The organism is Prochlorococcus marinus CUG1438 (assembly GCA_017644325.1).
Lineage (GTDB): Bacteria > Cyanobacteriota > Cyanobacteriia > PCC-6307 > Cyanobiaceae > Prochlorococcus_A > Prochlorococcus_A marinus_AA.
Window position 1 is genome coordinate 975628 of the sequence record JAEPLS010000001.1, and the last position, 42146, is coordinate 1017773.

Annotated in this window: 58 protein-coding genes, 3 tRNA genes and 2 pseudogenes; 34 read left to right on the forward strand and 29 right to left on the reverse strand. The window is 31.6% G+C overall.

Going from position 1 to position 42146, the window contains the following annotated elements; all coding sequences use genetic code 11:
* Positions 1-588: 588 nt before the first annotated feature.
* Positions 589-957: a hypothetical protein gene (locus JJ847_05505; GenBank protein MBO6960340.1), complete on the reverse strand. Its 369-nt coding sequence runs from the start codon at positions 955-957 to the stop codon at positions 589-591.
* 219 nt (positions 958-1176) lie between these two features.
* Here JJ847_05505 and JJ847_05510 point away from each other — a divergent pair, with 219 nt between their 5' ends.
* From JJ847_05510 to JJ847_05520, 3 genes are all read left to right on the forward strand, one after another.
* The gene (locus tag JJ847_05510; GenBank protein ID MBO6960341.1) at positions 1177-1473 is read left to right on the forward strand and encodes a cytochrome b559 subunit beta; all 297 of its coding nucleotides are present in this window, start codon (positions 1177-1179) and stop codon (positions 1471-1473) included.
* An 11-nt stretch (positions 1474-1484) separates the two neighbouring features.
* The gene (locus JJ847_05515) at positions 1485-1670 is read left to right on the forward strand and encodes a hypothetical protein (protein MBO6960342.1); all 186 of its coding nucleotides are present in this window, start codon (positions 1485-1487) and stop codon (positions 1668-1670) included.
* 586 nt (positions 1671-2256) lie between these two features.
* Positions 2257-2670 (forward strand): hypothetical protein, encoded by a 414-nt coding sequence (locus JJ847_05520; GenBank protein MBO6960343.1) that lies wholly within the window; start codon positions 2257-2259, stop codon positions 2668-2670.
* A gap of 263 nt (positions 2671-2933) precedes the next feature.
* On the opposite strand, the gene JJ847_05525 is transcribed toward JJ847_05520, so the two are convergent.
* From JJ847_05525 to JJ847_05535, 3 genes are all read right to left on the reverse strand, one after another.
* Positions 2934-4301: a trypsin-like peptidase domain-containing protein gene (locus JJ847_05525; GenBank protein ID MBO6960344.1), complete on the reverse strand. Its 1368-nt coding sequence runs from the start codon at positions 4299-4301 to the stop codon at positions 2934-2936.
* A 401-nt stretch (positions 4302-4702) separates the two neighbouring features.
* Complete coding sequence (locus JJ847_05530) at positions 4703-5008, reverse strand: DUF3764 family protein (GenBank protein ID MBO6960345.1); 306 nt, start codon at positions 5006-5008, stop codon at positions 4703-4705.
* A gap of 312 nt (positions 5009-5320) precedes the next feature.
* A complete protein-coding gene (locus JJ847_05535) occupies positions 5321-6313 on the reverse strand; it encodes a hypothetical protein (GenBank protein ID MBO6960346.1) in 993 nt (330 codons plus the stop codon).
* Between the two features lie 394 nt (positions 6314-6707).
* Here JJ847_05535 and JJ847_05540 point away from each other — a divergent pair, with 394 nt between their 5' ends.
* From JJ847_05540 to JJ847_05560, 5 genes are all read left to right on the forward strand, one after another.
* Complete coding sequence (locus tag JJ847_05540) at positions 6708-7064, forward strand: hypothetical protein (GenBank protein ID MBO6960347.1); 357 nt, start codon at positions 6708-6710, stop codon at positions 7062-7064.
* A gap of 136 nt (positions 7065-7200) precedes the next feature.
* Positions 7201-7596 (forward strand): SHOCT domain-containing protein, encoded by a 396-nt coding sequence (locus JJ847_05545; GenBank protein MBO6960348.1) that lies wholly within the window; start codon positions 7201-7203, stop codon positions 7594-7596.
* On the forward strand, positions 7593-7985 hold the full coding sequence (locus JJ847_05550) for a hypothetical protein (GenBank protein ID MBO6960349.1): 393 nt from the start codon (positions 7593-7595) through the stop codon (positions 7983-7985). Before JJ847_05545 ends, JJ847_05550 begins: the two co-directional genes overlap by 4 nt.
* The gene (locus JJ847_05555) at positions 7986-8291 is read left to right on the forward strand and encodes a hypothetical protein (protein ID MBO6960350.1); all 306 of its coding nucleotides are present in this window, start codon (positions 7986-7988) and stop codon (positions 8289-8291) included. It abuts the gene before it with no gap.
* Positions 8288-8563, forward strand: coding sequence for a hypothetical protein (locus JJ847_05560; GenBank protein ID MBO6960351.1), 276 nt, complete (start codon positions 8288-8290; stop codon positions 8561-8563). The genes JJ847_05555 and JJ847_05560 overlap by 4 nt, the downstream gene beginning before the upstream one ends.
* Positions 8564-8946: 383 nt before the next feature.
* Here the strand turns inward: JJ847_05560 and JJ847_05565 are convergent, their stop codons facing one another.
* Genes JJ847_05565 through JJ847_05575 form a run of 3 tightly spaced genes read right to left on the reverse strand, consistent with a single transcriptional unit; the run spans position 8947 to position 11270 of the window.
* Positions 8947-9669: a phosphoesterase gene (locus tag JJ847_05565; GenBank protein MBO6960352.1), complete on the reverse strand. Its 723-nt coding sequence runs from the start codon at positions 9667-9669 to the stop codon at positions 8947-8949.
* Positions 9666-10481 carry a metallophosphoesterase family protein gene (locus JJ847_05570; GenBank protein MBO6960353.1) on the reverse strand — a complete coding sequence of 272 codons (816 nt, stop codon included), beginning with the start codon at positions 10479-10481 and terminating at the stop codon, positions 9666-9668. Before JJ847_05570 ends, JJ847_05565 begins: the two co-directional genes overlap by 4 nt.
* A gap of 6 nt (positions 10482-10487) precedes the next feature.
* Positions 10488-11270 (reverse strand): GTP-binding protein, encoded by a 783-nt coding sequence (locus tag JJ847_05575; protein ID MBO6960354.1) that lies wholly within the window; start codon positions 11268-11270, stop codon positions 10488-10490.
* A gap of 193 nt (positions 11271-11463) precedes the next feature.
* On the opposite strand from JJ847_05575, the gene JJ847_05580 reads away from it, so the two are divergent.
* Positions 11464-11796 (forward strand): AIR synthase, encoded by a 333-nt coding sequence (locus JJ847_05580; protein MBO6960355.1) that lies wholly within the window; start codon positions 11464-11466, stop codon positions 11794-11796.
* A gap of 386 nt (positions 11797-12182) precedes the next feature.
* Here JJ847_05580 and JJ847_05585 read toward each other — a convergent pair whose 3' ends face one another.
* On the reverse strand, positions 12183-12755 hold the full coding sequence (locus JJ847_05585; protein MBO6960356.1) for a tetratricopeptide repeat protein: 573 nt from the start codon (positions 12753-12755) through the stop codon (positions 12183-12185).
* Positions 12756-12916: 161 nt separating this feature from the next.
* Here JJ847_05585 and JJ847_05590 point away from each other — a divergent pair, with 161 nt between their 5' ends.
* The 8 genes from JJ847_05590 to JJ847_05625 all read left to right on the forward strand — a co-directional run bounded on the left by JJ847_05590 (position 12917) and on the right by JJ847_05625 (position 19026).
* A complete protein-coding gene (locus JJ847_05590; protein ID MBO6960357.1) occupies positions 12917-13810 on the forward strand; it encodes an AAA family ATPase in 894 nt (297 codons plus the stop codon).
* 52 nt (positions 13811-13862) lie between these two features.
* Entirely contained in the window at positions 13863-14282 is a 420-nt protein-coding gene (locus JJ847_05595) for a hypothetical protein (GenBank protein ID MBO6960358.1), read from the forward strand.
* A gap of 37 nt (positions 14283-14319) precedes the next feature.
* Complete coding sequence (locus JJ847_05600; GenBank protein ID MBO6960359.1) at positions 14320-14754, forward strand: tetratricopeptide repeat protein; 435 nt, start codon at positions 14320-14322, stop codon at positions 14752-14754.
* A 4-nt stretch (positions 14755-14758) separates the two neighbouring features.
* A complete protein-coding gene (locus tag JJ847_05605) occupies positions 14759-15190 on the forward strand; it encodes a hypothetical protein (protein MBO6960360.1) in 432 nt (143 codons plus the stop codon).
* Positions 15191-15289: 99 nt separating this feature from the next.
* On the forward strand, positions 15290-16975 hold the full coding sequence (locus tag JJ847_05610) for a trypsin-like peptidase domain-containing protein (protein MBO6960361.1): 1686 nt from the start codon (positions 15290-15292) through the stop codon (positions 16973-16975).
* 348 nt (positions 16976-17323) lie between these two features.
* Positions 17324-18127: a hypothetical protein gene (locus JJ847_05615; GenBank protein MBO6960362.1), complete on the forward strand. Its 804-nt coding sequence runs from the start codon at positions 17324-17326 to the stop codon at positions 18125-18127.
* Between the two features lie 91 nt (positions 18128-18218).
* Entirely contained in the window at positions 18219-18488 is a 270-nt protein-coding gene (locus JJ847_05620; GenBank protein MBO6960363.1) for a hypothetical protein, read from the forward strand.
* 127 nt (positions 18489-18615) lie between these two features.
* Positions 18616-19026 (forward strand): hypothetical protein, encoded by a 411-nt coding sequence (locus JJ847_05625; protein ID MBO6960364.1) that lies wholly within the window; start codon positions 18616-18618, stop codon positions 19024-19026.
* Positions 19027-19129: 103 nt separating this feature from the next.
* On the opposite strand, the gene JJ847_05630 is transcribed toward JJ847_05625, so the two are convergent.
* A complete protein-coding gene (locus JJ847_05630) occupies positions 19130-19414 on the reverse strand; it encodes a hypothetical protein (protein ID MBO6960365.1) in 285 nt (94 codons plus the stop codon).
* A complete protein-coding gene (locus tag JJ847_05635) occupies positions 19414-19605 on the reverse strand; it encodes a hypothetical protein (GenBank protein MBO6960366.1) in 192 nt (63 codons plus the stop codon). The genes JJ847_05630 and JJ847_05635 overlap by 1 nt, the downstream gene beginning before the upstream one ends.
* Positions 19606-20113: 508 nt before the next feature.
* Here JJ847_05635 and JJ847_05640 point away from each other — a divergent pair.
* Positions 20114-20785 (forward strand): hypothetical protein, encoded by a 672-nt coding sequence (locus JJ847_05640; protein MBO6960367.1) that lies wholly within the window; start codon positions 20114-20116, stop codon positions 20783-20785.
* Positions 20786-21133: 348 nt separating this feature from the next.
* Here JJ847_05640 and JJ847_05645 read toward each other — a convergent pair.
* Positions 21134-21205 (reverse strand) — tRNA-Pro (locus JJ847_05645).
* Positions 21206-21448: 243 nt separating this feature from the next.
* On the opposite strand from JJ847_05645, the gene JJ847_05650 reads away from it, so the two are divergent.
* The 3 genes from JJ847_05650 (at position 21449) to JJ847_05660 (ending at position 22719) form a co-directional block, all read left to right on the forward strand.
* Positions 21449-21727 carry a hypothetical protein gene (locus JJ847_05650; GenBank protein MBO6960368.1) on the forward strand — a complete coding sequence of 93 codons (279 nt, stop codon included), beginning with the start codon at positions 21449-21451 and terminating at the stop codon, positions 21725-21727.
* 77 nt (positions 21728-21804) lie between these two features.
* Complete coding sequence (locus tag JJ847_05655) at positions 21805-22137, forward strand: hypothetical protein (GenBank protein ID MBO6960369.1); 333 nt, start codon at positions 21805-21807, stop codon at positions 22135-22137.
* A gap of 18 nt (positions 22138-22155) precedes the next feature.
* Positions 22156-22719, forward strand: a complete 564-nt coding sequence (locus JJ847_05660) for a hypothetical protein (protein MBO6960370.1) — start codon at positions 22156-22158, stop codon at positions 22717-22719.
* Positions 22720-22731: 12 nt separating this feature from the next.
* Here the strand turns inward: JJ847_05660 and JJ847_05665 are convergent, their stop codons facing one another.
* Together JJ847_05665 and JJ847_05670 are read right to left on the reverse strand one after the other, a co-directional pair.
* Positions 22732-22902: a hypothetical protein gene (locus tag JJ847_05665; GenBank protein MBO6960371.1), complete on the reverse strand. Its 171-nt coding sequence runs from the start codon at positions 22900-22902 to the stop codon at positions 22732-22734.
* Positions 22903-23105: 203 nt separating this feature from the next.
* Positions 23106-23181: transfer RNA gene (locus JJ847_05670), tRNA-Pro, on the reverse strand.
* Between the two features lie 111 nt (positions 23182-23292).
* On the opposite strand from JJ847_05670, the gene JJ847_05675 reads away from it, so the two are divergent.
* Both JJ847_05675 and JJ847_05680 read left to right on the forward strand, forming a co-directional pair.
* Entirely contained in the window at positions 23293-24561 is a 1269-nt protein-coding gene (locus tag JJ847_05675; GenBank protein ID MBO6960372.1) for a hypothetical protein, read from the forward strand.
* Positions 24561-24740 (forward strand): annotated as a pseudogene (locus tag JJ847_05680) (NAD-dependent DNA ligase). The gene JJ847_05675 and the pseudogene JJ847_05680 overlap by 1 nt, the downstream one beginning before the upstream one ends.
* A gap of 120 nt (positions 24741-24860) precedes the next feature.
* Here JJ847_05680 and JJ847_05685 read toward each other — a convergent pair.
* Both JJ847_05685 and JJ847_05690 read right to left on the reverse strand, forming a co-directional pair.
* Complete coding sequence (locus JJ847_05685) at positions 24861-25031, reverse strand: hypothetical protein (GenBank protein MBO6960373.1); 171 nt, start codon at positions 25029-25031, stop codon at positions 24861-24863.
* 179 nt (positions 25032-25210) lie between these two features.
* Positions 25211-25465 carry a poly-A polymerase gene (locus JJ847_05690; GenBank protein ID MBO6960374.1) on the reverse strand — a complete coding sequence of 85 codons (255 nt, stop codon included), beginning with the start codon at positions 25463-25465 and terminating at the stop codon, positions 25211-25213.
* Positions 25466-25685: 220 nt separating this feature from the next.
* On the opposite strand from JJ847_05690, the gene JJ847_05695 reads away from it, so the two are divergent.
* From JJ847_05695 to JJ847_05715, 5 genes are all read left to right on the forward strand, one after another.
* Positions 25686-25838 carry a hypothetical protein gene (locus JJ847_05695; protein ID MBO6960375.1) on the forward strand — a complete coding sequence of 51 codons (153 nt, stop codon included), beginning with the start codon at positions 25686-25688 and terminating at the stop codon, positions 25836-25838.
* Positions 25839-25845: 7 nt separating this feature from the next.
* Complete coding sequence (locus JJ847_05700; GenBank protein MBO6960376.1) at positions 25846-26247, forward strand: hypothetical protein; 402 nt, start codon at positions 25846-25848, stop codon at positions 26245-26247.
* A 97-nt stretch (positions 26248-26344) separates the two neighbouring features.
* A complete protein-coding gene (locus JJ847_05705) occupies positions 26345-26512 on the forward strand; it encodes a hypothetical protein (GenBank protein MBO6960377.1) in 168 nt (55 codons plus the stop codon).
* Between the two features lie 216 nt (positions 26513-26728).
* On the forward strand, positions 26729-27457 hold the full coding sequence (locus JJ847_05710; protein ID MBO6960378.1) for a response regulator transcription factor: 729 nt from the start codon (positions 26729-26731) through the stop codon (positions 27455-27457).
* The gene (locus JJ847_05715) at positions 27454-28614 is read left to right on the forward strand and encodes a HAMP domain-containing histidine kinase (GenBank protein ID MBO6960379.1); all 1161 of its coding nucleotides are present in this window, start codon (positions 27454-27456) and stop codon (positions 28612-28614) included. Before JJ847_05710 ends, JJ847_05715 begins: the two co-directional genes overlap by 4 nt.
* A gap of 7 nt (positions 28615-28621) precedes the next feature.
* On the opposite strand, the pseudogene JJ847_05720 reads toward JJ847_05715, so the two are convergent.
* Both JJ847_05720 and JJ847_05725 read right to left on the reverse strand, forming a co-directional pair.
* Positions 28622-28822: pseudogene (locus JJ847_05720) on the reverse strand (hypothetical protein).
* A 137-nt stretch (positions 28823-28959) separates the two neighbouring features.
* Positions 28960-30096, reverse strand: coding sequence for a porin (locus JJ847_05725; GenBank protein ID MBO6960380.1), 1137 nt, complete (start codon positions 30094-30096; stop codon positions 28960-28962).
* 351 nt (positions 30097-30447) lie between these two features.
* Here JJ847_05725 and pstS point away from each other — a divergent pair, with 351 nt between their 5' ends.
* Positions 30448-31422, forward strand: coding sequence for a phosphate ABC transporter substrate-binding protein PstS (pstS, locus tag JJ847_05730; protein MBO6960381.1), 975 nt, complete (start codon positions 30448-30450; stop codon positions 31420-31422).
* A 44-nt stretch (positions 31423-31466) separates the two neighbouring features.
* Here the strand turns inward: pstS and chrA are convergent, their stop codons facing one another.
* From chrA to JJ847_05745, 3 genes are read right to left on the reverse strand one after another with little or no spacing between them, the layout of a single operon-like run.
* Positions 31467-32693, reverse strand: coding sequence for a chromate efflux transporter (chrA, locus tag JJ847_05735; GenBank protein MBO6960382.1), 1227 nt, complete (start codon positions 32691-32693; stop codon positions 31467-31469).
* A gap of 30 nt (positions 32694-32723) precedes the next feature.
* A complete protein-coding gene (gene arsJ, locus JJ847_05740; GenBank protein ID MBO6960383.1) occupies positions 32724-33983 on the reverse strand; it encodes an organoarsenical effux MFS transporter ArsJ in 1260 nt (419 codons plus the stop codon).
* Positions 33984-33994: 11 nt separating this feature from the next.
* The gene (locus JJ847_05745) at positions 33995-35017 is read right to left on the reverse strand and encodes an ArsJ-associated glyceraldehyde-3-phosphate dehydrogenase (GenBank protein MBO6960384.1); all 1023 of its coding nucleotides are present in this window, start codon (positions 35015-35017) and stop codon (positions 33995-33997) included.
* A 165-nt stretch (positions 35018-35182) separates the two neighbouring features.
* On the opposite strand from JJ847_05745, the gene JJ847_05750 reads away from it, so the two are divergent.
* Positions 35183-35455 carry a winged helix-turn-helix transcriptional regulator gene (locus tag JJ847_05750; protein MBO6960385.1) on the forward strand — a complete coding sequence of 91 codons (273 nt, stop codon included), beginning with the start codon at positions 35183-35185 and terminating at the stop codon, positions 35453-35455.
* Positions 35456-35473: 18 nt separating this feature from the next.
* Here JJ847_05750 and JJ847_05755 read toward each other — a convergent pair whose 3' ends face one another.
* From JJ847_05755 to JJ847_05790, 8 genes are all read right to left on the reverse strand, one after another.
* Positions 35474-35680, reverse strand: a complete 207-nt coding sequence (locus JJ847_05755) for a hypothetical protein (GenBank protein MBO6960386.1) — start codon at positions 35678-35680, stop codon at positions 35474-35476.
* 114 nt (positions 35681-35794) lie between these two features.
* Positions 35795-36040: a hypothetical protein gene (locus JJ847_05760; GenBank protein MBO6960387.1), complete on the reverse strand. Its 246-nt coding sequence runs from the start codon at positions 36038-36040 to the stop codon at positions 35795-35797.
* 344 nt (positions 36041-36384) lie between these two features.
* A complete protein-coding gene (locus JJ847_05765; GenBank protein MBO6960388.1) occupies positions 36385-37668 on the reverse strand; it encodes a hypothetical protein in 1284 nt (427 codons plus the stop codon).
* Positions 37661-38101 carry a hypothetical protein gene (locus tag JJ847_05770; protein ID MBO6960389.1) on the reverse strand — a complete coding sequence of 147 codons (441 nt, stop codon included), beginning with the start codon at positions 38099-38101 and terminating at the stop codon, positions 37661-37663. The genes JJ847_05765 and JJ847_05770 overlap by 8 nt, the downstream gene beginning before the upstream one ends.
* A complete protein-coding gene (locus JJ847_05775; GenBank protein MBO6960390.1) occupies positions 38089-38346 on the reverse strand; it encodes a hypothetical protein in 258 nt (85 codons plus the stop codon). The genes JJ847_05770 and JJ847_05775 overlap by 13 nt, the downstream gene beginning before the upstream one ends.
* The gene (locus JJ847_05780; protein ID MBO6960391.1) at positions 38346-38618 is read right to left on the reverse strand and encodes a hypothetical protein; all 273 of its coding nucleotides are present in this window, start codon (positions 38616-38618) and stop codon (positions 38346-38348) included. The genes JJ847_05775 and JJ847_05780 overlap by 1 nt, the downstream gene beginning before the upstream one ends.
* On the reverse strand, positions 38587-38823 hold the full coding sequence (locus JJ847_05785; GenBank protein MBO6960392.1) for a hypothetical protein: 237 nt from the start codon (positions 38821-38823) through the stop codon (positions 38587-38589). Before JJ847_05785 ends, JJ847_05780 begins: the two co-directional genes overlap by 32 nt.
* A 266-nt stretch (positions 38824-39089) precedes the next feature.
* Positions 39090-39163, reverse strand: a tRNA-Pro gene (locus JJ847_05790).
* 257 nt (positions 39164-39420) lie between these two features.
* Between JJ847_05790 and JJ847_05795 the strand changes: the two genes are divergently transcribed.
* The 4 genes from JJ847_05795 (at position 39421) to JJ847_05810 (ending at position 41639) form a co-directional block, all read left to right on the forward strand.
* Entirely contained in the window at positions 39421-39672 is a 252-nt protein-coding gene (locus JJ847_05795) for a hypothetical protein (protein MBO6960393.1), read from the forward strand.
* Entirely contained in the window at positions 39673-40101 is a 429-nt protein-coding gene (locus JJ847_05800) for a hypothetical protein (protein ID MBO6960394.1), read from the forward strand.
* 462 nt (positions 40102-40563) lie between these two features.
* Positions 40564-41076: an adenine phosphoribosyltransferase gene (locus JJ847_05805; GenBank protein MBO6960395.1), complete on the forward strand. Its 513-nt coding sequence runs from the start codon at positions 40564-40566 to the stop codon at positions 41074-41076.
* Positions 41077-41474: 398 nt separating this feature from the next.
* Entirely contained in the window at positions 41475-41639 is a 165-nt protein-coding gene (locus JJ847_05810; GenBank protein ID MBO6960396.1) for a hypothetical protein, read from the forward strand.
* Positions 41640-41780: 141 nt separating this feature from the next.
* Here the strand turns inward: JJ847_05810 and JJ847_05815 are convergent, their stop codons facing one another.
* Positions 41781-41984, reverse strand: a complete 204-nt coding sequence (locus JJ847_05815) for a hypothetical protein (GenBank protein ID MBO6960397.1) — start codon at positions 41982-41984, stop codon at positions 41781-41783.
* Positions 41985-42146 lie beyond the last annotated feature (162 nt).

Here is a 42146-nt window from a genome sequence, read left to right on the forward strand (position 1 = left end):
AAAAATTTAATAAAATTCTATAAAATATAAGGAAAAATGATTTGAAAACCCCTAAAAAGGATGTCATTTTCTAAGATTTTTCCCTAAGTCAAATTAGATAATTCCTGAAAAGCCAGTCGGGGCAACAGGACCTAAACCAACGACCTAGTGCTCCCAAAACGCCGCAAAGGGCTAGTACAGTAATAGGTTTTCGAGCTATATCTGACTTTTTGCTTGGTTCTGTGAAGTTTGTCATAACAATTAAAGCAATATTTGTCCGCAAAATATTAGTTAAGAAAAAATTTGAATAGCATTTTATACAAGATATTGATCTATTTAAATCAATAAAAATTTGAGATATGGAATATAGTTTTTGGGAATTACGAACAAAAATTTTGGAATCATTTGATTACTTCGAATATCTAAATTCAATATCATTTCATCCACCTGTAATGATAATTACTACACTATTATTTTTTTATATAAGAAGAAAAATTTTATTAGCTGGCAAAAAAAATTAGCAATCTATTTGATATTTATATTTTTGAATGAGTCAAAAATTAAATAAACAAAGCAAATAATAAAAACAATCACATATATAGATTCCATTTAATTTATTGTTGTTATTGAACTGCTTAATCCATAAGTGAGAAAAATAAAACTTGCAAAAGTTACTCCTATCATTACTGTTGTATAAAGTTTGTTTAGTTTTAAGTTATTGCTTTCAGATGAAAAGTCTGCAATAACAAAACTTTTAATTGAATATTTATCTCTATTTCTGAAATTATTGCTGTTAACCATACCGCCTAAAATTGGATCTTTAGAAACTGTTATTTCTTGATTGATAACAGAATTTAAACCTTTATCTTCATTGAAGAATCTTGGAAACATGTATGTATGCCATAAAGCTATTATTGCCACCCAAAAAACTAAAGTAACTCCTGCAAAACCAAAAAGTAAGAATCTAAAAGTTTCCATATTTTTTTTAATTTATTAAAATCTACATCAAATAAAATATCTAAATATCGCGACCCAAAAAAATATACTTTAAATAAATCAATTAATCATTTCATGATGTTACTAATGATTAGAGACAATGTTATTAAGCTTTTTTCTTTAAATATAAGTTAATGATCAAATCATTTATTTAACTAAAAAAGACAAAATAATAATCAAATTTATTATTACTTTTTAGAAATGGATTTCAGGATTTTACTTGTTATTGCACCAATAATATTCTCATGGATATTTACAGTCTTTTGGTTAGGTAGGTGGGATGTATTTAGATTAACGCCACTAGGATTACCAAAGAGGGGAGTAGCTCCTTTTAAAAATTATCAAGTATGGGAAGATTCAGCATTAATTCCTGATAGTGGCAGACCAGCAGAAGGTTATCCAGTATTTACTGTAAGAACCGTAGCAGTTAATGCCCTAGGGATTCCAACCGTTTTTTTCCTTGGAGCAATATTGGCAATGCAGTTTAAAACTTATTAAAAGGAATTTTGATGGATATTAGATTTTTAATTGTTGGAGCACCATTTTTAATCGCATTTTTTTATACCTTATTTTGGCTAAGAAAATGGGGTGCTTTTAATTCTACGAATAATAATTTGCCAAAAAATATTTCGCTTAAAAATGAATCAATAGAACAAAGTTATATTTTAGAGAATATCTTTTTAACAAAAAATTAGTCAAATTATTCTTACCCTTTTATTAATACCCTGTCATGATTCCAATAGAACAGTATTTATTTTTTGCAGTTTCTCTTTATGCATTTTTTTATCTTTCAATAACTATAGTAAGTACATTAATTAACTTTTCCTAAGCAATAATTACATAAAATATTAAACACATATTTGTATAAAATTAATCTTTCTGTATTTTAAGACTCATTATATAACTATATAAGTAGATCTTAGGGCAATCTACTAACCGCTAGCTTTGATAAAGCGGTTCGTAATGAGAACCTCCCTTTGACCTCATTTTCTTTTTCGCAATCTTAGAAAATGAGGTTTAAATAATTTTAAAAGTCAGGAATATTTAATTTGATTTTCTATTTATATCCAGTCATTAAATTTTATTCATGATTATGTATATTATTTACTTTTTAAAAAAGAGTTTTTTATTTATAAAGAATATGTAGATATTTGGCGAATCTGCAACGGTATAGATTCCGTCTTTATGAACCTAGCCAACGAAAATATTCTTAACTACGTTTTAGTTATTTTAGTAGTTAGGAATATTTTTCTTTTAAGGTTAATTTTTTCTTAACAACAAATGATCAATAAATCACAAAAAGTATCTTCATTAGAAAATATCTACAAGAATTTGGAATTTGGCATGCCAGAGAATAAATCTATTAAAGATTATGCTCTCCCTAATGCGAGACAGTGGTTAGGTGTAAGATATGTAGCCCTTTGGGTATTACCTATTTATTTAATTGGAAAAATTGCAAAATTGGTAGCTTCCTCTGCATTTATAAAACCATATTCACCAATTAATAATGGCCCTTCTTATAAAAGACCAGAAACTTTGTACACCTCTTTAAAAGGTGTTTTTAAAGGAGAAGACCATTTAAGATTTTTTGATCATAGGTTTATCGCTATTTGGGTATTGCCTATTGCTTTGACTGGAATTGTTTTTGAAGTGCTTTTTATCTCTCCCACTAAGAATACTTTCCCTTTCAATTAAGCATCTTTTGTCCGCAATTTGTACGTATCCATTGAGGACAAAATTTAAGTAGTAAAAAAGACAGGCTGGGAAACCTGTCTGTGAATTGGATTATTAGAGTCGTGGCGACAGGATTCCAACCTGCGACCTAGGCTCCCAAAGCACTTAACAACCCTAGCAGGGGACTATGTCTACAAGCTATGACTAAATAGTTGCGGGGTATTGCTTAATTTGACATGACAAACTAAGTGATGATTGACGGCATATTGAGGGTTTTTAATTTGTTATTTGAACTTGTTACCGCAACTGTTTAAATTCATTTCTAAGGCGTCTAACCCACCAGGTCTTCTCACTTTAAGTTGTTGCATTATATCAACTATTGAAACAGCAAAATTTAAACCTTCGCTGGAGGTTTTACCAAATGTATTTACTCCAATAACTTCTCCATTCTCGTTTAAAAGAGGCCCTCCGCTATTACCGGGATTTATTGCAGCATCAGTTTGAATTAATGAAGAGCCACTCATAACAATTGAATCAAAGTCACTTCCTGATCTTCTCAAGGCGCTAACAATCCCCCTGGTAACTGTGTTTGACAAACCAAGAGGAGAGCCTAATGCAACCACATCTTCTCCTGCCATTGGATAATTTGAATAGCAGATAGGCAAGGCTTTTGGAAGATCAGTGCCCTTAACATCAATGATTGCAAAATCATCTTCTCTACTTATATAAGATACTTTTCCTTTATATTGTCTCCCTGAAACAGTATCAATAAGAATTTCTTTATTGGATGCTCCACTAACAACATGCCTATTGGTAAGTATAGTACCTTCGTCAGAAATAAAAAAACCAGTTCCTTGCCCACTTCCAGCTCTTACAGTAACCACACTAGGAAGTGAGCTTCCTGCGATTTCTTTAATTGAGGGATTCTTTTTTATGTTTTTTATGTTTATGGCAATCTTTGGTAAATCCCATTTTTTAATTGATTTTTTATAAAGAAGAGATAGTTTTTCAACAGTTTTTTCCCCTATAGGAACAACAGTACGTCTTACTCTTATTGATAAACCATCATAGGTTTTTGCATTTTTGATATCATTCACAAATCTATTAGGAAGCATAAATTTGCCATCATCGCCATAGAGAGAATAAGTTTTCCCAGCAAATTTAACTTCCAAAGGGGAAGGTAAATCCCCACCATCTGTTTCATAACCTGCAGTGCAAGCTATAAGACCACAGCCTGCTTTTAAAGTCCAAATGCCTCTTACATAATCTGATGACCACTTCGTAAAAACGGTGGATTCATATGGATAACTAAATTTATAATTCCTGTCATAAACAACATACTCAGTAGTCCCATCAAAACCAGATGTAGCTTTGACTATCTGACCATAAGGAACTCTGTTTCTTCTTGGGATTCTGTTCCATAATATGTCACTTTCCATTTCAACAACAGAAAGGCCCGTATCAGGATCAATTAGTTCTTTTCTCTTGGGTCGCCCATCTTTATCAACACAATTTTTATGTTTACCTCTATGAACTGGAGATTCACAGTTAATTTTCACTGCAAATGCACTTTCTGATAAAGGGGAGAAGGTGGATAGACCAAAGAAGCTCCCAAAAGAAATTATCGAGATTATTGAGTTTTTAAAACGCATTAAAAAAAGACATCGTTGATAAATAATAATTTGATTGTTATATGATTTCCACCATTTTTAAAAATAGTTTTAAAAAAAATTGTTTTAACGGTATTTTTACGGCTCTTGCAGTCGTTAGATTTTTCAATAAAAAAACGAGTCTGGGTAACTCGCTAGTATGAATTGTTTTTTAAGAGTCGGGGCGACAGGATTCGAACCTGAGACATTGTGCTCCCAAAGCACTTAACAGCTCTAGTGCAGCATTAGGTTTTTAAGCTATAGCAAATTTTTTGCTTAGTTCTGCGTAGTTTGTCTTGTCAAAAAAAGAAGCATATGTCCACTATTTGTCCACTTTCTTGAGAAGTAGAAGCCCTAGCACTCTTTACTTTAATAATAAATGGGAATTGAAGTCTTTTCATTTGTTAATCACAACAATCTTCCTTTGTTAATGAAGCGGTCCAAGAGGATTCCTTCATTGTTGATAAGTCAACTCTATGAGTTGCCATCCAGTCACCATTTGCTTCCACAAACTTTTGAACATTCCCATCTGGAGCTTGATGAATAACAATTATTCTTTGAGGATCATCCTTGCTTACTCCTCTGAAAAGCGGCTTAATATCAAATTCTGAATGCCTTTTATCTGCTTCTGCACTATCAAATATTGCAGCCCATTCATCGAAAGTGCTTTCAATTTTAAAAGTAAACACGGAGGTAACTGAACAAGACATAAAATAAGGAGCTTATTCCTCTTATTTTAAATCAACTATCAATCAATTAATAATTAATTAATTTTTTTTTCCCATCTCTAGTCTCTACTCTATTTATTCTTAACCCAATAAACAAAGCCCATATAAGTGCAAAGACAATTGGTAAGAAAATGATTGCAAGTTTTATCATTTTTTTAATCCTGTTATTTGCTAAAAATAATAACCTCTAAATGAATAACAAAATATAGGTACTTTATCTAAAAAAAGTAGGGTCGAGTTTAGATCTACTGTTAATCAAATTTGTCCACTATCTGTCCACTTCGAAAAATTTATCTAGCATCTCCATTGTCTTGCATTTACACCGGCTTGTTTGTTTCCTAACTTTCTGGAAACTTTCCAATCTTTACATGCTTTTTTCCAATCCTTTGTTATCCAACTGTAGGCATTACCTCTATACAAATGAAGTTCCGCAAGTGTGATCATATCAAAATCCCTTTCGATTTCGTATTTTTCAGATTCTTCTTGGCTTGGAGCGATAGCGATTGCATTTGTGTAATGATTTATCGAATCTTTTAAATATTGCTTAGCAGCAATTCGGTCACCATTTTTTTTGTAAGAAGTATATAAAATGTCAAAATTAGCATCGCCTAGATAGGAGTGTGCTTCATATGTAACACCTAATGGGAATAATCTTTTTATTATTAAATTCTTTTCAGGGTTTTTATCTGAAATTACTTGTTCAAAACTTGTTATTGAACTTTTAGCATTGCTAATAGCTAAATCATTTTTATTTTTATCTAATAATACGTAAGCATAATCAAGAAGTATATTCCCTCTCGCGAGATTCACATAGGTATCTTGTGGAGATAATTTATAAGCTTTCTCAATATCTTTTTTTGCTTGTGAGGCGTTCCCTAATTCCCAGTACAAGTGATCTGCTCTAAGAGCATAAGCCATGGCATACTGATCATCTATTTCGATAGCTTTATTGAAATCTTCCATTGCCTTTTCATTCTCCATCAAGTCGTAGCTATAAATGATTCCTCTAGCTAAATAAGCCTCTTTGGATGAATTATTATCTTTAATAAATGAATTAATCTTTTTCATTGCAGAAGATGTGTCACCTGCTTCAAAGAAAATTAAAGCCTCATCATATTTAGAACTTACCCGTGAACTATTTTTATTGGTTTGACCAGACATAGTTTTCACGCAACCCTCAAAGTCAGTTGCTTTAATACATATTTCAGCAACTTTAGGATCAATATTTGCCTGAATTGCAGTAGGTAAAGCAAAAAATGATAAAAGTGCAACAGTAAATTTTTTCACAAATAAAAAACTGAATATTTTGAATTATAAATTACATGTCAATTTTAATTAAAGAAGCATGAAGAACTAAGAAATACTGCGAAAAACTACGCATCTGTTCACTATCTGTCCACTTTGGGCGTGGACAAATATTTCCAATAAAAAAGCAAGTCTGGGTAACTCTCTAGTATGACTTGGTTTTGATTGAGTCGGGGCGACAGGATTCGAACCTGCGACCTAGTGCTCCCAAAGAACTAGGATCGTTTAAGCTATAACTAAGACTTATTGTGCTAACAGGACTTTTAGAAAAATAAGTATGGTCGAATTCGGCCTATTAAACCTTAATTTGCGTGAGTTTTGCGTGAGATTTAATTTGACAGTCGATCTACAATAAGGGGCAATTAGCTCCTTTTTTGTGAAAAAATATCTTTTAATTTCGGCCTTTTTATTTTTTCTCCCAATGCCTGTTGTTGCTGAAAAATGGATAAATGAATTAAAAGAATCAGAGATTGAAATTTTACAAAGAAATTTATTCTTACATGGTATTTACCAAGGGTCAGTATTAACCGCTTGCATGGCTCAACAATATGGATATATTAACGAAGAACAGAAAATTAATTTAATTGAACCAGCTCGTAGTTTTTTGTATAAAGAAACTTCCAAAGCAAGAGGATTTGAAATTGAAACTGGATTTGAAATTGAAACTAGTATAAATAAGAGAGCTAATAAAATGTTTAAAGGCTTTATATGTATGCCAACGACAAAGCCATAGTAAATAAATGAAAAAAACATTTATATTTACAATTTTTACTGTTTTTGCTTTGCCCCTGGCCGCTGATGGGTTTTAATTGACAGTCGATCTAACATGGAGGGATAAAACCCTCTTTTTTTTATGGAAGAATTAAGACATGGCATCTAAAAAACCTGAGCAAAAACCTTGGACTAAATTCGAAAAAGTATCATACGTTTTAATTGTTGTTGTTTCTATAATTTTTTTTCCTGTAGGGGTTGTAATTGTTAAAGATATCCTTGGTATTTTCATTGTTTCTGCAATCTATTATCCTCTTTTGTTATTTATATATATCCCAATTATTTATATAGCTTGTAGAAAAAAGCTTAGAAACAAGACAAAGAAAACATTTCTAAATTTATTTAAAAAAAGTACCTTAAAACAATTTAATACTGATGTATTTAATAGAAAATCTAATGCAGATGAACTAAAAAAATATGCTGACTTAAAAGATCAAGGCATCATAACTGAAGAAGAATTTCAAGCTAAAAAGAAAAAGTTATTAGATTTTTGAAACGCTTACTACTCCCACTACTTGCTCTACTTTCTTTTCCTACTGCTGTTAATGCAAAATTGGTCTATTTAGAATGTTATTTCCCAGAACAAAATGGGAGAGAACCATATATTGTTGAACTCACATTACAAGAAGAACAAGGTAAGGTAACTACACTATTTAAAAAAACAGGAAGTACACGTACGTATCCTGGAACAAATGGAGAGATAATTCATAAGTCTTCATTTTTTTCTCAAAAAATATTATTTTCTCAAGAGCATAATGAAAAAACAATATTAAAATGGGAACTTAATAGAACAAATGGAAAGATATTTATGGAGTGGTTATATGATGGGTTTTCTTATTTTGGAGATTGTAAAAAAGTAAAAAAAACCAAAACAATGTTTTAAATGAAACGCTTTTTTCTCCCTTTGGGTTTTATTTCAGGAATACCTTTTATAATTCCTCTTTCAAACTATATTTATGTTGGAATTATTCTTTTCAATTTACGTTTTTTTTCATGGTGGGTAATAGTTTTATTAGCTTTCTGGGCTTATGTAACAATAATGGGAAGTGATGGTGCTAGAGCAATGCTTAAAGAAGAATTAGATAAAAAAGGTCTTACTCCTGAACTTGGTATAAATACATTAGTTTTTAATTTATTGAGATTTCCATTTCCAATTGCAGCCATATATGCCATTAAAAAATCATTATGAAAGTTATTCTTGGAATAATTATTGGATTAACAGGGATTTGGTGGTTTTTCCCTACAAAAGATGATATCTGCTATAGATATCTTGACGGTAGATATTCTTATAAAACAGCAGTAAAAAAGTGGATTGGACGTGGTGAAAGATACGGAAGTGAATTTGGTTTAATTGATAATTGCAGAGATAAGATCCAATACGTTGATCCAGATAAACTAATAACTAATAAGGAAGGTTTTTGGGATACTTTCCATAACAAACATATTCAAGGATTAGACTAAAAAAAGGGGCGACAGAAAACCCCTTGAAAGTTACGCCAAGTCGGGCAGAACTAAATACCAAACTTCTAAAGTTATGCCAATTATTCAGGAGAAAATAACTTTTGGGCACTTTTTGGGCACTCTACTTTTTAGGTTAAATATATTATTAGCTGAGACTTACTGCTATGACTGATCGGGGCGACAGGATTCGAACCTGCGACCTAGTGCTCCCAAAGCACTCGATCAGCAAAATGCGACAGTACCCATGAGAACGAAGTGAGGCTATGACTTTAGTTTGAAATATTTGTTATCAAAATGAGTCTCAAGAATTGTCTTATATGCAGCAAAGTGTTGCAAAGTTAAGCATTTGATCGCCCGAGGATCGCCCGCTTGCGACCTAGTGTTTAAAAATGTAATCCAAATCCATTTTTTTTCTTTTCTGATTGATATCCAGCCCTTACGAATTGAGTATTATCAGTCCCTACATCATAGAGAGTATAATTTTTGCCTGCTCCAACACCAATGACAGCTTTTTGAGGAACCTTCTGCTCCTTCTTATGATTTCCGGTTAAATCGTGTACTTCCGAATTAAGAATCCCCTCTGTTAATTCCAAATGAAATTGTTGTGTACTTCTCGCAGTAAATAATCTGTTTACTTGAAGACGTGTAAGTCTATCCAGGAGTGTTAATGGCGGGGTATCTAATGTTAAATCGTCGCCAACATCTTTTGAGCTCCCGTGAATTAAACCACAATCAAGTTCAACAAATCCAAATTGAAGTGCTGCTATCCAATCAAGAAATGATTTATCAACAGCATTTATTAGAGATTTGACCACTTCTTCACCTTTATTTATTCTCAAAGCTTCAGCTCTTTGATTGCCACGGTAACCACTTTCTAAGAGGATTTGTTCTTCCCACCAACCATATATGCACCATGGTTGTAAATCATTACTTTTTGGATTAATTAATCTGTGTAGAAGTTTATTACAGTTTTTTTCAGGGCCTATCATATCCCCCAAAACAAAGAGGGTTATGTTCCCAGGAGTTTTTTTTAAATCTTTTTGAATAAGTTCATAAGTATCTAGATCCCCTTTTAACCCACTTATAAGTGCCCAGCGTTCTATCATCTTTCACAAACATGAGAAGCATCTTCAGCTCGTTCGGCAAATTCAAATCCGTTTTTTAAACGCCATGCAAAAATCGGAGGAAGACCAGCATTTATTATTGCTTTGCAGGTAAGTTCGATATCATATTCAACTTCTCTAATTTTTACGTCATTAGTGATGTCGTTATAAACCACATAAGTAGCTTTAGTTCCTCCATGCCGTGGCTCTCCCACTGAACCTGCATTTACTATTCTTCGCATCGGCAAATTCATTTCTTTCTTTTGAATATCTTTCGAACCACTGTTTTTGACCTTTACGGCAATTGAACCATTTGCTAGTTCACGTATATAAGGTTGATGAGTATGTCCACAAAATAGAATCTCGGCTTTGGCATTTTCAACTCTCTCAAGAGCTGCGAATGCATCCATATCGGGCAGCAGATATTCATGTTGACTATTAGGACTACCATGAACAAAAAGACATTTATCTTTACGAATTGAGTAGGGTAAATTAGCTAAAAAATCCTTATTTTCTTTTGTTAATTTTTCCGTAGTCCATTGATGAGCGAAATGACCTCTCCTTTCAGCGATCTGAGAAGGGTAACTACAATCGCAGGCATCTAATCCATCAACTACATCTTCGTCCCAACAACCCTGACAAGTGGCAATTTTTTTCTCTTTGATTAACTCAATAACCTCATTAGGTTGAGGACCATAACCTACTAAATCTCCAAGGCAGGTAATATTCGTAATCCCTTGTAATTCAATATCTTTTAATACGGCTTCTACTGCAGGTAGATTTGCATGTAAACATGAAATAACAGCTTGATTCATTTTTAATTAATTTCGAGAAGTTTGTAATTGTGAATTTCTAAGTGTGGCTTGATGATGCTCTAGAACAGCATCACTAAGAAGGCAATTATTGATAGTTGATTTTATTAATTGGAAGTTTAAGTTTTTCCCCTGTATGACAATTTCAGAGTGTCTTTCTGGTCTTCCATTAAGAGGAGCAACTTGATTTAAGGTTTGATATTGAGAACCTTTCTGAGTCAATATCCAGTTAAACAAGATATAACGACCATCTGGTAAGTTCATTAATGCTTTTGCTCTATATACGTCTCCATAAGCACCGTTTACTAATTCGAACCAAAAAGTATTTAAACTTGCAGGATCCCAAATATTTTTTTTGAGGTCAATACTACATGATTCAATTGCTTTAAAATCTAAAGTATCCTTTATTGGTAATTCTAGATCTCTGCCAAAATGCAAATATTTATTTGGTTGAAGATTATATATTTCAAGCTCTTTTATAACTCTCAAATCAATACCACTAATACCCTGAAATTTAGGTATGAAAAATTGAGGAAATTCAATAATAATCAAAATATTCTCTTTCTCTACCTCTAAGGGCAATTTTGAACTTGACAAATCTAATAAATTAGGAATTTGATCTTTCAAAAAAGCAAAATCAATTTTTGAATTTATTGCTTGCTCTAAATTAATTTCTGAATATCCGCCAAGACGTACATAACCACAATTTCCAGAGTGATTCTTAAAAGTATTTAGTATCCAACTTGTCTTACCGCATCCTGGAGGCCCTGATATTATCCAAGTTTGACTCATAAAAAACTACCTAATGTATAAAATTTACACCAAAATGAAAATGAAAATCATTTTTGTTTTTGTTTTTAGATATTTCTTATGAGAGGAAATAAAAAATTCAGAGAAATTACGCAGCTAATAAAGTGAGAACATTATGGAATGCTTGTTATTGAATTAAAAAATAATTAATCTATGTACTAAGTGTATTTAAAAATTGAGTTCTTTAACTATTACCAAGGCTGCTTCAAATGAATTGCTCAGGCAATCAATTTATCGTGGTACACCTGGAGAAATATTCCTATATTTGCAACCTGATATTCTTGATGATGGATGGATGTTTCTGAGAGTTAATATCTGGGAAAAATCAGGAATTCCGATTGCAAGAACTGATGGCTTAACTGTCTACGCTCCAGAATCTCAAAAAAGTTTACTAGATGAACTATCACTTGATCATTATCAGGATTTATCCGGAGGAGGATTCTTGATTAGTACTCCAAAAGGCGCGACAAAAAGTTCTTGTGGTTCGGGTTTTAAATTTAATAAATAAAAACCTATTTAAAATGAAAAAATGATTATTTTGAAAGACTATTAACTCGCAAGGGTAGATCTTAATTTTTAGTATTGGAGCAATGGTCTGTTTAATATTGCTTATTTAGTTGTTTTAGCGGGCGATGCAGTATGCAAAGCTATGCAAGGTATAGCAAATGATCGCCCAGGGATCGCCCAAGGACTATTTAAGAATCGTGAGAAGTCAATCGGGGCGACAGGATTCGAACCTGCGACCTAGTGCTCCCAAAGCACCCGCTCTAACTTTTGATTTTTGCTTCCAAACCAACTAATTTCATAAGAACTTTTGCATTAAAAATATTTTATGGAATTTAAATATGATTCAATATCAGACATATTCAATCAATCTTTAAAAAACTTAAAATTTTATTTGCAATATTTTTCAAAAAGATCAAGAGTTTTATTGTTAAATGTCAAAGCCTTCTTAAAATCATCACAAGCTTTTTCATTTTCTCCTATTAGTAATTGAGCAATTCCTCTTCTTTCGTAAGCATCTGCTAATTTTGGATTAATTGATAGTGCTTTATTCAAATCATTTATTGAACCAGAATAGTCTTCAAAGAAACCTCCCTTTAAAGTTCCACGATTCATGTATGCTTCCGCAAATTGTGGATTAATCTCTATAGCCTTGTTGTAATCCTTAAGTGCGCCTTGAAAATCTTTTATTTTTACTTTTGCTAAACCTCTGTTTAAATAAATCAAATCAATATTTGGATTTATTTGCTGAGCCTTATTATAAAAATCAATTGCAGCTTTATAATTCCCTTTATTTCTCGCCAAAATTCCTTGTGTAATATACCAAGAAACTGTATTTGCATAAGCTTTTTCTGATGTAAATAAAGATGCAATTGGAAAGAAAATTGTCGTTCCAATTCTTAATGGTTTTAGAAAGAATATCAAAAGTATAAAAGCTGTAAGCGTAGCAATTCTTTTCTTCATATGTTTTATCAACTGTAATCCTTCATTTTTTTTTTAATTCTAAGAATTTTTCCTAATTAAGACTAGAAGCCATATCAAGTCCATACAAAAAATTTCTTAAAGAAACTTAATTTGCATTCTATTAAAAGTTCGCTTAAATAAGTGTCCCCTAAAAATTAATAATGAGTGAAGAAAGCATTAATGATCGAACAAAAGTAATTGGTGAAATACTGAGTACCAAATTTGAAGAAATCGAAAGTCGTGCTTTAGGTAATAGTGAATCTGGAATCCCAGTATCTTTTTATGATTACGACGCTATGACTCAAGGACTTCCAAGAGGGGGATTAATTGTTCTGGGTGGAAGACCTGCAATGGGCAAGACATCATTATCTTTAAATATGGCATTGAATGTTGCTAAAACTCAAAATCTTCCAATTTGCCTTTTCCATCTGGAAATTAGTAAGGAACAAATATCTAATCGACTTTTGTCAATGGAAATAGGAATTGAATCTGGTCGACTAAGAACAGGCAGATTACAACAAGATGAATGGTTTTTACTAAATGAAGGCATTAATTCTTTAAGTAAATTACCTTTGCATATCACTGATAAACCAATAAGTTCCATTCAAGAGATGCAATCAATCTGTCAAAAGATTAAAGAGGAATCTGAAAAAAAGAGTTTAGGACTTGTAATTCTTGATTATGTCCAATTACTCGATTATTTGCCTATTTCTGAAGTATCAAATAGAGAAGAATATTTATTGAAATTAGCAAAGAGTCTTAAAAGGATAGCAGAGGAACTAAATGTCCCTGTTATTGTTATTTCTCAACTTAGTAAGGATGTAGAAAAAAGAAGAAATAAAAGACCAATGTTAAGTGATATCAGAGACTTTGAACCTCTTGAGGTGTATTCAGACATTATTACCATGATTTATAGAGATGAATATTACAACCCAGAAACCGAAGATAGAGGCATTGCTGAAATTATTACCTGTAAACATAAAAATGGTCCTTTAGGAACAGTCAAATTATTATTTGAACCGCAATTTACAAGATATAGAAATCTTGCTGCATAAATTCGGTTCATAAGATAATTTTTATATACATTATTTATCTAAGTTAAAAATCATGGATGAAAATAAAGTAGTTTCAATTGACAAGAATAAAGAACCAGATATTGACACTCGAGGATTTATTTCTAAACAAATAGAATCTTTTCCTTTATTAGAAAAGGATATCCTTAGATTAAGTTTAGGTTTAGGAGAGTCTTATGAAATTATGCATACAAATGATGAAATAGCAGAAATATTAAATGAGACAAAAGAAACAATTGAAATAAATTGGTCAAATGGAATGAAAAGACTTAGAGATGTCTCTAAAAAAGAGAAATTAAGACAAGAAAATGAAGATGCATATAACGAGATTAGATTACAAATGCACAATAGAGTAATAAAAAAACTTCGCTCACTTAAGGAAGAGTGGAAACTTGAAAATATAAGTCAGGTCACAGAAAGAATTATGCTTGCTTTTTTTAAGAATGATATTTAAAAAATATTTTGTAAGAAATTCTATATATCCTTGACTTATGACTGAACCAAAAACTATTTCTGAACTCATGAAACTTGTAATGGAAGAGTGTAAAAAAGGCAATATTAATAATTCAATCATTTATTTAAATGAGGCAATAGAAATTAAACCGAATGATGCCAGGTTTTATATAAGTCGCGGGACTTTTAGAGGAACAAAAAACTATGAAGATGCGATTGAAGATTATACAAAGGCAATAGAAATTGAACCTAATAGTGTTTTTGCTTATCGATTGCGTGGAGATTCAAAGAGTAAATTAGGAGATTATCAAGGAGCAATTGATGACTACACAAAGGCAATAGAACTATTTCCTAATAAACCTAATAAAGCATATTTATATAATTATCGTGCAAGTGCAAAGCGTAAATCAGGAGATAATGAAGGCGCTGATGAGGATGATAGAAAAGCAGAGAAACTCAAAAATATTTTTTAAATTTATGGCAAAAGATTTTCGTAATATTGAATATCATACAAATCAAGATGGAGATGGACTTAGATATTATGCGTGCTCAACATTAAATACCAAAAGGAAAGAGTTGAGCTTTCATAAAAATAAAGGAGCTATTGTTCAAATGAGATGGGAATTAAATATAGGTGAAGATATTAAAAATCTTAGTGAGACTTTTAATTTTACTCCTCAATTTGGAGAGTTTGTTGAATATCAAAATTTATTTGATTACATAAATCAATTTTGTCGCAAAGAAAAAAATATGAATATGAAAATTACTGATCTCCAAGTTTCCTGGCAGAAAGATTTTTTATTCAAAATAAACCCCACAACTCTAGAACTTGGATACTTATGGATTAGTGACTTAGAACAAATTACAAAGAACTATAAATTGGATAACGATGAATGGATTGAAATTTAATTTGCTTTAATTTCAGAATTTGTTTATTTAAGGTTCAATAAAAAGATTAATCAATTTTAAATAGTTCTAATAAAATTAAAATATTGTGAATTTGCATAAATGAGAAAATTAATATTTTTAATTTTATTTTTATTTTCATTTTCTACATCAACGCTTTATTCATTTAATTTTTTAAACAATAGAGTTTTTAAGTGTAGAAAAAATAATTATGGATTTGAAGAATTATATAAAAACGCCAAAAATGGAGTTGTCGTTGTAAAAACACCAAAAGGTTCAGGAAGTGGAATTGTTATTAAGCACCATAAGAATTTAACTTACATTATTACAAATAGTCATGTGGTTGATAAATATAAAAGAGTAGCAATAGTTTGGTCTAATAAAGAAGTTGATGGAGGTTATGTATTATCTAATGGCTTAATCCCTAGAGAAAAAGATATTTCTGAATCATTTAAAAATGAAAACAATCTAAGTAAAGATCTTGCATTAATAGTCTTAAAAGGAACTAAGGGTACTTCATTAGAGTTTGATAAGAATGATCCACCTATTGGACGAGAGGTTATAACTGTTGGTTCTCCAAGTGGATTGGATTACACAATTACAAGAGGAATTATCAGTGGAATAAGGTCTGAGGGTGAAATTATTCAGACTGATGCAGCAATAAATGAAGGAAATTCTGGTGGTCCTTTATTAAGTTTGAATGGATGTGTCATAGGCATAAACACCTTCAAAATTTCTGATAAAGAGGGTTTGAATTTTGCTATTTCACGAAAGGCTTTTGATAATTTTGCTGAAAAATTTCCTTTAGATTCAGATATTGTGAATATTGTTAGTAAGGTGGATTTATCCAAAAAATCAATTGCCAAATTTTATTTAGGGGATAAAACTAAAGGTCTGCCTCCCTTTTATGATGATAGATTCAAATGGGATTATTATAAATTTGGAACACCTGCTTTCATAAAGGAAATTGAATTAGAAATAATCAGAGATTTAGATTTTGCACTTTTATTTGATAAAGATAATCCAGATATCTATTTAATAAGTGCTCCTTTTAAAGCTGCGATTGCGCATACCTATCAACATTTTGATAGTCCAATGAATAAATGGATGGAAGGGTTTAGGGAACTTGCATTATATGATCTAAATAAATTAGAAGAATTGAAACCTAGTAGCTTGACGCCATATTTTTATAAGTACAAATATATTTACAGTGATCGGGGGCTAACTTACACCCCTCCATTCTATGAAAAATATAAACAGAAAAAAAAATATTACTTTGAAAAAATTAAGAATAAAGAAGCTACTGATCATAATGATTTTTACTATAAAGCATTTGTTTTTTATAAAGATAGAGACTTTAAAAAAGCCCTATTAAATATAAATATGGCTTTAGATCTTTACCCAAACAGATCTCTTTATAATTATTTGAAATCAAAAGTAAGCAGAGACTTAGACGAAAGTCTGTTAGCAATAGATAAAGCAATACTTTATGCTACTCCTCAAAGTGAAGTAGCTTTTTTCGAACAGAAATATAATCTTTTTAAATATAGGTATAAAGATGAAGCAAGAGCCTTAGAATTTGCAAAAAGTATTAAAGGAAAGTTAAAGAATGCTTCTCGTTTTTATGGGGATCTATTGCCATTTCTATTTGGCATAAGTATGGATGCCGAGAAATTGCGAGATATGAAATTTGCATGTGAATTAATTAAAATCAGATATGAAAAAGGAGAGCATTCAATTGATCTCAAAAGATATCAATCGAATTCCTGCTCACTTTATCTCAGATAAATATAAAAAAGTAATAGCAAGCTATAGCTCAGGAGGGGCTACTGGAGGGGCAAATCTAAATATGAGACTACTTACAAAATAAAAAAGACAGCTTGGGAATGCTTTCTATGACTTGGTTTTATAAGAGTCGGGGCGACAGGATTCGAACCTGCGACCTAGTGCTCCCAAAGAACTAGGATCGTTTAAGCTATAACTAAGACTTATTGTGCTAACAGGACTTTATTAAAAAAAGTACGGACTAGATCGGTCTAATTTGATGTGATATGCGTGTCATTTGCGTGCCTTATGGCTTAAAGGAAAGCTTGGAATTAATTTTTCAAATATAATTAAAACTAAAAAAAGAATCCCTTGTTAAAAGATATACAAAAAGAAGTCGATGATTTAAAGAAAACTCTTCTACCTTTACTAGGCAATGAGAGGACAAACTTTCTTCGCGATTTAAAGACTTATGTTTATGTTTACTGTGAGATTTCGGAAGACAATAAACGAATACCTATATATATAGGTAAAGGTAAAAGTGATAGATGTTTTGCTCATTTAAATAATCTTGAAGATATTTCTAAGACAAAAAATAGAAAAATTACAAATTTATTATTAGAAAAAAAACTTAGTATCGATATTCTCGCTTATGGATTAGACAACCAGACAGCATTATTAATTGAATCGGCATGCATCGATTTAATGGGTATAGATAATTTGGCAAACTTGGTAAGGGGGCAGGGAGAAAATTGTAAGAGAATACCACTTGCTGAATTAACAAATCTTCTAACGGAAAAGACTGTTGAAGTGTTACCTGAACATAAAGGAGTTTCAATCCTTATCAACAAATGTTTTAAGCCAACTTTTGGAGATTTAGAAATTTTTGAATATACAAGGGGGATTTGGCCAAAAAGCATGATGACAGTCTCAGGAGATTCAAAATATGCTTACGCGACATTTAAAGGGGTAGTTAAAGAAGTTTATGAAATACATAGTTGGGTTCCAGCTGGTACTCAAGAATATTTCACTAGAGAATTGGATCCAGAAAGATTGTCTGCTTGTAAATGGGAATTTGTTGGTAGAAAAGCGCCTGAAGAAATAAGGAAACTTTATGTCGGTAAAATCATTAAAAAAGATAGGAGTTATGGATCATCATTTATACCTGTTGGGTAGTTAATAAGTACCAAAAATGAATAATTCCTTGTTTTTTCCTTTTTTTTTCGTAAGTATGCGTTTATAGGCTTTCACATAGGAGTTGACGACTATGCAAATTCCAGACGAAATGTTGAAAGAAATTAGAGAAAGTGGATACGATCAAGAGCTTGTATATAACTACATAAGAGAACTATTAAACAGCGATAAACAAATTAAAGAAAATAACAATCTAGAGCTTATGGACAATTACTTATTAGACAAAGATCTACAAGAACCTGCTGCTGAGATAGTGATGGCAGCAGAGATTATAGACAATTACTTATTAGATAAAAGATTTATGAGAGAGCTTGAAGATGTGGATGAATATGATGCTGCTTAAAAAAAACTTAAATGTTTGATTGATTGACAGTCGATCTAGAAATCTGAATTTAAATATAAATTAAATGCCTTTTAAATTGTCGTTCTTAGATTGAAAGTATACTATTTAATTAAAATTTTAAAGTCTGATGAGAATTATTTTATTTATAACTATTTTTTTCTCAATCCTTCCAACAACCTCAAATGCGAGTATAAGAATCACGCAATATAAAAGCAATTCACGTTGCGATACTGCATACCATAAGGCTCCAAAAGGTTCACCTTGTTATAAAATAATTCGAACAAATGATGATGACCCTTCAGTATATATATTGGGTAGAAGTTATAGAGATTTAGAAAGCAAAAAGTCAAAAAAGCCAATCCCTTGGAGTGGGAAAAATGCTTCTGACGGTGATTCTTTAACCTCTTATACTCTCGAAATACGAATCCATTGGCTAGAAAATGAAGCGAGAAAAAGTAAAGGACTAAAAAAACTTAAGTGGGAAGAAAGATCTTATAAGTTAACTGATAAAGGGCGTCATGAATACTCAAATTGGTAAAAATGATAAGAAACGCTTACTACTTCTAGTACTAGCTTTGCCTAGGCTATTAATGCTGAAAACTTCTATTTTAGTTATGACATTATTAATTAATAGAAAACAATTATTCTTTAGGCCACTGATGAGGAACTAAACCGCCAAGAGCCGCTTTATTTCTTGGAGTGTCTTTAAAAAATGCCGCATCACATTGTCTACAGCCCCAAGTCCTATTAATAGGAAAATCTGGAATACAGCCAATTAAATAAATATTGTCATTAAGGAAATCTTCTTCGGTTGGATAACCAAGAACAGCTTTTCTCACTTCCTTCTTATTACATTTGGGACAGATAGTTGGTTTTCTATCAGTAATGAACCAATCTTCCCGTTCTGGTATTGGCTTGCAGTTCATTAATCTAACTCTAAAGGTATTTCCAATATTGGATTTTTAATACCTAATTCCTTTGCTGAATTTCTCATATTCTTATCAGCCTGTTTCATTTCCTGATAAATCTTTTTATCTTCTTCAGTTGCCCAACTTTCTAGCTTTTTGCCTGTTTGAGCCATAGCTAATAATTGAACATATCTTTTGTTGGTTGTCATTTCTTGCCTCCTATTGCCACAAAAACATTAACGACTGCAAAAGTAGCAAATATGTATATAGATAACAACAGCAAAATTCCAGATTAATTAAATTCTAATGATACCCATAAACTATTTGCGTGAGTTTTGCGTGAAGCAATTATTTGCGTGAATTAGGTATTAGCTTAGACTTACTGCTATAACTGATCGGGGCGACAGGATTCGAACCTGCGACCTAGTGCTCCCAAAGCACAAGAGATGTTTTTTAAGAGATTTGTAAGAGCTATTGCTATTATTGAATTCTTATATGATCGTGGGGCATTCTTGAGACAGAAAAAGTGGCCTAGATATTGCTTGAAATAGCATGATATTAGTCAAGAGGGGCTCTCGGAGGTGCTCTTCAAAGACCTAGTTTTGGGTCGATAATTTTGATGTAATTATTTTTTGAGTTTGTTTTAATTGTTTAATAAATTCTTTCTATGAATTCTATACATAGTTAAGGTTTGATTAATTTCTAAAAAAAAAATAAATGTTTAATTTTTGTATAAAAATTATTTCGCAGGCAACTAATTTACGCCTCATAAAGGCCTATGGCCTTTATTACTTGATATTAATTGTAGGTTTTTCTTTTTTAGTAGAAATAACGATATCAGTTCCCTATTTATATATCATCGCAATTATAGTTGGGACAATAGCTTCTTTCATCTATAGAGTTATTTTTATAAGTAATATTCGTTTAGATAATTATGAAAACCCACCTGTTATTGAAAAAAATAAGAGGAAGTTACTTTTAAAATCTTGGTTATTGTTTAGAAACGAGTTTGTTGCTACTTTTTTTGCGGGTTTGGGATTAATCTGTTTTATTTGGCCAGGGATAGTTCTCTTAAAGAGATATCAGTATGTAATTTTTATTACAGAAGATCTTGAATTAGGTCCTATAGAGGCTCTTAGATTAAGTAGAAAATTAAGTGAAGAAAAAGGTTGGCAGGCTTTTAATGCTACTTTGATTTCAGGTTTGTTGGCTTCTTTGCCCGTTATGGTTTTTTTCATTTTTAATCAATTTATATATAACTTACTCTCAATTATTTATTTGCAGTGGATGACTCAAACTTTATATGTCCTTATCCTTATGCCAAACTATAAAATTTATAAAGAAAATTTTGATTTTGATCATAAGAAGATAATCAACAAATCTGCTTAAATCATTCCTTATTTAGACAAACGGACATTTGATTTTTAATCAAAAAATGCTTCTATATATATAGAGAAGTTTTTAAAATGGAAGACCAAAAAATGAAAGCTATCTCCGAGATAGTGAAGATTATCGAGCAATGTAGATATGATGATGAACTATCGGAAGGATATAAGAGGGAGATATTAGACCAGGAGAAAGTATTCGACTAGAGGGGCAAAAGGAGCACCAATAGGTGCAAGTAATAGCAAGCTATAGCTCAGGAGGGGCTACTGGAGGGGTAAATCTAAATATGAGACTACTTACAAAATAAAAAAGACAGCTTGGGAATGCTGTCTATGAATTGGTTTTAGAGAGTCGGGGCGACAGGATTCGAACCTGCGACCTAGTGCTCCCAAAGCACCCGCTACGCAAAATGCGACAGCCCCCACGAGAAACAAGTGATGCTATAGCTTATTAGTTGGTATTAAAAGAGAATTTATGAGTCTTAAAATGTAGAAAGATATAGCAAGGTAGTGCATAAATAAGCAAAATCTCGCTCAAATCTCGCTCACAAGCAAACTAGTGCTCCATAGGCAATAGGTCTAATCAATTTATAGTGGTTCAGATTGACAGGCGATCTAAAATCAGAGGGATAAAGTCTTATTTTTAATTCATATGTTACTTTTCGGCATGGTTCTATCGTTTTTAATTCCATTTGGGATCTGGTTTGCTCTTCGCTCATGGAAACCTAAAACACGAAAAAGGTATGCAGCAAAGTTTTCTCTTTGGTCGTTTATTATTTTTAGCCATTATTTAGGTTATCCAATTGCAAGAGCAATTTTTGGAATTGAGAGTAGATATTTACCAGGTTTGGATCAAGCTATTCCAGGCGTTATTGTCGCAGGTTTTATAGGATCGCCTATTACCTTTGGTATTGGTTATTTAATTGCTAGGAAAAAATTTAAATAGTGAGTGTAAGAAATAAAATTATAACTTTTTGAGTAATTGACATTCGATCTAACATAGAGGGATAAAACCTCTTTTTAATGGATATTTTTGGAATTATTATTGGATTAGGGCTTTTCTTAATATACGCTGTTTTATTTGCATCAACAATTAATAGTTTGTATGGGGGTGGTTTTGTTATATCTAGAGAATGGTGGGATGATGATTATAGGAAATTTCGTAAAACCACCTTCAATAGTAAGATTAAAGGTATTTTTTTAGCGTTACTGATACATGGTATTTATTGTTCAATTATGGCAATTTGCGCTTATCTAAAAGTTGAAGGCAAAGGCAACACTGATGGCCTAATGATTATGTTTAGCATAATATTCGGACTTCTTTGTATGTCTAGGGATCCTGGGGACCTTTATTAATATTTTAATTTTTGAGTAATGAGAAAAGAAACTACTAAAATACAAAAGTTTGATGCTCCTATAGATGCTTTAATCTCTGCTTTTCACAGTGGCTTATTGAAGAAACTCGATAAAGAATTGTTTATGCATGAGTCATATTCAAATGACCATTTTGAGTTAGAGAGTTACAACACTGCTGACACTATTCCGGTGGCAACTTTTTTGAGAAATGAGCAATTACCAGATGAAATAATAAAAAAACAATATTTATATGTGTGTTCTTTTGAATGGGAAACAACATTAGGAGGTAGAGAAAAATTTAAGGAATACTTCGGGAATGGGATGGATATATTGGAAGCATTAGATAAGAGCAGTGAAGGCCCCAAGATTATAAAAACAAATCATTTGCTTTTTGAGATTCGGGGTGATCGTTGGAATAATAATGATGACATTAATTGGGTGAGACTGGCTCTTTACGCTTGTGAAGATGCATCTTCTCATCAAGAAGCAGCAGAGTGGATGATGAATGAACTCACGACCAAAGGTAATGAAATGTATGACGCCGATTACTTCAAAAAAGGGACATTGGAGATATTAATTTAAAAAGCTTACTCATTAAATAAAAAATTTGTTTATCCCTTTATTTAAAGTTAATTCTTGAGTGCCTTTCATACAGCCTCCAGTTGGATAGCTGATAACCTTTTTTGAAATTGCACCAATACCAATAGCTATTAAACCAATACCTAATATTGCTTTTGATCTTTGACTTGAAAACAGAGATTTCATTGTGATTGTTTTTTTTAATAATAGGAATAATTGGGATTATTTTGTGAATGTAATTATCATTTTGAGTGATACTATTCGGCAAAGTATTGCAAGGTATAGCAGAATCTCGCTCAAAGCTCGCTCAGTCTCATCTTTCTAATTTTTGGCAATAAAAAAGAGAGTCTGGGAAACTCTCTTGTATGACTTGGTTTTGATTGAGTCGGGGCGACAGGATTCGAACCTGCGACCTAGTGCTCCCAAAGCACTAAGTCCCCTCTAGTGAGACAAAGGTATCTATGCTATAACTGAAGTCATACTATGAATAAGACTGCACGAGACTGCACACTTTTGCATTTATAGGTTGTAATTCCACGGATTTCCGTAGAAAATAGGACAGCACTAGGTTGTTTTATGTCTGCAACAGAAAGTTGGGTTAAAGAGTTTAGATACGCTATTAAGAGCAAGATTGGTTCTGGTTGGCAAGTTTCAAACGATAGAGGAAATATGCGTCTTTTAGTAGGAAATAAGAAAGAAGGATTCTCATCAATAAACCTTCCTTTTGCATGGCAGAAAGATCAATGGCCAGATGCTTTTGACTTTATAAGGATTGGTGCGGAAGCATATTTGGAAAGCAATAAGAAAATACCTTTAAAAACTGCTTTCAAATTAACTAAGCAAACTTCTACAGAAATCCAACTTGATTGGGAAAGAGCTTTAGTTAATTACAGAAAAGCAAACTCTTTCGCTATTGGAGAAGCTACTTGGAAGAAAAAGCACTTGCCTGTTTTAGAAGGAGTTATGGAATATATGAATCGAACCAAACACAAACCAGAAAATGCAAAGACTTTATGTAAGAAAGTTCTTAATGAATATAAGCATGGCCAATATAAAAAATTAATTGGTTGGCAATTTGGAACTCAAATGAGAAGACACATGAGAATTTCTCTAAATAAGTTTCTAAATTATTGCGTTAGGGAGGAAGACTTCCCATCTTATTGGCTTCCTCCAGAACTTTCTATGGAAGAAAGGTTGAGCAATAACCAAGTCAAAACAAATAAGAGAATAGGTTATCCATTAACTGATTTTCAAATCAATAGATTGGTGGAAGCTTTTGACTTTAACCCAGATAATGAGCAAGCACAAAAATGGAAGTTTGCTGTCCAACTGTGTGCAGTATTTGGTCTAAGACCAGAAGAGCTTAGACATTTGGTAATAAGAAACAAACATAGTAAAAAACCAGAACTTTGGTGTACTTATCAGAAGCAAAATTCTAGGGTTAGAGAAAGACAATTATTAGGTTTAAAGGTTCTAGATTTAGATGGAACTCCTTTTGATTGGTCAGAAGGATTAATCGGAAGATTAGCAGCGGGAGAAAAATTACCAGAAATACCAAAAGGAAAAGGAGGGCAGAACCTTGGTCAGTATTTAAGAAGAAGAAGTGTTAGTGGCTGTTGGGAAGTTTTATGCCATGAAGCTCAATCAGAAGGTCTTGAGTTAACTCCATATAGTTTCCGCCATAGATATGCTTATGTTGCTCACACTAGACCGCAAGATGATGGAACTATGAGATCACTAACTCAAATTGCGGAAGCAATGGGACATGACCCCGATACAAACTTGAAATCTTACGCTAGATTCCAAAATAAAAATCTAACCAAAGTATTTGATAGGGTCGGATAATGAGCACTTATCTAGAAGAAAGAATTAATTGGTATGACGAAAATTATCGTAATGGTAATGCTCTAATTTCTGATGCTCAGTTCGACCAATTAGAAAACAACTTAAAAAGAGTTAGTCCTAATTGTGATTACTTCACTAATAAGAAAGCTCTTCCACTTCCTTCCCTTCCCACCGAATCAGAATTGATGACTTATTGTGATTTCTTTAAGAATATAGCTGATACAAATTAGATTTGGATAAAAAAAAGAGGGTTTAAATAAACTAAACTCCTCTCTTTTTAATCAGTTACAAATAAGAATTTAATCTATTGAGTCACTCAATTGCATGTCTTTTTGTGCTTGTTTGATTCTTACTTCAAAGACTGATTGTCTATATGGAGTTACTTCTCCATTTTTTGTTGCTAAGAGCTGTGCTTGATGAAGCCTATTTGCTCTTTTGATTTTGTCTCTTATTTGTAAGAGGTTATTCATGGTCTTATGCAGTTAATGAGAATCCCGTTCCCTATTCCCATGTCATGCGTCCAGTTATATAAATATTGGATGAACGTAAAATAAAAATAACATTCAATAATTATCATGGCGAGAGTGATTCTTACTAAATTACCGTACTCTATAAAAAATCTTTAAAAATAGTTTTTAATAAAATAATTCTAAATAGAAAGTTTATCTAGAGGTAAAATATTTTGGACCATGATTGTGTCATGATAGTCTTCATTATCTAATGTTTTGTAAAATCTCCTAGATTGAGGCGATTTAAGAGAATCATTATAATTTTTGATTAATACCGAATCATCCAAAAGAGATATATTTTCTCTTTTAAAACTTTCTTCATAAGAATATTTGATATGTCCTATCTCTTTTTCTTGATTAGAGCTTTTGGGTGAAGTTGAATTTTTTGAAGTCATTATCTTATTATTCTTTTTTATTTAATGTCTTCAATATTCAAGGGGTAAAAATATAGGAGACTTCCTAGAATTTAAGATTATTTGATTAAGAAGTTATTAAGCAGAAAATAAATTTGTTTAAAAAACTTCTAAATTTCTAAACTAAATATTTTTCTAATAGTCAAAGTTTATTTAATAAGAATTTAATTCAAAGTTAACAATAGAGACCTATAAGATAAACATGAACAAAAATCAACTTATTAACTTCATTACATTTTCAATTCTTGAAAGTAAAAGAGTTGAAGACAGATTATGTAGAAAAGAAATTCATAGCTATCTTACCCAACTAAATAAAAAACAATTAAAAGCAATTACAAGTGAATTTATCATTTAAAAAAAATATGAAAAAGCTACTGGCTGTATTTATTTTTATTCTTACTTCTTGCAGTACAAAAGATGAATTATCCATTACCCAAGAAGAATTATCCATTACAAAAGATGAAATTTCGATTACGAAAGGTAAATCATCCATTAATGATAAAAAAAAATTATTTTATGTAACTAAAGAAACGGCTGTTCGTCTTTGTGGAGGTAAATCCAGAATAATTGAAAGTAAAAATGAAGAAATAATCAAAATAGAAGTAAAGGATTTTTCAAATGTTGAAAAAGAAAAATTTGTTCAATTTACTCTTGTTGAGACAGATAGAAAAGGTGGTAAATATAAAATTGTTAATTGTTATCCAAATAAAGATCCGAAAAAATCGGTAATTAAAACAATCATGACTAATTACAAGTTAAATTAGTCTTGGGTCAACTAGATCAAATGAAAATATTTAAATGAGATTTAAAGATGCTTTAAACTAAATAATCTATAAAAAAAGAGTAGAAATATTTTTTATTATGCATCCAAGCAAAGTAATCAAAGATCCAAAAATTAATGATACTTATTACGATCCAGATGTTGATAAGCTTTATCAATACGTAAAAATTGGTGACTTTCCACCAGAATGGGTTGTGACGAATATAGATGAAGATGACGATTATTATTACGCTTCGATGGGATATTAGTTTTAATATCTATTATTAAATTCAATAAATTTGTCTCTTTAAAATTATGTGTGAGGAAGATTAAAGAGACAATCTAAATTTAGATAAAAGGGTTTAAGGGAAAATTAAAAAGGAAATAAGATTTAATGAAAAAAATAATAATTCAATGTAAATTAAATATGAAATAATTACATCAAATAAATTTGATTATATAAAATTAATTTGTTGGGTTTTCAAATGACTATTAAAGATCATAAAAGTTTGCAGGGCTCAAAAATTCTTCTTGTAGAGGATGATAAGAGTATTAGGCTGACAGTTAGTGAATCATTGAAAGGCGAAGGTTTTGAAGTTTTAACTTTTAAAGACGGTTTAAGTGCTTCAGATTTTATTGGCGAAAATACTAAAAATGATGTTGACCTTATAATTCTCGATTTAATGTTACCAGGGTTAAATGGATTAGAGTTATGCAGAAAAATAAGAAATGAAGAAAATTATACGCCCATATTAATTTTGAGTGCCAAAGATAATGAATCAGACCGGGTTCTTGGATTAGAGGTTGGTGCTGATGATTATTTAACAAAACCTTTTGGTTTAAATGAATTAATTGCCAGATCAAGAGCATTAATAAGAAGATCTAAACGTAACAAAAAAAATATAGAAAAAACAGAGACAATTATCGAATTTAATCACATAAAAATGTTTTTAGAAGAATGTAGGGTAACTTCTTTTGATAGGGAAATAACATTATCACCAAAAGAATTTAAATTATTAGAGTTATTTATGAAAAATCCAAAAAGGGTATGGTCAAGAGATTTAATTCTGGAAAAAATATGGGAAATTGACTTTATTGGTGATACTAAAACTGTAGATGTCCATGTTAGGTGGCTCAGAGAGAAATTAGAAGAAGATCCCTCAGCTCCAAAGTTTCTTAAAACTGTAAGAGGTTTTGGATATAAGTTTGGATGAAAATGAAAACACTACAAGAAGTATTATTATTTTTACATCAGAAGTGGAAAATAAAAGTCAAGCATTTTTCTCAATCAAAAGAAAAAAAATTTGAAATTGATAAAAATAAATATAAAAGAACTATTGATTTCCCATTTGACAAAATTAGACCTCAAGAAATGTTGTCTTGGTTGGATTATTCATCACAAGGATGGATTATCTTATCATCAGATCTAACAATAAAATTTATTAATAAAAAGGCTTTATCTCTTGTTAGGTTCATTAAATATAAAGATATCATTGGAAAAGCAATTAATGATATTAATGAGCTTGAAGTACTGAGAAATAAAATTCTTTACTCAAGAAAAAAAAATTTTCCAATCAGTCTTGACTTCACCATTGCAGGAGAACCTATTTGGGCAAAGATTATTAGAGGAAGTAAAAAGAGTTATTTAATAATGTTGGAAAGTAAATTATCAATTGAATCCATAAAAAAACGACAAAATCAATTAATTAATGATGTATCTCATGAACTGAAAACCCCTCTTACATCTCTTATCTTAATTGGGGATAGACTGGAAGAAGTAATATCAAAAAAGGATAGGTATCTTGTTAAAAGGCTTAAGAAAGAGTCAAAGAGATTGAGAAAAATGGTCGAAGAGACTTTAGAGCTTTCCAAGTTAGAAAGTAGCGAATCTTTTAATAAAAACAAAAAAATATCTATTTCAGATTTGGTTATGGAATCTTGGCAAACATTAAAACCTCTTGCAGAAAAAAAAGATATAAAAATAAGTTTATTTATACCAACAAAATATTATATTGCTGGTGATATTGAAAATTTAAAAAGAGCATTTATAAATATTTTAGATAATGCTATTCGTTACTCCCCATTTAATGAAGAAATTCAAATTGAAATTTTCAAGAGAGATAGCTCTGTTGTTATAAGAGTTAGAGATAAAGGTATTGGATTAGAAGAAAATGAATTTAATGACATTTTTTCTCGTTTTTATAGAGGTGACCCATCAAGGACTAAATTCAAGAAAAGTGGTAGTGGTTTAGGTCTTTCAATAACAAAAAAAATAATCAATAACAATAAAGGTTTTATAAAGGCTTTTAATCATAAAGATGGTGGAGCGATTATTGAAACTATCTTTCCGTGTCTTAATACAGATTTGTAGGGAAAATTTAAAAAATATTAGGACATGATTTTTCTGCAATAAATTTTTTTAAATTCAAAACCCCCTCTCTTGTAAAAAGAATGCTTCCTTCTTTGGAGTCATCTGCCCAATAAGAATCTCTTTTCCCAATAGCTAACCACAGCCTATCAGGTAATGTTGGCATATACATACTCTCAAAAGCACATGTTCCTATGTTATTTTCTTCTTTTTTATGTTCCATTTAAAAAGTTAAGGAAAAAAAATTATTAAGAGCGATTTAAGGTTTAAAGAATGCTAAGCAAAAAAAGACCTGCGTAAAGCAGGTCTTTTTGTGTGTAAGAGATTTTCTAAATTAAATTAATAAATTTAGAAGCTGAATGAAGTCTTAACCATTACACCAGTTGTATCATCAGTGTTAAGTGTTGATACATCTTTTACGTAAATTAATGGTGTAATTGTCATGCCATCATTAATTTCGTAATCGTAGTATGCCTCGTACATGTACTGAGCATCTGTATCTTCAACAGTGTTAACTCTTGTACCCATTCCAAGTCCTAGAGTACCAGGGCCAAATTCACTCCACTGTAATCCAACGAAGACGTTTGTATATTCGTCAGAAGCAGCTACTTCGCTGTCATCTTCACCGTATTCGTAACCAACGCTGATTGAAGGAAGCCCCTCATTGTCAGGTATGTAGTATGCATTTAAGCCATAAGCGAAGTCATTACCCATGTTGTCATTAACTGGTGCGCCATCTTCGAGTGCTCCGTAAGTGAATGAAACACCATAAGAATCAGCTGTATAAGCAAAGTTAAAGCCATAAGCATCCACTCCTTCTTCGTTTGCTATATCATCTGGGTTGCCAGCATAACCAACTGCAGCAGTTAAACCATTACCGAAGTCATATTCAGCACCAACCATCGCTGAGTCATTATTGACAAAAGCGTTATTAGTTCCACATTCGTCAAGAGTGTCACTAGGTGTTCCGTAAACGCAAGCATTTGTAAACATCTTACTTGCGCCTATGTCATCACCAACCATTACAGTGATGTTTTCACCAAGTGGGAAGGTGTAAGAAATCTCGTCAAGTCTTAGGGCTTCAGTAGCTTGTGTGTCTCCACCGAACTCACCAATACCTGGCGCGTCAGAATTACCAGTATCGAATTTAGTTTCAAGTTTATCTTCACCAGTGAAGCTGGTAGTTAATTTAATGCCGAAATCATAACCTGTTGTTAGGTTGTCATCAAGGTCGTTTCCTGCATCATCATCATTCTCGAAACCTGCGTAGAAGTTAGCGCCGAATGATGCCGTTGTAGTTTCTGAGAAACCACCAGCTTCAAAGTTATTTAATCTTGCTTCAAGTCCGTCTACGCGGCTGTTAGTAATAGCAAGTTGTTCTGCAGGAGTGAAATCACTAATAGTAACTTCGTTTGCTGTAGCTGACATAGGAGCTAAAAGTCCTAATGTTGCAGGGGCTATAAGCAAATTTTTAAAAAGTTTCATGAACCTCAACACGTAAATAATGGATATAAATCCATATTCATAAAAACGAATTAAGGTTAAGAAATGAATAAGGTTTAAAATCAAAAAAAAATTTAAATAAACCTTAAACTCCTCTTAAATTAATGGGAAAATTTTCCACAAATTTCAAAATTTTTATTAATAAAAATTAAAAATTAACCAAAGTTAATATATTAATATTTTTAAATTCAAATAGAAAAAATCATAATTTAAGATTTTGTTTAAGAGAGAGTTAAGAACTAATTAATTTAAAGATAAACTTTTAATTAGAGAGGATTTGTAATCTAAATAAATGCTATAAATGTGAAGTCTATCATTTTGATCATTTAAACAATGAAATTAGCTAAAAAGGCTTTTTTGTTAGCTTCAACTATGACTCTGGTTGCTTCTTGCGGAACCTCAACTTCTTCAGTGAGGTTAAGTGGAGCTGGAGCATCTTTCCCTGCCAAAATTTATACTAGATGGTTCAAAGATTTATCAAATGATGGAGGTCCAAAAGTAAATTATCAAGCTGTTGGTTCGGGTTCTGGAAGAAAAGCATTTATTGATCAGACTGTAAACTTTGGTGCGTCTGATGATCCCATGAAAGATAAAGATATAGCAAAAGTTACTAGAGGATTAGTTCAGATACCTATGGTTGGTGGAACTATTGCATTTGGTTATAACTACGACTGTGATTTGAAACTTTCCCAAGAGAAAGCAGTACAAGTTGCTATGGGAATGATTAAGGATTGGAAAGAATTAGGTTGTAAACCAGGGAAATTGACTTGGACCCATCGTTCTGATGGATCAGGTACAACTAAAGCCTTTACAAACTCTATGGAAGCGTTTTCAAAAACCTGGACATTGGGCACAGGTAAGTCTGTAAAATGGCCGGCAGGTGTTGGAGCAAAAGGTAATTCAGGTGTGGCAGGTGTTATTCAAAATACTCCTGGTGCAATTGGTTATGTTAACCAGTCATACATTAAAGGTAATGTGAAAGCTGCAGCACTTCAGAATCTTTCTGGAGAATATGTAAAGCCTACAGTTGAGGCAGGAGCTAAAGCTCTCAATGGTATTACTTTAGATAAAAATCTTGCTGGTAAAAATCCTAATCCAACAGCAAAAGGAGCATATCCTATAGCTTCATTAACATGGATACTTGCTTATGAAGAAGGTAATGGTAGAAATACTAAAGCTATTAAACAAGCCTTTAATACATTGTTAAGTGATGAGTATCAAGATAAAGCTCCATCACTAGGATTTGTTCCTTTGAAAGGCGAAATTCTTGAGAAGTCAAGAGCTGCGGTAAAAAGAATCGGTAAATAAACCGTAAGACAATATTTAAAAGGAGGAATTTATTTCCTCCTTTTTTATGCAAACAAATATTTTGATAAACCTAATATTAAAGAAAAAAGAATAAGTATGTAGGTGGGAACTACTTTTAAAAAAGATAATAGTGTGGAGATTAAAACTATAAAAATAGAGCTAATTAAAAAGAATTTTGATGAAAAACTATCTTCAATTAAATTAAAGCCAGAGAAAATAACTGCTCCTGGAATTGTATTGATTACTCCTTCGATAAAGTAATTAACAGATTTAATTCTGTTTTTTATGAAGCCTTTCCCAAAAACAAAAATCAAGATAAAACTTGGTAAAAATATTGCAAACGTTGATATAAATGAATATTTTAAAGCCTCATTAATACCTCCAATTGAAAAACCTGCTTTATATCCAATAAAACTTGTAGTTAATAAGACAGGACCAGGTGTTATCTGGCCAATCATTATGCCATCAATAAATTCATTATTTGTTAACCATCCTTGCGAGATAACATAATCACTCATTAAAGGAATAATTACTAATCCGCCTCCAAATATAAAAAGTCCCGATTTGAAAAAGAATAAAAATAGATTAAGGTAATTTATTAAAAATTTTGAGTTTAAAGAATCCTTCAAAAAATTATAAAACTTGGCAATATCCAAAAAGATTGAGCTAGTTAAAAATGAGGTTGTTGAAAATATAGATAAAGGGACCAAGCTATAAAAAATATCTTTGAATTTCTTTAAAAATATATTTATCAATCCTGCAATAGTAAGTATTGTAATTAGAGGAAATTGAATACTATTATATTTGGCAAATATAAGTAGAAATAATATTGAGCTAGAGAATAATATTCGATCAAACTTTAATCTTTTTTTTAATAGAACTAATGAGAATGAAAAAATTATTCCTGCAATAATAGGAGGATTAAAATAAATTAAATCACTTAGAAATTTTGATCCAGAATAAATTTGCCAAAAAAAGCTAAGAACTAATACCGAAATGAATCCTGGGATAATGAAACATATACCGGATATCAATCCACCAAGATAACCATTAATTTTAAGACCTATATATATTGCTAATTGAGTGGATATTGGCCCTGGAAGCAATTGACATAAACCAATACCTTTTTCAAAAGATTGGGTAGAGATTAGTTTTTTATTATTTATAAGTTCATCTTCGAATAAAGAAATATGAGCATATGGTCCTCCAAAACTGAAAATACCAATTTTTAGAAAAATTTTTGCAAGTTCAATTAAGGATATTTTTGCCATTTAAATACTCTAATTTCTAAAAATTAGTTTTTATGGTGATGATAAGCTTTGTTTGATTGATGGTAATTTAAGACTCGAAATCCAAGATAATAATATTAGAAGTGATGAAAAATAAAGACAATATTGAAGACCAATACTCGGATTTCTCCCAATCATAAATAGTAAGCCAGATAGTAATGTTCCAACTAGTCTTCCAGCAGCATTTGCCATGTAATAGAAGCCAACATTTAAACTGACTTTTTCATTATCAGAGTAGGCCAAAATCATATAAGAATGTGTGGAGGAATTCATTGCAAAAACAAATCCAAAAATAGTAAGTCCTAAAATTATTGCTATCGATGGAGAACTTTCTCTCCATAATGCGACTCCTATCAAAGATGGTATGACCATTAATACGGCACTCCAAAATTGGATAGCTTTACGATCTGGACTTTCTTTCTGGCCCCACATCTTTCTAATTGCTGGAGCCGAAGCCTGAACAATTCCATAACCTATTACCCAGGCCCCAAGAAATAATCCTATCTCCATGTAGTCCCAACCAAATGCCATATCTAGGAATACTGGAAGAGCTACAACAAACCAAACATCTCTTGCTCCAAAAAGAAAGAATCTTGCTGCTGAAAGAATATTTATTGCATTTGATTTTGAAAAAAGATCATTAAAAGCTGGTTTGGTTTTCATCTTACCAATTTCTCTAGGCAAAATTAATGTCAATAAAAAGGCTAAGCAGAGTCCAAAACCCATAATTCCTACAGCATTATTGAATCCAAATAACTTATATAAAAGTCCACCCAAGAAGAACCCAACTCCCTTAAGAGCATTTTTAGATCCAGTTAAAATAGCAACCCATTTAAAAAGTTGTTTTTGGCCAGTATCATTGCCATCATTTGCCTCTGGAACTACTGTCTTAACAGCACTTTTAGCACTCATTTTGTTTAAATCTTTTGCTATCCCACTGACTGCTTGAGCAACCATAACGTATAAGACACTAAATATTACTGGCCAATCCTCCTTAACTGGAATAAGCATGAAAAGAGCAATGATTTGAAGGATAGTCCCAATCCATAAAGTAAGCCTTAAACCATATCTTGCTCCTATCCAACCACCATATAAATTAGTAATTATTCCAAAAAACTCATAAAAAAGGAAAAGTAAAGCAATTTGTAGAGTTGTGTAACCTAGCTCATGAAAGTGACCAACAACTAATAATCTTAATGCGCCGTCAGTAAGCGTGAACGCCCAATAGTTTGCTGTTACAACACTATATTGTTGAATATTAGATAACTTCATAAAGACATAAATTAAATTTCTTTTTTGATTACGTATTCAGTAAGATCTGCAAGTCTGCAGCTGTAACCCCACTCGTTGTCATACCAAGCGTATATCTTTAATAAATTTGAATTAACAACCATCGTCGATAAACTATCAACTATTGAACTTCTAGAGTCATTTACATAATCTGCAGAAACTAAAGGTCTTTCTTCGTAGCCAAGAATTCCTTTTAAATAAGTTTCTGAAGCTTCCTTAAGTGCCATATTTACTTGTTCAGTTGTCACGTCTTTATTTAATTCAAAAACTGCATCTGTTAAAGAACCATTAAGTAGAGGAACTCTTACTGCATGTCCATTTAATTTTCCTTTTAATTTTGGAAAGATCTCAGCGATAGCTTTAGCAGACCCAGTGGTAGTAGGTATTAAACTTTGCATACATCCTCTTGCTCTCCTCAAATCACTTTTATAAAAATCTACTGGGACTTGAGTGTTCGTGACATCGTGAATAGTTGTAATAGCACCATGTTTAATTGAAAAATTTTCATTAATTACCTTTACTATCGGAGCTAAACAATTTGTAGTGCAGGATGCTGCAGTTACTAATTTATGTTTGGAAGGGTCATAAAGACTTTGATTTATGCCATAAACAACATTAAGTGATTCAGCTTCTGCAACAATTCCCTTAACTGGACAAGCTACTATTACTCTTTTCATCCCTAGAGATTCAAAATAGGGATTTAGTTTTTCTGGCTTTTTATTCTTTCCTGTACATTCCAAAATAATATCTACAGAAGATTTTTCCCAAGGAACATCAAGGTAATTTTTAAAAGATGTGTAAGCTAATTTCTTTCCATCAATTATTATTTCTTTTTCTTTAACCTTTATATCTTTAACCCATCTGCCATGGACTGAATCAAATTCGAGTAGATGTGCAGCGGCATTCGAATCTCCTGCTATCTCATTAATGTGAGTTATTTCTATATCAGCTCTATTCCATAATGCTCTGAAAACTAATCTGCCAATTCTTCCAAAACCATTAATTCCAATTTTCATAACTTTGAAAACTCCTATTGAAATTATACATCAAAATATTTTGATGTATCAAGATGTTTTGATTAATGAAATCTTTTTTATTTAAGCTATATTTAGGAAAATTTAATTAATTTAAAATTGTTAAAAGATATTAGCAAAGTAAAAAAAGAAAATATATCTAAGTTGATGGTTTCATTTTCTGATCCTTTTAGGCTAGAAATAATTGACCTAATGATGGATGGAGAAGTTTGTGTTTGCGATATTATGAAATTAACTAATTTATCTCAATCAAGAATTTCATATCACATAAAAATTTTGAAAGAAGCTGGTCTTATCTCAGACAGACAAGAAGGTAGATGGGTATATTACAGCCTAAATAAAGAATCTCTCTTTTTGATCAAGGAATGGATAACTTCTTTGACAGATTATTCTTCAAATAAAAAACGTTGCTGCGAATAAATTATATTTTAGATTTTATTAATTTACTTCTGATTCCCTGTCATAAGTCATTCCTGATTGTTCCATCCACTCAGCTTTAGTTTTGCAATTTTGTTTGTGATTAAAGATGTGAAAACCTTCAATAATAATCATTATGGATAGAAGCAAAACAGGAATAAAATAAACAGGTGAAGATATTACTTCTTTATATTTGATTTGAGCTATGAATTCCCTGTATTTAAACATCTCCTTAGTTTCTATTTAATAAATAATATTCACCTATGGTTAAGTAAAGTTAAAGAAAAAATCTTTTTAAAAAATTTAGTTTAAGGATGTTTACTTAAAAAAAATAAAACCTTTCTAAATGAACCTTTTGATAATATTATTTCTTCTTACTTGAATATTTGCTGTAATTTTTTCCGCTAAAGTTGGCAGATTTGGTGGCTCCAGCATTAGATAAACTCTTCCTGATTTTTCTAAATAAACATAGTCTTCTAATACTTCACGGCTAAGCAATCTATATAAAGTTTTGGTTGATTTATAACCTAACTTTTTAGCTGTTTGGCTAATCGTATAAGCTTCCAAATGCAATGATTTTGGTTTCATCTTACAAAATTTACATTAGGTGTAATTAGCTGCTATGAAGGGATTCTATTCCATTTACCTGATCAAGCATTTGTAAAAGTGTGTCTAACTATGCAGACTTTTCCCTAGGAGAATTTTGGGGTCCGAAATTACCCCCTCCCGTACAAGAAGAAAGAACCTATATTAAAAATTAATGTTGCCTTATGTCTTATGTCATTCCTAATAAACTCTAGAAATTAAAAAACACAAAAAATAATTATCTTTTGTGGAAATAGATAAGACATAAGACATTCTCTTAAATACAAATCGGTTCAATTCTTTTTAGTGTCTTAGATAAAAATTATTCTGCCAAGACACATAAGGCATTAAATCTCATAATGTCCTTTATTAGGCAAATTTATGATTCTTGGCTCCTTTTTCTTTTGCTCAATAGACCATTCTGGATGAAACCAATAATAAGGTTTTCTCCCACCAAATCTGTATTGTTTTTTTTCATGGCCTAATTTTCTTAAGCAATCTGCGGCTTCCTTTACATCTTTATCTGTTATATGTTCATCATTTCTACAACCGCTATTAACCAAAGCTTCAACTGTCGTAAATCTATATTTATTGTGCTCTTTATTCGTCCATTCCTCTATACGTGAGTAGAAAGGGTGTTCTGCTTCGAAATTTAAATTTCTTATATTTATTTCCTCTTTATATTCATCATCCAAATCCAATATCATTCCTTCTTTATAGGCCAGCAAAGCAGCTTTCCAGATTCGATCTCTATCTTTTAAAACCTTTTTATTATTTATTAATTTCCCTTCTAGATTTATTACCCAATACCTTCTAGAACCTGTTGGATCATTTAGAAAATCAGTTCTATTACAACTTGAAACCATTATTGATGGTCTTGGATAAGAACCAATACTTCTTCCATAAGGTCTTCTAAATGTATCAATCGGACTTGATAGAAGAGCTTTTAATGTTGCTGCTTTTTCTGAATTTGGTGAGATCCTATCTAATTCTGCAATTTCAAAAATCCAACATCTTTGCAGCATCATTGCCAAATCTTGAGGCTTTGGTTGCCATGTATCAGCAAAGAACTCATCAGAAGCTAAATATCTCCAAAAAGTAGATTTTCCTGTTCCTTGCTTACCAACTAAAATGCAACAATTATCAAACTTACAACCACGATTTTTGACTCTTGCAACTGCTCCAATTAGGGTCATTTTAAGCATCTGGTCATATAACTTAGAGTCAGTTCCTAAGTAGTCGGAAGACATTGTTTCTATGTCAATTGGTTTAATTGATTTATTATCTGCAATTCTTTCAAGATATGCATTGACAGGGTGATATGTATTCTGACGAGCAGCTGTTAATAAACCATCAAAAGCAGAGTCTTTTCTAATGTTATATCCATACATATTTAGATAAGTTGAGAAGCTTTCAACAAAATCTATTTGAATAGTTTGTCCATCAAATTCCGGTTCAAGAGTTAGAAGATTATAGGTTAATCGTGGAGAACAATTATCAACTAAAAGTTCTACTAAATCTCCAGAATCAATCTTCTTTTTTCTTTCTCCTTCATAACCGCTTGGAAATTTAATTTTATTTAGAAATCCAGTACTAATAATTTGGTGTTGTCGTGTAATAGCATCAGTCACAAAATTCTCTCCTTATTCTTTTTTCTCTTTTTCTTTTAGGTCTATTTGGTGTATGTCCGTAAGTTACTTTGTTGCATCTAAGTGTAGTTTCTGCTCTATCTTTAGCGTAGATTTTCTGTTGTTCTTCAGAGAAAATTTTCCAATATTTACCATCATTTCCATGAAATCTATGGCACTCAGGCAACCCATCATAAACACCTTTATATTTATAAAATTCTTCAATTAGGGCTTGTTGTCTTTCGTATTCTTTTAAGTATTTTGGTGTTATTGGCTTACTACTATGAAAGCCATCTAACTTAAGCCAATTACAGAATTGATCGTCTGATCGAAAGGTTTCATAGTACCTTCTACGCCAACCATTCATTGCTTTTTTTCTTTCTTCTTCACTATCAAAATGCTCTGGCGCTATCCATTTACCATTTACTTTTTCCATATTCGCCACCAATCTTTTTTTATTCCAAGTTGCTCTAATAAATTTGCTATTTGCTCATGATATTTAGTTTGGATATATTCTAATATCTGAACTTTGGTTTGTAATGCACAACAATAAGCATTTGCTTGGACTAGCTCTTCAAATAGATAATCAAAAACCTTTCCATTATCACCAAGTTCAGTTGCTTTGTTATGACACCTATTTTTAAAGGTGCTTTTAAGTATTTTAGAGGGAATCGTATCCACTACTTAACCTCCTTTGCGACGAGGTCTTTCATCATCTCTTTCTTATATCTAGCTCCCTTTTGCTTCTTAGTTTCTGCGGAATGTTTAAGTAGTGCTTTTCTGCACTCCTCTAATCCATAAACACATTTCCCTTTTTCCTTTCCTTCACCTACTCGATAGAAGTGTTCTCCCGCTACAAATACATTCGCTTTTTTTAACTTATAAACAGTTCTTTCACTGCAATATAGATACTCAACTAACTTAGGAAGCTCTATCCAGTTTGTAGTAGTCATTAACCTTTGAAGGATTATTCTTCAACTCGTTATATGCAGTAAGAACAGAAGGATTCGTCATCACGAGAAATCCATTTACATTCACACCAGATTTCTCAAAGCAAATTAAATCCATTGCAATTCCAACTGAATCGTGATGAGTCAAGTTAGAAGCTTGGAGCTTCTTTCCTTTGAAAAACTTTGGTGGTCTGTTGCGTGTTCTCAATATATATGGAGTTGTTTGTTGATAATCCCCGCACTTATCGAAGGTGCATCAAATAAAGTCGAAGGTCACTACTGTGGGCTGTTTGAAGGTCGCAAATATCTGACAACTTTATTATTGCCGAGATCTGAACTAATTCAACCTAAAGTTGCACACATGGTTTCGAAGTTCCGTGGCTTTTTTATTACAAATCCAACATATTCCACGGAAAAGCTACGGATACTTTTGAGACTCTATTTTGGTATATCTGAGATCGACTGCTATGACTATCGGGGCGACAGGATTCGAACCTGCGACCTAGTGCTCCCAAAGCACCCGCGCTACCAAGCTGCGCCACGCCCCGCTCATAAGATCTTAGTTCATAACATGCATCTGTTAAAGACCAAATTTTAAAAATATTGATAAAAAAACTATTTTTTAAGGAAAATTTACTAATCCTCGCTAAATTGTCGCTAATATTTTTCTTCAATTAAGCGGGAATTTTGGTGACACCCGCTTTACTTAAAAAATATCTAAAAATGAAACGCTTGCTACTTGCACCGCTATATTAAATACGATTGACAGTCGATCTAACATACATGGGTAAACCTTCTTTTTTTAATGCGTAAATTATTAATACTTTGCGTCCTTTTGTTTTTATCAGGATGTGGTTATGGTTCTCAAATGGAGGCTTATAAAGCTTGCGAAAGGGAATGGTATTTACTCTACTCTTCAGATGAGTACCAAAAAAAAATTTGGGGAGACCATTATTTTAGAACATGCCAAAATGAACCCTCAAGCAGAAAAGTGTTAGGACTTTACAAGACGAGTAGATTTGGGTCTTGGCAGGTTGGGAAAAGATTCTCTTATTAAATGAAACGCTTACTACTCCCACTACTAGCTGCTATCGCTTTACCTAATGCTCTTAATGCAGGTGATTTAGGAATTGCAGATTTTGATTTAGAGCGAGTTGTAAATATAAATAAAAAAAATAAAATCAAGTATCAAGAGACTGTTGAAAGTGATGTGATTAATTTTAATTGCGGGGCAATAAATACTTACAAGAAAAAATGCTTAATTGAGTTTAAAAATGGCTTACTAATTGTTGATGGTTCTAGAGGAATTAAGCCGAGTCAAATAAAACATGTAAATTTTGTATCTAATGGGGCTAGTCTTTTTATTTACGTTACTTATGAAGATTCAAATAATAAATTAGTTCATGCTGGATTTAGCAGCATGGATATTGGACAACGTGCAGGATTTCAAACTCGCTTCTTAAATTGGATGAACTCAGATAAATAAATGAAACGCTTACTACTCCCACTAATAGCTGCAATTTGCATAAAGGGTAACTAGAAGTTTGGCTGATATGAAATCACCCGAGTTATTCAAAAAATCTCGCTAATGCTCGCTAAACAGGTTGTAATAAATTATGTACTTTCTAGTATTTGCAATACTTTTCGCTTGGATAATCGGTTACTCTCAAAGCATCCGCGCTACCAAGCCACGCCACACACCGCTCATAAGATCTTTGTTCATAATATGCTTCAGTTAAAGATTTTTTCGAAAAATTTTATAAGCAAAATCTTATTACCCCATATTTTGAAATCTTTAACCATTTTTAAGTAATTCTTGGCATAAGATTAAATTAATTAACTTAATTAATCTTTTAATTTTGAAAAATAATAATTTGAGTATTTTTTAAAAAAATATAAAATAAGTTTTAGATCTTAATTCCTTACCTATTTCTTAAAATTTTAAAGAATGAAAAAATTTGAAGACTTAATTAATACTTATAAAGATTTTCCAAAAAAAGGAGTCGATTTTAAAGATGTTCTTGGAATTCTTCATGAGCCTGAAGTTTTCCATGAATTAATTATGCGAATGTGCTCAAGTCAAATTATAAAAAATTCTGAGGCCATAATTTCTATAGATGCAAGAGGTTTTATTTTTGGTTCTGCTGTTTCATTAAAATCTTCAAAACCAATGATAGTCGCCAGAAAACCTGGAAAACTTCCAGGGGAAATAGTTGAACAAAACTACAATCTAGAATATGGAGAGGATGCTCTTTGCATACAAAAATATTCTTTAAATAAATATAATTCCTATGTAATTATTGACGATCTACTTGCTACTGGGGGGACTGTTGAATGTGTAGCAAACTTACTATCAAAAAATAATAAAAATATAAAAGGATTACTCACTGTAATCGAGTTAAATCATCTAAAGGGAAGGACTCGATTTGATTTCCCAGTTGAATCAGTAATAAAGTTATAGTCTTAGTATTTTAACTATGCAAAAGAATCTAAGAGATTTTGAGTAATTTTTTTAAAAAATTTTTTAATTTAAATTAAGCCAATAGATCCTGCAGTAAAACCTACCATTAGAAAGAATATAAATTCTGAAAGGTCTCTTGGTAGAGAATTAACAATAAGATTGAGTTGAGTCATTTAACCTTGTGCTCCTCAGGTTTATAAATTTTTAAAAAATATAACTAAAAATTTTTTTTGTTGAGGTAAAAAACTTCTTTTTTTTCTTTTTTCTAAAGATTTGCCTGTATGCAAACACTAAATTTGTAATTACTAACAAGCGTCCGACAAATTTAAACAAATCAAAAGTAAAAAATTTTTTTAATGCTATATTTATTCTATATATTTAACTGTACAAATAAAGATATGGATTATAAGAAGAAGTCTCTAAAAAAGCTTAACCTTACAAATACATATGAAGAGATAGACACTAGATTGGCATCAGGCTGGTATGTAGATTCTTCCGAGCTTAATAAGAAAAAAAAATATAAAACAAAAGAAGTTTCATTCAAGATTTCAAAAAAAATTTAGAAATAATTTTTTTATTAAAGAATTTGACTACCACTATTTAGTAATTAACAATTACGTGAATGGTTTTGTATAGGTTTATAAAGTGGCACAATTTTTTTAGAAATGTAGTGATAAATACTTGATTTTTATTGACTAAACCAACTATCCTAAGGTGTACTTTAAATTTCGTGTGAGGAAATTTATGAAGCTATTCAAAAGCTTATTAGTAGCTCCAGCGACTCTAGGACTTTTAGCTCCTATGTCTGCTACAGCTAACGAAGTTACTATTAGTGATTTCACTCCAGCAGAACAACTTGCTATCACTAACAGCCGTGTTGACGGACTAGAAGCAAGATTAAACAACATTGAAGCTGGTAGTTTCTCAGAAACAACAACAGCAACATTCGGTGTTAACTTCTACGCTGGTATTACCTACGACGATGATTGTGGTAACGATCTCGATGACAACTTGGGAACAGGTTACGATTTCAACATTGGTCTAAACACAAGTTTCACAGGTGAAGATTC

Excerpts from the sequence above, each read along its gene's own strand:
- JJ847_05760 (MBO6960387.1), bottom strand. The coding sequence starts at position 36,040 with ATGAAACCAAAATCATTGCATTTGGAAGCTTATACGATTAGCCAAACA.
- JJ847_05745 (MBO6960384.1), bottom strand. The coding sequence starts at position 35,017 with ATGAAAATTGGAATTAATGGTTTTGGAAGAATTGGCAGATTAGTTTTC.
- JJ847_05515 (MBO6960342.1), top strand. The coding sequence starts at position 1,485 with ATGGATATTAGATTTTTAATTGTTGGAGCACCATTTTTAATCGCATTT.
- JJ847_05690 (MBO6960374.1), bottom strand. The coding sequence starts at position 25,465 with ATGACTTCAAAAAATTCAACTTCACCCAAAAGCTCTAATCAAGAAAAA.
- JJ847_05610 (MBO6960361.1), top strand. The coding sequence starts at position 15,290 with ATGAGAAAATTAATATTTTTAATTTTATTTTTATTTTCATTTTCTACA.
- JJ847_05755 (MBO6960386.1), bottom strand. The coding sequence starts at position 35,680 with ATGTTTAAATACAGGGAATTCATAGCTCAAATCAAATATAAAGAAGTA.
- JJ847_05715 (MBO6960379.1), top strand. The coding sequence starts at position 27,454 with ATGAAAATGAAAACACTACAAGAAGTATTATTATTTTTACATCAGAAG.
- JJ847_05770 (MBO6960389.1), bottom strand. The coding sequence starts at position 38,101 with ATGGAAAAAGTAAATGGTAAATGGATAGCGCCAGAGCATTTTGATAGT.
- chrA (MBO6960382.1), bottom strand. The coding sequence starts at position 32,693 with ATGGCAAAAATATCCTTAATTGAACTTGCAAAAATTTTTCTAAAAATT.
- JJ847_05710 (MBO6960378.1), top strand. The coding sequence starts at position 26,729 with ATGACTATTAAAGATCATAAAAGTTTGCAGGGCTCAAAAATTCTTCTT.
- JJ847_05705 (MBO6960377.1), top strand. The coding sequence starts at position 26,345 with ATGCATCCAAGCAAAGTAATCAAAGATCCAAAAATTAATGATACTTAT.
- JJ847_05800 (MBO6960394.1), top strand. The coding sequence starts at position 39,673 with ATGAAACGCTTACTACTCCCACTACTAGCTGCTATCGCTTTACCTAAT.
- JJ847_05590 (MBO6960357.1), top strand. The coding sequence starts at position 12,917 with ATGAGTGAAGAAAGCATTAATGATCGAACAAAAGTAATTGGTGAAATA.
- JJ847_05635 (MBO6960366.1), bottom strand. The coding sequence starts at position 19,605 with ATGACAACCAACAAAAGATATGTTCAATTATTAGCTATGGCTCAAACA.
- JJ847_05665 (MBO6960371.1), bottom strand. The coding sequence starts at position 22,902 with ATGAAATCTCTGTTTTCAAGTCAAAGATCAAAAGCAATATTAGGTATT.
- JJ847_05560 (MBO6960351.1), top strand. The coding sequence starts at position 8,288 with ATGAAAGTTATTCTTGGAATAATTATTGGATTAACAGGGATTTGGTGG.
- arsJ (MBO6960383.1), bottom strand. The coding sequence starts at position 33,983 with ATGAAGTTATCTAATATTCAACAATATAGTGTTGTAACAGCAAACTAT.
- JJ847_05545 (MBO6960348.1), top strand. The coding sequence starts at position 7,201 with ATGGCATCTAAAAAACCTGAGCAAAAACCTTGGACTAAATTCGAAAAA.
- JJ847_05700 (MBO6960376.1), top strand. The coding sequence starts at position 25,846 with ATGAAAAAGCTACTGGCTGTATTTATTTTTATTCTTACTTCTTGCAGT.
- JJ847_05570 (MBO6960353.1), bottom strand. The coding sequence starts at position 10,481 with ATGAATCAAGCTGTTATTTCATGTTTACATGCAAATCTACCTGCAGTA.
- JJ847_05655 (MBO6960369.1), top strand. The coding sequence starts at position 21,805 with ATGGATATTTTTGGAATTATTATTGGATTAGGGCTTTTCTTAATATAC.
- JJ847_05660 (MBO6960370.1), top strand. The coding sequence starts at position 22,156 with ATGAGAAAAGAAACTACTAAAATACAAAAGTTTGATGCTCCTATAGAT.
- JJ847_05620 (MBO6960363.1), top strand. The coding sequence starts at position 18,219 with ATGCAAATTCCAGACGAAATGTTGAAAGAAATTAGAGAAAGTGGATAC.
- JJ847_05815 (MBO6960397.1), bottom strand. The coding sequence starts at position 41,984 with ATGTTGTTTAATCTTGCTTCTAGTCCGTCAACACGGCTGTTAGTGATA.
- JJ847_05685 (MBO6960373.1), bottom strand. The coding sequence starts at position 25,031 with ATGAATAACCTCTTACAAATAAGAGACAAAATCAAAAGAGCAAATAGG.
- pstS (MBO6960381.1), top strand. The coding sequence starts at position 30,448 with ATGAAATTAGCTAAAAAGGCTTTTTTGTTAGCTTCAACTATGACTCTG.
- JJ847_05605 (MBO6960360.1), top strand. The coding sequence starts at position 14,759 with ATGGCAAAAGATTTTCGTAATATTGAATATCATACAAATCAAGATGGA.
- JJ847_05675 (MBO6960372.1), top strand. The coding sequence starts at position 23,293 with ATGTCTGCAACAGAAAGTTGGGTTAAAGAGTTTAGATACGCTATTAAG.
- JJ847_05600 (MBO6960359.1), top strand. The coding sequence starts at position 14,320 with ATGACTGAACCAAAAACTATTTCTGAACTCATGAAACTTGTAATGGAA.
- JJ847_05695 (MBO6960375.1), top strand. The coding sequence starts at position 25,686 with ATGAACAAAAATCAACTTATTAACTTCATTACATTTTCAATTCTTGAA.
- JJ847_05555 (MBO6960350.1), top strand. The coding sequence starts at position 7,986 with ATGAAACGCTTTTTTCTCCCTTTGGGTTTTATTTCAGGAATACCTTTT.
- JJ847_05750 (MBO6960385.1), top strand. The coding sequence starts at position 35,183 with ATGGTTTCATTTTCTGATCCTTTTAGGCTAGAAATAATTGACCTAATG.
- JJ847_05795 (MBO6960393.1), top strand. The coding sequence starts at position 39,421 with ATGCGTAAATTATTAATACTTTGCGTCCTTTTGTTTTTATCAGGATGT.
- JJ847_05520 (MBO6960343.1), top strand. The coding sequence starts at position 2,257 with ATGATCAATAAATCACAAAAAGTATCTTCATTAGAAAATATCTACAAG.
- JJ847_05630 (MBO6960365.1), bottom strand. The coding sequence starts at position 19,414 with ATGAACTGCAAGCCAATACCAGAACGGGAAGATTGGTTCATTACTGAT.
- JJ847_05505 (MBO6960340.1), bottom strand. The coding sequence starts at position 957 with ATGGAAACTTTTAGATTCTTACTTTTTGGTTTTGCAGGAGTTACTTTA.
- JJ847_05640 (MBO6960367.1), top strand. The coding sequence starts at position 20,114 with ATGTTTAATTTTTGTATAAAAATTATTTCGCAGGCAACTAATTTACGC.
- JJ847_05625 (MBO6960364.1), top strand. The coding sequence starts at position 18,616 with ATGAGAATTATTTTATTTATAACTATTTTTTTCTCAATCCTTCCAACA.
- JJ847_05650 (MBO6960368.1), top strand. The coding sequence starts at position 21,449 with ATGGTTCTATCGTTTTTAATTCCATTTGGGATCTGGTTTGCTCTTCGC.
- JJ847_05725 (MBO6960380.1), bottom strand. The coding sequence starts at position 30,096 with ATGAAACTTTTTAAAAATTTGCTTATAGCCCCTGCAACATTAGGACTT.
- JJ847_05585 (MBO6960356.1), bottom strand. The coding sequence starts at position 12,755 with ATGAAGAAAAGAATTGCTACGCTTACAGCTTTTATACTTTTGATATTC.
- JJ847_05575 (MBO6960354.1), bottom strand. The coding sequence starts at position 11,270 with ATGAGTCAAACTTGGATAATATCAGGGCCTCCAGGATGCGGTAAGACA.
- JJ847_05510 (MBO6960341.1), top strand. The coding sequence starts at position 1,177 with ATGGATTTCAGGATTTTACTTGTTATTGCACCAATAATATTCTCATGG.
- JJ847_05530 (MBO6960345.1), bottom strand. The coding sequence starts at position 5,008 with ATGTCTTGTTCAGTTACCTCCGTGTTTACTTTTAAAATTGAAAGCACT.
- JJ847_05595 (MBO6960358.1), top strand. The coding sequence starts at position 13,863 with ATGGATGAAAATAAAGTAGTTTCAATTGACAAGAATAAAGAACCAGAT.
- JJ847_05805 (MBO6960395.1), top strand. The coding sequence starts at position 40,564 with ATGAAAAAATTTGAAGACTTAATTAATACTTATAAAGATTTTCCAAAA.
- JJ847_05525 (MBO6960344.1), bottom strand. The coding sequence starts at position 4,301 with ATGCGTTTTAAAAACTCAATAATCTCGATAATTTCTTTTGGGAGCTTC.
- JJ847_05780 (MBO6960391.1), bottom strand. The coding sequence starts at position 38,618 with ATGACTACTACAAACTGGATAGAGCTTCCTAAGTTAGTTGAGTATCTA.
- JJ847_05565 (MBO6960352.1), bottom strand. The coding sequence starts at position 9,669 with ATGATAGAACGCTGGGCACTTATAAGTGGGTTAAAAGGGGATCTAGAT.
- JJ847_05810 (MBO6960396.1), top strand. The coding sequence starts at position 41,475 with ATGGATTATAAGAAGAAGTCTCTAAAAAAGCTTAACCTTACAAATACA.